The organism is Velazquezella soli (assembly GCF_977018685.1).
The window spans coordinates 115344-169677 of sequence record NZ_CDRNXF010000001.1 but is presented as its reverse complement, the minus strand read 5'-3'; the positions used below and the strand labels follow the sequence as shown (position 1 = coordinate 169677).

Genomic DNA, 54334 nt, shown 5'->3' with positions numbered 1-54334 from the left:
ACCACCTCTATGTCGAGCGTATCGCGCCGGAAAAAAACATGGCGCGGTTTTACGCGCTCGCCGTTCAGCCGACATTGTTCGGCGAGGTGTCGCTTGTACGCGCCTGGGGGCGGATTGGAACGCGCGGACAGCAGATGGTGCATCTGTTCGACAACGAGAGCCAGGCCATCAATCTGTTCTTTGACGTGCTGCGCGAAAAGCGCAAACGCGGCTATCGCCCGAAACCACCTGTGGACATCAAGCGGATCTGACCTTCGTCTCCATCGTCACCGATGACAATCCAGTCAGAAGCTGACACGGATTTTATCTTTGACTACAAGATGCGAGGAATTGCATGACCACCACCAATGAAATCGCCGACAAGATTGCCGCCGACAACGGCCTGACGAAGGTTCAGGCCAAGGGTATCGTTGAAGCCGTCTTCCAGGCAATCTCCGATGCCGCAGGCTCCGACGCTGAAACCTCGATCCCCGGCTTCGGCAAATTTAAGGTGAAAGCTTCGCCTGAGCGCGAGGGTCGCAATCCTGCGACCGGTGAGAAGATGACGGTTGCGGCTTCGAAGAAGCTGACCTTCGCGCCTGCCAAGGCGCTCAAGGATGCACTGAACAAGTGATCCCTGACTTGGAGAGCCCCGCCTTGTCGGGCGGGGCATCCAGTCTCAGTCCCGGTTCGACCCGGACCAGATGAGGGAGAGTCCTTCCTCGCCTTCGACCTCGATCAGCGTTGCGTAGATCGGGGCCGGAAAGCTTGGATCGTCGAGCTTTACCGAGAGGTAATCGCGGCCTTCGTTCGAGGTCTTCTTCCAGGCGGCGCCGAATTCCGTGGCTCCTGCGAGGATGCGGTAGTCAGGGCCCTTTTCGGAAGTGCGCTCAACAGTGCGGATGGTTGCCTTGACGTTGAGGTTGAGGGTCTTGATGGTCCCGGAGAAGCCGTTGCCCGAAGCGGTGAAAGAGCCGATGGTTGCCATTGTCCTATTCCTTTTCGGTTGTTCGGGCCGCGTCCATCGCGGCCTCGATGGCAGTCGATAGGACCGGAGACGATCAGCCTGCACCTGAAAGGCCGAAACGGAGTGGAGGACGGCCAAAGGAGAGGCTTTCTTGCCTCGCGAGGAATGGGTGCTTCAGCGCACAGGGGAAGAAAACGAGCCGGCCGTTGCGGATGCCGATCGAGCCGAGCATCGCGAGGCGGTCTTTGGTCAGACATGCCCCATCGAGACCGCAGTGGACATGCCAGCTGGCAGATGAAGGGGCACGGCATGGCATCTTCGGTTGTGACAAGTGGGCTGCGTTGCATAGCGCCTGCAAGACTCAATCGAATGGATGAGACAACGCCACATGTGGGAGATTACCGGAACGGAACTTTGCATCCTCTCGCGTAGATGGTTTTGAGGCCATGCCTGGACGAAATCATTGAGGCGCGCTGCTCCGTCGCACGATGCACCCGACCGCACGCACCTCTCCAGAAGACCGCTCTGACATGAATGATCTCGGCTATCTCCCAAACCAAGTCGTCCCACAGTTTCGCTCTACGAATTGAAGCGGGGATCCGTCTTTCCTGCGACCATGATCTTTGGCTTGAACTGTGACTTCCGGGCAGGATCTCCGCACAGGTCAGTCAGAACGTTTATGACCGCGCCAGAGGAAGAGGGAAACAAAACTCCTCCGTGATTACGTTACATGAGATTGCCCAGGCACTGGGTGTGAGCCATGTCGAACTGGTCACGGCGGACAGAGAGATTTAAAGCAAATGGCTCGGCCTCGCCACTCAGATGTGATGAGTCCACTCAATCTACCAGATCGAAACGCCTCTTCACTTCCTATCCAGATGCTATTATATATTCTCCACAAGGAGAATGATTATGGCTCAGATTTCACGCGTCTACACGCCTGCAGAAGCAGCCGCCGTCAGCGAAATTGCCGTGAAGTCGGTGCATAACGCAATCGACAAACGGATTATCGCCCGACGTCTCGCTGGAAATGAAGGGCGCGCGCTTTCCGACGATGATTTGCTGCGGCTCAAGCTCTGGTACGGCGTCGGCTCAATCCTGTCGGCTGAGCTTCGCCAACGGCTGTTCGACACCATAGACCAGAATCCAGATGCCGATACTGTTCGAGCAGACGATTATCTGATCGTGGATGTTGCCCGGGCCCGGGAACAGCTTGCTGCGCGTGCGGAGGCACTACGGGAAGCGGAACGCGTTATCGGATCTGTAAGGGGTGTCCTTGGCGGCGAACCGGTCTTCAGCAAAACCCGTGTTCCGGTCAGGACGATTGCCGCCATGAAGGCCCACGGCGCGACCACCGAGGAAATTGTCGACGGGTATCCTTCGCTCACTACGCGTATGGTAGAACTCGCAGAGATCTGGACCGCTGCTCACCCGGCACGGGGCCGGCCCCGCAAACTTTCCGACCTTGGCGCGACCGTGAAATCTGTAAAGCGTCTCTCACTTCCGAAGGCCGCTAGCAAATCGTCCGGCAGCTGATCTCGTGAAGTTCCTGATTGATGAGTGCCTGCACACGTCTCTCGTGGCCGTCGCTCAGGACAACGGCCACGATGGCTTCCACGTAAATTGGCTCGGCTTGAGCGGCGAGAAAGACTGGGATCTGATGCCGCGCATCGTGGCGGAGGACTACACCTTTGTGACCAACAACGCGCGCGATTTCAGGAAACTTTACGGCAATGAAGAGATCCATGCGGGATTGATCATCATCGTGCCTCAGGTTGTTCCGGCATTGCAGCGCGACCTGTTTACGCTCGTACTGGAGGCAGTTGCAGGCGGCGAGGAAGTCCTGAACGAGGTGATCGAGATCAGCATTGAGGGCGATGAGGCAGTTCTCACACGCTATTCGCTCCCGGCAAACTGAGAACATCCTTAATTCACTCGTTCCGAGAACAGCGGCTCGATCCGGTCACTTTTTGGGCTCCGATCCTAGTCGGATCGATCCTGATACAGCGTCGTCGGGTTTGGTCGGAGTTTGCTCTGGCATTTCCAAAGATCCGTCCTCGCCAGCATCCTCGGCCTCCACGGCGAACGCTGTGCGACCGCGCTACCCGTATCCTCAGCCTGAAAAAGGCCTCATCCTTGAACTTGCCCGGCCGCCGAACGTGGATCGCGTCATCGAACAACTGCGGGAAAACCTCTTCGCTCCTCGGATTATCATACCAATTCGCAACGACACGAAGGATTTTGGCGAACATCGCTGTGCCCATGCGCAGGTTGGCGCAGGGGTCAAGCTTCAGTTCAGAAGCATCCTTCGCCTCGATAACCGAGGGGATCTTGGCCATGCGTATTCTGGAGACTGCGCGAGATGCCGGCCGGAAGTATGGCATCTCGCTGATAATGATCTATTAATCGATCGGCCAACTGCGTGAAACCTATGGGCGCAACGCGTCGAGCAAATGGTTCGAGTGCGCAAGCTGGATCAGTTTTGCCGTATCAACGATCCGGCAACCGCCGATTACATCTCTCGTCGATGCGTGGTGACGACCGTAGAGATCGATCAGGTCAGCCGCAGTTTCCAGTCACGCGGCTCGTCTCGAACGCGCTCAAAGCAGTTGGTCGCCCGGCCACTGATCCAGCCGCATGAAGTGTTGCGCATGCGGGAGGATGAGCAAATCGTTTTTACGGCCGGCAACCCGCCACTCAGATGCGAGCGCGCCATCTGGTTTCGGCGGGAAGATATGACAGCCGCGTCGGACGGAGCAGGTTTTGGCAGCGCGAAGCGCCTGCCGACAAAAAAAATGAAGAGCATCGGAGAAATCAGCATCGCGACGACCGACAGGGCGTGATTTCGGGAATTCTCGTCATGCATCGGTCGGATATGGGGCAGCCTCAGGAGGCTTAGCATAGCGCCGTGCAAGCGGAAGCCGGGACCGACTGCCCCCGACAGAGGCATTCCGCTTCAGACGGTTGCTTACTCGCCGGAGACACCCACTGTCAGTCCGTCGAAAACCTCCATCATCGCGTCGGTTATGGCTTGGCCAAGAGCGTTGCCACTCGCGCGGACGTCGTCCTCAGAACCATCGCGGGCAGCACGTGCAAGATCAAAGCCCTGAGCCGCAACAATCTGCTTAGCGACTTCGATGGCCCAGAGGCCAAAGTCGCCGCGGTTGTCGATCTGGATTGCGTCTTCCATCTGTCCTCCTGAATTTGCTTCGGAGGTTCTTTCCATAGACATTGCGCAATGACAAGCGCGAGGCGCTGATGTTGACCAGGGTCCCATCCAAGGTCTCGCCAGGACATGGAGCGGCCGGCGAGAACCATGGTGTTGAGCTGGAGGTACCGGCCCGGCGAACCGGGCCACACTGCCCCATGCGATATCGTTGAAGCTCGAATCGCAACCTGGAGAGACAATGCGCCAGCAGACCAAGCCTTCGTCGTCGAACGAAAACCAGCTAAGAACCCAGGCATTGCTAGCCGATGGATGCTGACTCTGGAGCGACTAAGGAACGCGGTTGTTGCACCTCATAGTAAGCCAAGACCGGATCTGGCCAGCGAGCAGCCTGAGTATCAGTCTGCCACCTGCGCCGCACGGGTCGAGCGCATCGATTTCGAGCGTCCGGTTGGTCTCTGGGAGTGCCGAGGCAACCTCGTCTGCATAGATGACGATGTACTGGCTGTTTCCGACTTCGTAGCGCTGGGTCTGCCTTCCTTCGGCGCCAGCTTTCGACGATAGGTCAGCCGAACAGGGCTTTCGTCAATGCCGGGAGTTCCCCTAGGCCTCCAACCGCCGTGTAGCGCGGCAACACCATCATTCGGCCAGCCGGCAGGGGGCGTTAAGCGGTTTTGCCTCGCTCCACGGCGCGCTCATCCAAATCTCGCATTCTTCCTTCGTCGTCAGAAGAACGGGCATGGCCTTCGGATGGATGGGCTTTACGATCTCGTTGGGGTCGGTCGTCAGGAAGGCTTAGAGGTCGTGTTCTCCCTCGCGCGGTTGGGCGTGAGCGTGGCGATCAGAAACGCTGACTGATCGACGGAGTTGATTCAGTAGCTCGATAGGCGGTGCGATGGGTCGCCCAGTTCTCTGCTCCGGCATCGTGACCACAGTTGCGGACGGAGACGGTTGTACCACGTCCCGCGCAGACTAGATGACGGGGGGGAATCTTTCACCTCTAGCCCTGACATAGAAAACGCGATCACCATCCTCTCCGACCATTGGATCACACTCCATTGCAGCGATCCTACGAAGTCCATCGAACGTAAGACACCGCCCTTAATCCCTAGCTGGACTTCTCCGGATAGGGTTATATGGCGAACGGCTGCCTTGTTGTTTTTATCAACTCAACGCTGGTCGTTGAGCTACCGGATGGTAACTCCTGGGATCAAACTGGAGATGAAGCATGTTCACCCACGTCATGATTGGTAGCAACGACCTCGAGCAGGCCAGACGCTTTTATGATGCCACGTTTGCTGCGTTAGGTGGAAAGCCTGGCGAGGTGGATGAAAGAGGGAGACTGATCTACCTCCACGAGGGCGATCGGCTTATGATCACGAAGCCAATCGATGGCGGGCCAGCCACCGCTGCAAACGGCGGGACTATCGGTATCTCGGCTGTAAGCCACGATCAGGTACTGGCCTGGCATGTGGCTGGAACCGAACATGGGGGTACCGCGATCGAGAGTCCTCCTTCCGAGCGACCTAACGGATCGTTCGTTGCTTACCTTCGTGACCCGGACGGAAACAAGCTGACTGTGCGGTCTCAGCCGACGAAATGAACCAACTGCCGCTACCCCTCCGCCCCGCTCGTCTTTTCCGCAGCCGCATAATAGCGGGCTTCGAATGCGGCCTTGTTCATCGCGGCCGGCACGACCTTCTTGTCACCACCGGGCACACGGTTGATGCGCGGTTGGCCGACCATTTCCGTATTGCTCGCGAGCACGGACTTCTCACGATCCGCGACGGCCTCGTCCCCGGACACCACGCGCTCTCTCGCCTCGTTGCAGCACGAGACGCGGGCGTTCAAGCGATTTGGGATCTCTCCCACTATCACCGCAATCAGGATCCGGTGCGTTGTGCTCGCATCGCGTCCGAAGCGGCACTTGCGGTGAATGGAAATGAAAAGCTTTGGCTCTGTCCTGTCAACGAGCCGTCGCTCTATCCAATAATCGCCGGGATGCCGCGTCACGAAGCTGTCGAGATGGCAGTGCTGATGGCAAAGGTCGCTCGGGATCATCATCCCGATGTCGGAATTCTAACGAACGACCCTATCACGGGAGTGGGGGAGCGCCAGTTCGAGGCGACAGACGCAATCGTTTCCGCGGTGGATGTGGACGTCGTCGGGGTTAACTATTACCCGCATACGGCCCGAACGTCGCTCGTAAAGGTCTTGCTTGCGACATGGAAACGTTACCGCAAGCCGATCATGGTGTCGGAGACAAGCTGGCACGACGGACATCCCGTCCACCACCGCCGATATCCCGGCCTCAACAAGGGCGGCTGGCTTCGGCACGTGCTGGAGCAGGTTAATATCGCGGTGTTCCATGGTGCTGTCATAGCCGGGGTGTGCTGGTATCCCATCGTCGACTGCCCTCCTTGGCATCGACCATTCTCTGGTGACCGCTGGAGCCACGGCCTGATACGTTCTGACCTGTCTGTCGACCCGAATCTCTCGGCTGAACTTTCCGCCCTGCGCTTTCGGGCGGCGGCATAGTCCCGACTGAAACCTGACCAGGCCGATGGGCGTTAACATGGCTATGAGCGCTTAAGCTACACGAGACGACGTCGAACCGACGACTGAAGCCGACACCAGGCTCGGTGCTGATGTCAGCGTTCCGTTCGATAGAATGACCGTGGAGCAGTTCCGGAAACGATTCCCCTCGCACGGTGGAGTGCCGCACGCCAAGCATGGTTCGTCCCTGGCCCCGCCGCCTCCCGTCGGTTTACGCGGTGGCTTGATTGCCGTGACTACCATGGTAGCAGTCGCGTCTTGTGGATGAGCGTTCGATGTATTGGTTAACGTTAGGTTGACTACGTATCGCATATCTTGCAACCAATCTCGGATTGGGGCGTACAGTCACTTATGACCAACGATTACCCGAGATTATGGCTTGCAGCGGCTATCGAAGCAAAAAGCCATAGGCAGATGTATGCAATCGCTTTGGAGATCGGGGAGGCCGGAACTTTGGCTTCTCCGGAGATTCGGAAGGCAGCTCGAAATCTCGCTCGTTCGCTTCACGGCGTAATCGAACTACCGATTGCGGACGCAAGCGTGCTAGCAAAAGCTGACCGAAGGTTCGTTGTGTTGTGCGAGCTCTTGAAGAAAGCTGCTTCTGGAACACCGCCAAGTCTCGCTGCGTAAGCGAGTTCTCGTGAAAGTGCGTATCTGCTGCCGCCGATAATTCCAACAACAAAGTATGGAGTGTGCCGCGCACTTAGCCGAAGGCTTTGGCCTCGCGCTCGATTTCGCCGGTAGCGCAGCCGTCCAACCGAGGAAATCGGATGCGGATAGCTGGTTCCATGCTTTGGATACTCCGACAAATCGCAACCTAGCGCATGTTGTTAGAGCCGGATACTGAAGGCAGCCCACGAGCTGCGAAAATTTGGCCAAGCGAACCAGCGCAGACACCCTTGATCGCCTGATTGGCAACTACGCGCCCGCCAAAGCATTCAGTGTAATCAGAGGCCCATGGTTATCTAGGTGAGGGAGGTCGCTCGCGCGATGGCGTACCCGCGCCGCGTAGTGTTCAAATTAGAACCCCTATGGTCAGTTGGGGTGACGAGGGCGGTTCAGCTCCGCTTCTATTGTGAATTCCGTTTTCGGTAGGTTTGACTCTTCTCATTGAAGCGAGGAGAACATAGAGCGAACAAAGTCAATTCACGTCAGGTTTGAAGATGATACCCACGACCCAAGCTAACGCGCCTGATAAGAATGAGACCGATCCGGTAGATGTTATCCTTGCTGCGCACCACGGCGATGCCGTAGCAGCCTTACGTGAAGTTATTGCTGATGCGTCCTTTCTGCACGAGCAACTAAGGGCGGCATCGTCGTTTCTCAGCTATGGAGCGGCGAGGGGATGGCGGCCGAAATTTACCCGAGAGTGAGCGTTCGTCGCAGGTGATGGTCCTAATGGAAGATATTAACGACGTTCTTACGCGTGAACCAGAAGGACCAGCCAGTGCCGTCGAGCCGGCTCGCCGCCCATGGCCTGGATGTCAGCTGCTCGGAGCGCTTCATCGAGCCTGGAGCATGCCCTACAATGACACTGATTAATTCACTCACCGTCATCTTCTACCGATAACCGGCCGCCGATGGTTATGAGGAGTGAAAGTACGGAATTCTGTGGCGTAGCGATCGTTTTCATGACCATCCTTCAAATCTTAAATTTCTGGAGATGGCATGCCAAAGTTCATTTTGCATATTCAGGACGGTGTCGAGGCAGAGGTCGAGATTGACGTCGCGAATGCCCACACGGCAGTGAACGATGGTTATAACGCGTTGGCCATTTTTGTGGCTCGTAAGTTTCCACCTGCAGAGAGCATCACCATAACAGTGTCTGACTCCTCGCGGGGACTTATAGCGGTACTAGGGTTCACCTTCTCAGTTCAGTACGCGCCTGGCTTCCTGTCGTGAGGAGCAAACAGGCGACACTCCGATTGAGAATGTCGCCTGCTCTGCGGTCGCTTTAGGCGGCGGACCTTACGACCGCTGAGACTTAAGCATCTCTAGCCAGAGACGTTCCCCTTCTAAGCCCATGGTACGATCCCGTACAATCGTGGGTTACTGTCATTTTCGACGAGTGTTGCTATCGTCAGCGAAACATTGAAGGTTCATATGACGACTGAGAGACGCCGTGAGATATTCGAAGCGGTCCGAAACAGAGCCCACGCACTTGGATTGCAATTCGAGGACGATCCCACGTACCTAAACGCTGTCGAAGAGTGGATTGTGGGATCGATCACGGCAGAGAGTCTTCGAAATCACTACCAGGAGCTTTTGATGGGCCGCGAGAAAGAGAGGCGATTAGCGTACTTCGTCAAGCACTGCCTCCAGGAAGTCTGATGATGACCAAATTCGGTCTCCGCATGGGGGCGGTGTCGAAGAGAAAAATTCCGTTGTTTCCTTTGAACTTAACCCCCCGCTGCCATCCGTTCAGCGGTGGTTGAGCGGCGGCTCAACGGTCCAATCGTAAACGGTTTGGTACACAACAGCAGCTAGCTCGCCTTAAACCCTACCGCTCCCTGAATCTCGCCCTATCTCCGTTTTCCAATAATGGAGGATGTGAATTGAAAAAGCTCGCAATTATAGTCATCTCGATAATGACGGCGTTCACGGGGTATGTCCCGGCTCAGGCAATGCCAAGGGCGCCGATTGCCGCCTCTACGCCGGCGACCGACGTTCAGCAGGTTCAATACAGAGACGACAACCGCCGCTATGTTCCCCGGGGCGAGCGCCGCTACAGCAATCGCTACGATCGTTATGATCGCAGAGACAGGTACGATCGCCGCGACCGTTACAGCAACCGCCGCTACGATCGTCGTTATGATAACCGCCGCCGCAACAATGCGGGTGCTATCATCGGCGGCCTCGCTGCAGGCGCCATCATCGGCGGCGCGATCGCTTCGCAGAACCGCAACGGCAGCAGCAGCTGCGCAGCGCGTTACCGCTCGTACCGCGCCTCTGACAACACGTATCAGCCCAGCTCGGGACCACGTCGCGTCTGCCGCTAAGTTTTGAATGACACGTTGTTAGTAGATCCCGTCAGCGATGACGGGATTTTTTTGGTATCTGGCGAAGGGCAGATAGGCGCCGCGCCAAATGCAATTTCCGCTCAGGACGGTCAGCAACGGCCGCGGAGCCCTCGGCAGCCAGGAGCCGCCGAAGGCAATCCAGATGACTACTGACGTGGAATGATCACGTTGTGACCGCGGTCGGGCCTATCACCACCCCAGTTTCCAGAGTTGTCGCGATCCGGCCGCGTCGGTCTTTCCGGTCTGTCTGGACGGTCGGGCCTGGTTGGCCGATCCGGACGGTCTGGTCTGACCGGTCGATCGGGACGACCTGGTCTGTCTGGACGATCTGGTCCGCCATCCCAGCCACCTGGACGATCAGGTCGCCCATCCCAACCGCCCGGACGATCTGGCCTACCGGACCAATGGCCGGGGCGGCCTGGCCGGCCATCCCAGTGGTCCGGGCGGCCATAATGGCCGTGGTATCGGACGCGATCTCGACGCCAATAGTAGTCCGATCGGTCACCGCGATCGTAGACAGTTTCGTACGTCGAGTAGCCGCCAGTCTCGCTGACGCAGCCCGCAAGCGTCAGGCACGCCAAACCGATGGCAACCGCTCCTCCAAAACTTCTCATTTTCATTGTCAAGCTCCCTCCATGTGTCGGGACAGCGTCTGTCGACCGAACAAGCTCCTAACAGAAAAGGCCGGGGCAAAAGCCACCGACCTCATCGCTGCTCTACCGCGCCAGTACATCCGTGGTCGTGGTGAGCATTCGAGGCGAAAGGTAGGATCATTTTTGCCCAAAGCAAGAGTCGCAGCCGACGGTCGACTCCGCTGCACGATGAGGGTCTTTCCAAGGGATGCGAGTAAAGTTGTGGATGGGGTCGCGCCCTCTGCGCCGGGTCGCTTAGGTCAGCAGTGCGAAATCTGGCCGTTGCGCTGTTCATCCCCATCGATACACGATGCGACGCCGCGGTTGCCTTCCCTAAAGGACCCCCTCCCGCGGCTGAGGCTCGACGCGGCGGACCACGTCGAATCTGCTTCGAGCGTCGCCTGCTGCCCTGTCTATGGGGAAGGCGATTATAGGCGCGACAGGCGGAAGCGTCCAATGGTCCTTGATTTCTCAATCCGTTGCTGGTCACATAAGCGTGCCCCTCGGGGTACGGGTGTGACAGTACTTGGGTGCTGTCTGATGGGACCTTTGCTCGAAATATCGGCCCGTCGCTGGAGCTACCACCGCAATCCAGCGGCAAGCTCACGACACACTAACGGCCGCGCTGATCGCGTCGTCGGCTTTTTGCGTAGTCAGCGTCGGAGTCCTTCTCGGGTAGCGAGCAGCCAAGCATGGCCCGTTTGAAATATGGCTGGGCCTTTTAATGTATTGGTAACGCTGTTTGGCGTAGCGTCGGAACCAGTGACATACCTATGGCTTTGTAACCATAGGAGGCTCCAATGACTCGTATTTCCACGATTGCCACAGCCGCGTTCGCGTTCATCGCTATGGGTGTCGTAGCAATAGACTTCCTCGCCTACTGGTGAGCGAAAAAGCCAGTTGGCTTCGCGTGCTCTTCGGTCTATCTACGCTCGCCATCGAATATCATTCGGGCTGGTAGCTGGAGGTCTAGCGTCGCGGACTGCACTCTCGGGTGTGCGCTAGACCTCCAGCTAGGGCCAGATCTAGGTTATGGCAAACATCGCCAGCGATCATTACATTCTAACGATCGTGGTGTTCCCCAAAATTTACTTGCCACGGTAAAGGCTCGGTGTTGGGTATTCCCTTCCCGTCGACGCTTGCCGGCCTCACTTTTTATGGGTGACTTTCAGCAATTGCGGCAGCGGCACGCAAATGCTCACTAAGCCGAACTGCCTTCTGAGGACGGGGGTAGTCTGGGAGAGCCGACCGCGCCGCCGCGATAGTTGGCTCCCCATCAGACTCATCGGGCATCCGGCGGCATCGATGACGCGAGCAATGGCCGGCACCGTACGGATCATCGTCAGAATCAAGCTATTATTCTTCAACGTCTCGACTTGCCTAATCTTAGCTGGTCAAACACGGCAACGATTTGAGGGGCTCGCCGATGGCATATGAATGGGACTGTTCGAAAGTTCGGAAAGCCTACAGAGTTAAGATGGCGGTCGCATGTGTGGTCGCTCTGGTGCTGGCTGCAGCGCCGCTTATTCTTATTGTCATTGGGCTCGAATAACTGGCTGTTACTCATGTCGGTAGCTGCTAGCGAATCAGCCTCTTGCGCAGTAGTTTAAAAATGTCGCGATGGTCCTTGCTTCGATCGCGGCAGAGGCTCGGCGTTGGGGCTCCAATTCCCATGCGACCGCCGAGCCTCACTACGTAGAGCCAGCGGATCCAACTGTCTCACGGCCATCTCACTTCAGGCGTCATCAAGGAGACGAGAATGTCTTCGATGCCGCCCTCGCCGAGCTTCTCCTTCAGCACCAGTCCGGCAATCTGGCTCGAACCTGAACGCGCAACGGCGTTCGTCGCAGTCGCTCGGGTGACCGAAGACCGATGGGTGGCGTGCAAGGTCCTCGACTCGATCGACTTCGGCCTCGAGGAAGGCGGTGAACTCGTCTTCGAACCACGATCTGCCATGAGATACGGGCCTCGCACGATGCCGTCGCGATCGACGACGTCGCCAGCAGTCCGTATTGCGACCACCACACGCCGCTCCAATACGGCTTCCAAAGCTATATCTCCGTTCCGATCATTCATAAGGACGGCACGCTCTTCGGCACCCTGTGCGCGATCGACCCCAAGCCAGCTCTGGTCGACGACAAGAAGACCATGACGATGTTTCGACTGTTCGCGGAGCTGATCGCCAGTCACCTGGATGCCAGACAGCTGCTGATCGAGACCGAAGAAAACCTGCGTCAGGAACAGGAAGTCGCCAGCATCAGGGAGCAGTTCATCGCCGTGCTCGCTCACGACCTGCGCAACCCCCTGGCTTCGATGACGGCCGGCACTCGCATGCTCGCAAAGGCGCCGCTCGACGACAGGGCCCGGTCCGTGGTCGCCCTGATGCTGAAGAGCGTCGACAGGATGTCGAACGTCGTGGACAACGTCATGGATTTCGCGCGCGGACGTCTCGGCGGAGGCATAACTCTTCGGCTGACAGATGCCCCTCTCCAGCCGACACTGGAGCAGGTGGTCGAAGAGATGCGGAGCGTCTGGACCGATCGTCGGATAGAGGCCGAGTTCGACATCGCTCATACCGTACGGGTCGACCATCCAAGGCGCGCATAGCTGTTCTCCAATCTCCTGGGCAACGCGCTCACTCACGGGTCGCTGGACTGTCCGGTCACCGTGAGGGCATCGACAACGGAAGAAGCCTTCGAATTATCGGTCGCGAACGCCGGGGAGCCTATTACGCAGGAGGCGATGGAAAGGCTGTTCCAGCCGTTCACGAGGGCAAGGGAACACACGTCGAGAGATGAGCTGGGGCTGGGCCTGTACATCGCGTCCCAGATTGCGCTGGCACATGGCCGGACGCTGACGGTAAGGTCCTCTCCCGAGGAGACGCGGTTCGCGCTGCTGGTGCCATCGGGCAACTGAGCAGGGTCTTGATTAGCGTGGATTTTTTGGGAGGAAACATTTTCCTCCTCGCAACTTGGGAACGAATGGAAACATCCGAATTCGAAAAGCTCTCCCAACCGATCGCACTCGTCGTCGACGACGAACCGCTCATTCTCATGGATACCGCCGACATGATATCGGAGAAAGGCTACTCGATCGTCGAGGCGTCCACGGCGGACCAGGCCTACGCGTTCCTGGACAGGCACTCGTCGCTCCAGCTCCTGTTCACAGATGTGCAAATGCCCGGAGAGTTAGACGGGTTCGGCCTTGCCCGTATTGTCGCGCAGCGATGGCCGCATATCCGGGTCGTGATCGCTTCCGGTGCGGTGGTACCGGGTCCTAACGACCTGCCGGGCAATGCCAGGTTCATCAGCAAGCCGTTTACGCCAGATCTGGTCCACGATGTGTTGGGGGAGCATGGCCTGCCACGATAGGGTCTCGTTCCGAGTAGCGCGACGCGATATGATAGTTTAGGGCTTCATCATTCAAGGGTCTGTCGTGATGGAGAGAATTGCGGTGCCGATTTAAATGTCCACGCCTACCACGAACTTCGCGGCGATCCTTAGGGGAATGCCACAGCCCTATCTTGTGCTCGATACCGATCTCACGATCGTCGGAGCCAGTGACGCGTATCTGGCACTAACCGACCGCACACTCCAGGATATCGTGGGTCAGAGCATTCTTGTGGCTTTTCCAGAGAACCCGGACGGCCAAGGAATGGTCGAGCAGGGACCTCTCGAAGTTTCCCTGCGCCACGTCCTTAGAACGGGCGAGCCGCATGAGATGGCGGTCATCCAATACGACATTCCGCAGGGCGACGGCGGCTTCGCACAAAAGTTCTGGACCCCGGTTCACACCCCGGTAGTCGGCGACGACGGCAAGATCGAGTACATCATTCAGAACCCGATGGACGTCACGGAAAGCGTCCTGCAGGCTAAGGAGGCTGACGCTCGCCTGAGGGTCGCGCTTCATGCCGCCGATCTCGCGAGCTGGGAATACGAACCGGAAACCGATCTTTGGCGGCGCAGCCAGTCCGTGGATACGCTCTTCGGTTTCGAGCCAGGCGAGGGCGGCCCTGTCGCAGCCCCCTTCTTCGCGAGGATGCATCCCGACGATCTGCCGTCCGCGAAGCAGGTCGTCACCGAAGTAATGGCCTGTCCAGACACGACCACTATGAGGTTCGACTACCGTATCTTACTTCCCACCGGGGAAGTTCGATACGTCTCTTCAAAAGGAGAAGTGTTGCGGACCTCTACGGGGAAGGTCCGCATGATCGGCGTGTTGATGGACGTCACGGCCGAGCGTTTGAGGGAGGCGGAACTGAGCAAGGCGCTCGCCGCTCAGGCCGACCTCGTCGAGCAGAAGGACCTCCTACTCGCAGAGGTGAACCATCGGGTCAAGAACAGCCTCCAGCTTGTCGTCAGCACATTGCGACTTCAGGCTCGAAAGCTGCAAGACCCCGCTACCAAGGAAGCGTTTGACCAGGCGATCTCCCGCGTCAGGGCCATCATCTCTGTCCATGAGCGGCTATACAGAAGCAGCAACTCACTAAGCGTGGATATGGCTGACCATTTGACGAAACTTTGTCTCGATCTCGTCGGCGACGCTTCACGCACCGTAATCGTCGATGCCGATGCGCTAGAGTTACCGACCGAGCGGGCGATCCCGATCTCGGTGGTCGTCAACGAGCTGCTAGCCGGGGCGCTGAGAGTGCAGGACGAGGAAAAGCCGATTGTCGTTTCTCTGAAGACGGTAGCCGACGGCCAGGTCGAACTAACTGTTGCAGGGCCAGAAACGTTTTTACCGCCAGCCGACGGAGGACTGAGGGGTAGACTCATCGCCACCATGGCCGCGCAGCTTGGGGGCATGGTCGACGAAGCCAAAGCTCAGGACGGCTATCGCTTCAGACTTGCCTTCGCAAGGACCGAACGATGACGGCATTGCGGGTTATGATCGTCGAAGACGAAATGATACTGGCGCTCGATCTCGAGGACATGCTGCTCGACGCAGGCTATACCGTTGTCGGCCAGGCATCCGACATGCCCGAGGCGCTGGCCATAGCCGAGGGCGTGGAAGGCGGGATCGATGTCGCCATCATGGATATCAATCTCGCGCGGGGCTCGAACGGCGTCGAAACAGCCGCAGCCCTCAGGAAGCTGTGGAACATCCCGTCCCTGTTCGTCAGCGGTAACCTGGACGAACGAACTCGGCAGATGGCGATGGAATGGCAGCCGATCGGTTTCGTCGGAAAGCCATACTCGGAGCGTGAGGTCCTAACCGTGATCGGGACAGCAGTCACCTGAAGTGCCCCGATATCCGTCGCTTTGAAGTGTAGTTGAGAGTAAGTGAAATTGTCGACCTGAGTTTGTCAGGCCAAAGGAATGTAGTTGGAAAATACCGCAGCCGACTTCCTCGAAGAGCGCAGGCTCACGGCGTTGTACGCCTATGACGTCCTGGACACGGAACCGGAGAAGGCTTTCGATGACATCGCCAAGATCGCCGCACGTATCTGCGGAACGCCGATCGCCGTCGTCAATCTGATCGGGGATCGGCTGCAGTTTTTCAAAGCCGAAGTGGGGCTGGGTGTAAGGTCGTCGCCATTCGACAGCTCGTTCTGCGCCAAGGCGATCCTAGAGAACGATTTCCTTATGGTGACCGACGCAACCAAGGACACGCGCTTCGAGTGCAATCCGCTGGTGACGGGCGAACCGCATCTCCGGTTCTACGCGGGGGCGCTTCTGAAAACGGACGACGACTTCGCGATCGGGACTGTGTGCGTGCTTGGATACGAGCCAATGGTTCTCGACGAGTTGCAACAGGACACTCTCAAGCTTCTCGCACGACAGGTGATGGTCCAGCTGGAACTCCGTAAGGCACTGCGTGAAAAGTCCGATGAAGCAGATACACAGCGCCGACTGAGCGAAAGCAGACTTGCTCAAACACAGAAAATGGCGCGGGCGGACGAAGAGCGCAAACTGCTCAACGCCGAACTCAGCCACCGAATGAAGAATACGTTGGCGATGGTGCTGGCGATAGCTGGTCAGACGTTGAAAGACGTCAGCGAGCGCGACGCGGTCGATGCCTTCACCGGGCGTCTGCAGGCGCTCAGCAGGGCGCACGACGTACTGCTGCGCGAGAATTGGTCGTCCGCCGAGATCGCCGAAGTCATGCTGAGCGTGCTGACGCTGCACGCAGACGAGAACCGCCGGGAGCTGGAAGGACCCAAAGTCACGCTCGGCCCCAAAGCCGGATTGTCGCTGTCGCTTCTACTGCACGAACTCGCCACCAACGCCATAAAGTACGGTTCGCTCTCGAATGAAACTGGCAAGGTGTCGGTGAAATGGTCGGTCGATGATTCCGGCGGCGGTCCCATCCTCTCGATGGTTTGGACCGAAAGCGGCGGACCTGAAATATCCGTACCGATCCGGCGGGGATTTGGATCGAGGCTGATCAGGATGGGGATCGCTGGGACAGGGGACGTCGAGAAGTCTTATCTTCCTACGGGCTTCACGGCGACGTTCAAAGCGCCAATGGCTACGGTGCAGGATATCGGGTCGTAGCGCCTGCTTTCCAAGTATTCCGATGTAACCTGTAGAGGGGCAACGACACAGCTCGGCTGCGATTATGACCTGTTATCCATACGGCCTTGCCGTTGGAACAATATCGCTCGTTGTAAATTCTCAGCTGCGATAAGGAGCGTCGCATGGATATCGTCAGGGCAAAGCTGGAAAAAGACCACCGGGAACTGCGTGAGATCATCTACCAATACGAGGCCGCTCATGGGTTTGGCGGCGAGGGTGACCCTCAGTATTCATTTTTCCTTTCGTGCCACAGAACAAGGCTTCTCGAGCTGGAAAACGAATTGTCAACTCGCGACTGAGGACAGCGACGGCGGGTTCGGACACTTGAAGGCGCTGACGGTAGACGGGGCGCTGGCCGTCCGTTGGCTAATCGAATTCGATGCCGCGAATGCGCGTCTGTCGACGCTAGAGGAGGAACACCAGCTGGCTGTTGCCGCGAGAGAGCGCCAGACGATAACTGGCCTGCCGCATTCAGCGATCAGTCTTTGACTTCGTAGATCGTGATTTCGTCCGAAGCTTCCCTTACGCCCTTAAACGATGCATGTCGGAGTTTTCCATCGCCTGTCCACGCGCGGTATTCGATTTCGGCGGCGATGATCGGTTCGACGTAGACGGCCGACTTTGCCTTCACGCGGATTATCGGTCGCTTCGTAGCGATCGCGTCGAGCTCTTTCCTGAGCCGACGCGCGACCGCATCCGAAAAACCTGTCCCGACGTTTCCGACGTAGAGCAGATCGTCGCCCTTGCGTGCCGCGAGCATCAGGCTGCCGATGGCGCCCGTGGACGAAGTGGAAGGCTCGTAACCGATGACGACGAAGGTGTCGGCCTGAACGCAGTTGATCTTGCGCCAGTCGCCACCACGGCCCGGCCTGTAGGGCGCGTCGAGCCTCTTCGCAACGATTCCTTCGAGGCCGAGCTCCGCCGCACTTGAGAACAGGGAGGCTCCGTCGGTTTCGAACATCTCGGAAAGCCGGATCGCGCCCGAGGCGTTGCTCAACAGCGGATCTAGGAGCATGCGACGCTCCTCGAGAGACAGCATCGATATGTCGTGACCGTCGAGATAAAGAAGATCGAATGCATACAGCACTGTGTCCGACGACACCTTCGTGCCCCCTCGGCCCCCGAGAGACGCCACGAGCAGGTTGAAGTCGCTTCGCCCCTGTTCGTCTAGAATGACGGCTTCCCCGTCCAGTATCATCGTCCCCGGACCGAGCTCCCTGACAGCCTTTGCGAGGGTTGGAAATCGGTCGGTCCAGTCGTGTCCGCCGCGCGTCAGAATGCGGACCTTGCCGCCGAGTTCAACATGCACGGCGACACGGTAGCCGTCCCACTTCACCTCGTAGCCCCACGCCGGGCCCTCCGGCGGCTTGCTTGCCAGAAGCGCGAGACAAGGCTCGACGCGGGCGGGCATGGGGTCGAGAGGTAGCTGTGGCTGCGCTGGATCGCGTGGCTTTCGTCGGCCCCCGCGTAACGGCGCGTCGGGCTCGATTTTCAGGCTCTGAAGTCTTGGGCGATCCGATGGTTTCCTTGCCATGATCGCAAGGAGACCACGGAAAGGTTAAAGAACGGCCGGCTCGCACTTCACCTGTCAGGGAACTTCGCGAATCCTGCCCAGTTATCGGTGACCACTCAAACCAGGGAGGCTCAGATGGCAACGACAACACGCGGGCGCAATCAAGACGGGGCACGGGTCGCCGCAGGGCAGGACCACGAGGTCGCATACGAGGCGAAGAAGGAAGGCGTATCCAAGGCGAAGGTCAAGCAGACAGTTAAGGAAGCTGGCAACAGCCGTGCCAAGGTCGAGGACAAGCTGAAGAAATGAGTGATGGCGGGCCAAATGTCGTTGACCAGAAGAAGCATCAGGCCCCCGGTGTCTCGCCGATCCATGATGTCCAGAGAGCCGAAGTCTCGTTAATGGTGACCAGGCATAGCGGCCTAAGGGCGGAGGTAGAGATCACAGACCGGGGACTGCTATCGGTCGCGGCGCTGGTTTCTTCGATCCTGCTTTCGACAGCTGTCCTGGTCCATGTCGCTGTGCTCGCTGGCCGTCGGAGGCATTAGTGCCAGCCGTCTATGGTTATCACGACGGGCAACCGTTAGAGGGCGTAGAAGTCGTCCCCGATGATGTTCATGCCGATATTCCCGGTTCTCGTCCTTACCCGCTTATCCCGTGACGAGGATCTCGTTCGCTATCTCTCCGTCGCGAGGCGAGGGCACTGCGATATCGAATAGCTCGTAGAGCGTCGCAAGGATCATCCTGACCTGTTCGGAATCGGTTCTGTAGTAGATGGTGTGCCCATCGCGTCGGGTCTGAACCAGCTCCGCGTTCTTCAGTATAGTCAACTGCTGTGACAGCGCCGACTGTCCCATGCCCAACATGACCGCCAGCTTGCCGACCGACGTCTCGTTTTTGCTGACGATATCGAGGATGAGCATACGCTTCCTGTTGCCCATGGCGGTCAGGAGGCACGCGGCCATGGCGATCTCCGCCTCCGAAAGCTTCGTCGTATGCAATCTGGTCTCTCCTGGCGCACGACGATCTTTTCCAGTTGGGATGTAGGTCTGCCGTTGATGTTGCTGAATAGGTCGTCGTCTTCGACGTCCGCCATATCGAACGTCAGGAGTTGCGATACGACGTTGTGAAACTTGCGACGCCATCCCCCGCTCTCGTTGTGGCGGGAGAACAGAACCGAGCGGATTTCGTTCCGCAACGAAACTCGGCAACGAAAAAAAATCCAGGCAGACTGGCATTGAAGTTCCGCGAAGCTGCAGCTCATGCTTCGAGAACCATTTAGCTAGAAACCGCTGCCTGCGGATCGAAGATGTGGGTGATAGCGATCCCGGCGGCGCCAGACTGAATGTAGTATTAGATGACCCAGGCCGTCACCGGTAAGACCGTCGTCCTTATCGTCGACGACGAACCTCTGATACTGATGGGCACCTCCGACTATTTCGGAGAATGCGGGTTCTAGCCGACAGAGGCCCTAACCGGGGACGAGGCGTTGTGAATTCTGTCGTCCCGAAGCGATATCGACATCATATTCGCTGACGTCAACAGGCCGGCAGGCTCGACGGGCTGGCGCTGTCCCGTCTGGTGTGCAGCCGATGGCCAACAATTCGCACGGTCGTGACGCCTGCGAGAGTAGGACCGGAAGCAGCGGACCTTGCCGACCATGTCGAGTTCATTCCGAAACCTTACGATCTCGAGCGGGTCGTCCAGTTGTTCGGCGCCGATCGCAGAGGTGTAGATGATCGGGGTCCCCGTGCGTACCAGGAGGCGTCCGATCGCCCGGTGAAACCTACACGTTGAAGTGCCGCGAAAACCACCCGCCGACGCGTCGGGATGGACAAATCTGCAGGAACCTTCGTGGGAGTTCGCTGGACGTTGCGAGAGTGTGGGCGAAACTGGCTCGCCGTCATTCATCCCGGCGAGCCGAGAGGCAGTCTCCCCCCGGAACCTCGGTACCTTATTATGGCTTTCCCGAAGTCCGGCATGAGTGGTCTCGCGGCTTGATGCGTCTTTACTGGTCCGTGAGGAAGCGGGGCTGCACTGTGCTGCTGCCCCTCTTCCTCGTAGAGTTCTTATCAGCCTTCGGCGTTCTGATTGACGACAGATGTCGCGATCGAAGTCAGAGTCAAGTCGGTCGCCTGCTCTTCGTCCAGCGTTGCCTGAAGAAGGCTGGCCGCATCACTTAAGCCGAGCTCCAGCGCCCAAGTCCGCAATGTCCCATAGCGCGACATTTCGTAATGCTCTACAGCCTGCGCCGCAGCCAAGAGCCCTGCGTCCAGCGCGGGGGAACCCGCATATTCCTTCATGATCTCGTCGCCTTCGTCGGTGATGCCGAGGATAGCGGCGCATGTCTTCGGCTCAGGATCCTTGCCAATGATCTTGAACACCTGTTCCAGCCGCTCGATGTGAACCTTAGTTTCGGCGAGGTGCTGGGTGAAAGCATCTTTGAGGCTTCCATTCTTGGCAGCTTCGTTCATCAACGGTAGGGTATCGACGATCTTCTTTTCGGCGAAGTACACGTCTTTGAGCGTGTCATGAAAAAGGTCTGCGAGATTTTTGGTGTCGGCCATGGTTCTGTTCCGTTCTCGATAGGGGAAAGAAAGCCGCCGGGAATTCCGGCGGCCGCTTTGGCTCACCCGTCACTTGGTGGCGGGAATGCCGAACGAGACGACTGACATTCCCCGGCGATCATAATTATGATTTCGTCTAGGTCTGTCATGGTTGCCGCCTCGTGGCCGCAGGAGAAACCCATCGGAATTCGATATGTTCCGCGTCTGCTAGCCAAGTCGTTCACGACGGGAGCGACTAGAGAGCGTTGGAGCAATCGCTAGCTCGCCGGCATGGAAAATCGTACTCAATCGCTGCTAGGAGGCATTAGACGGTGTGCCAGTCCGCACAGCAACTGGAGCCCGTGCGGCGGTCGAAAGGCTAAGTCGTCGATTGCCGGTCGTCCCGCATCAGGCTTGTGGCGATCGACGTTTATTGTAGATTGCAGGTCTTGAGTGGAAGGGCGATGTCGGGAGGACGTAGCCTGGGAGGTTCGAATGAATAGGTCCGTGCGTAGTCTTTCGGACAACGACAAGCTCGTGCTTCAATCCCTGCTTGGGCGATACGCGCTTAGATACCATCTGGCGGGACCGGAGAAAGACGAACTTATCGAAGCGACATTTCTGGCTCTGGCGACCAGACCGGAAGTATTTTTCGACAAGCCGGTAGAGCAGGCGGTCGTGGAAGCGATGGATGCAGTGTTCGCATCGAGACGTCTGTTGGCGAAATAAGTGCTGGTCCGCCATGGCAGCTTCTTCGCGCAGACAGTCATATGCGGCAGCTAACTCGACGAGTACCATAGGGGTGCATTGGCGCGGGAGCGCTTACTGCCCTCGGGCCGGCTTCGACTTCGCAGGGACTATGCCGAGCTCCCGGTTCAGCTTCTTCTGCGCGAGCTTTCGGGCACGACGAATACCTTCGGCCTTCTCTCGCGCACGTTTTTCGGACGGCTTCTCGTAGTGCTCGCGACGCCGCATCTCCCGCAGGACGCCTTCCTGCTGCAGCTTCTTCTTCAGAAGGCGCAGCGCCTGATCCACGTTGTTGTCTCTGACCTGTATCAGCATGGTTGCTCCCTAAGCGCTGCTCTTTCGACCGATCTCTATAGCCACATACCTGAAGGGGATTCAATCTTGACGTGATCCTTTTCCAGCATCGTGCGCGCCGCCGCTCCTCTGATCTCCGTGTAATGGCTGTTCGAGTGTCGGTAAGGTGGAGCTCTTGGTGATCTTCGTCTCCTCTACTGTCAGCCTTGCTGATCTCGGCCACCACACTACCTCCAGTCGGGAATAGGGAGGTAGAAATGAAGGTTCAGAAATTCAGTCTGGAGCGATCACCTGGACAGGATGCCGATATCTTTGTTGGAAACCTAATCGACGAGAAGGATGGTGGCCCCGTTAGACATGCCTTGAGGAGTTGATCGATCAGTACATCGCCACGCTCCACGCGACGGTAGACGCCGCTCAGTCTGACGACGCTCTGATGAGGCAAGAAGCGGAAAGCCGACACGCAATCCTCCATTGCAGGCCGCAGGGTGAGAGCAAGGTCAATGAGAAGCTGACCTATATCGCAGCTTACATTCTGAAAACCGGCAATGTTTTGACGTCCAAGGAAATGGATTTGCTCCTCGGAGCTCCACGCCGGATGTGAAAATCCCGCTCGTCGTGGCTGACTTTAGTCGATCGAGTCCAACACTTCGTGCTCGTGACAGCGGCCTCCAAAGCCCGAATTGAATAGAAGCAGCAGATTTTCCCTGTTCATGGGCGAGGACAAGCTTCTCGATGTGGACGGGTGTCTACTCAGTTTCGCCATGACGCACGATGTCTTCCCGTAGCTGTAGGGCGTCCTCCTTCGCAGCTCATATGTGTCGAAGATAGCAAAGCCCGCGTCGTCATCTTTCCAGCGTCTTTCGCCTTAGGCCCATTGGCATGGAGAAAATGTGTAGAAAAATCTGCGATACATCTCCAGACATGACTACCTCGCGCGTTTGACGGTCACCAGCCGAGATCGGTCTCAGTAAAGTCGTTGCCCTTGTAAGCAATCTTCGTGCGGTAGGCTCTGGCGCAGGCATAGGTGAAACAATCACCCATATTGAGTTTCGCCGGGTGATTGACGATCTTCCCGAACTGCTGTGCGGCGTCCAGCGCCTTGGTCCCCACATCTCCCGAGATCATGGCCTCCTTGGCTTCAAGGTCCGCGAAAAATTGATCGACCATCCTTCGCGCCTTAGCGAGCATGTCAGGCGTAGCGGGACGGTCGCGGCCTGTCGCCTCGGCCATACGCCGCGTCAGCGAAAGCGAGGCTTCCATGCGAACCACCGGCGACACGTAAAAGGGGCCGTCATGCTGTTCAAGCCTGTGCATCAGCTCGCCGGCGTCGTCTTCGCCGGCTAGGATTGCGACGGCCACGGAAGCGTCAACGAATAGCATCAGTCTTCGCCCCACATTTCGTCAGTTTCTCGTTTGTGATCCCCCGGCGCAAAGGGACCGGCGTCCCTCGCCATCGCGAGAGACTTAGCCAGGCGCTCACGCATGGGCAAGCTGCCCTTGCGGCTGGCGATCTCGCGCCTAAGCGCCGTCTTCACGGCATCAACCTTGGATGTCTTGGTCAAGCGGATCAGCTCTTCGGTAAGCGTATCTACTTCAGGATCTTTGATGTAGAGCGGCATGATACATATCCTTTCGTGGATATTATAATATCCCGAATAGCATATGCTCGCAATGGTCTCCAGATCTTTGCGAAGGAATGATCGCCCTTTTGCCTCAGACGAAGCGGCGGCGTTCAAGCCGTGCGGGTGGTGGTACCACGGATGGGCGTGGGTGAGGGAGCAGACGGGTCTTGCCCTGGTCATCCACGAACTTGCGACCACTCGCTGAAGTACGGGTCTTTTTCAGCTGTGAGGGGGACGCTGGACATCTCCGTCTCGATCGAAGAGACGACTTGATCCATGCATGGGCAGAGCAGGGCGGTCCGGAAGTTGTCACATCGCAGGGCGCGGGCGGCTAAGGCAGCAGGATGCTGGAGCGCACCGTGGTCTGTTCTAGTCTCTGTAAGTCAAAGAAAAGCCGTCGGGAAATTCCGGTAGCCGAGTTGGCACACATGCCAGCAGGACGCGCTCACGCCGCCGAGCCGACGGACATGCCCTCTGACGACCGGATTTCGAATTCATCTTGGTCCCGGTCAGCAATGGTCGTCGTCTCGTGATCAGGGCAGAAACCCAGCGGCTTCACATATGTTCCGCGGCGTCTAGCTTATCATCAGACAGCAGGAAAGAGGTCGACGACGTTGAAGCCATCGCTTGTGGTTCTCACCAATCGGATTTCAACGGTAGGTGAGACGCGCGACGGGCGAATGCAGTGACTCGGTAGTCACGTGAACCGTCTAGCAGCCCAGGCCGCGAAGTGGCTATCCCGCGGAACTATCAAGCAATAAATTTGTTGCTGTTTCTACGCCAATTAGCGCGTCCGAAAAACGGGAGAAATGATGTGAGTGAAGCTGAGAAACACCCGGAGCAAGATCCCGCTGAGGGCTCACGTGAGACAATCGAGCGTGATCTGAAACGACAGGACGACAAACAGCAATGCCCCAAAGAGAACGATGGTGACGAGGCGTCCAACACGTCTACTCCGAAGCGGTAGGTGCCATGAGCGTTTCCGTGTGGGATAGCGTATCGAGAACTGACTTCGTTTCACGCGGTATGTCTATCCTCAGCGATTCGACTTCAGCAGTTGGAGGATTTGGGGATGGTGCCAGAACGATCGCAGGATAGCGAACTGCTGGAGATCATTGATCATAAGCTAGTTGCGCTTATTCATGAACTAGCAGACGCCAATTGGAGCGTTGATGAGGTCGTCCTGGCCATCGGGTCTATCCTAGAGACCAAATGGCTGCCTCAGGCGAGAGCCTTAGAAGCTCCCCGAAGCAGCGGCTCGGAGAACTTTGTTTCGGACGGCAATGAAGGCTAACGTCTTCAAGGAGAGACCATGGCAGCTACATTCCAGATAATTCCCCTCAGTTCGACCGACCCTGATGGCATTGATACTCAAAATGAGCCGAAGCTGCTATTTACCGACGCATTACAGACTGCTCGGGATTTAAAATCGCAAGGCAAGGCATTTCGTGTGTTCTTCGATGGAGATACTCTAGAAGATCAACGCCGGGCCTTTCGCGAACTCGGTGCATTGGAGTGACGCATGTATCGATGTCGTCGCCATTGTGTGTTTCGGGTTCAGTCCTATCACCTACCCCACTACGGTTCTGCTGCCCGGTTGCGCTTCAGGTCTAGGAAGCTTGGAAGTTCGGGCATGTCGATCCGCGAGGCAAAGTCACCGTAGGCTTAGAAGCTGTACCACTGCCTCTATGCCAGCTCTGCATCGCGCACAGATCGTCACCTGTGAAGAGGCGCGAGCGCCTCCGATGAAACTGGCAATATCCGCGCAAAAAGTACATCGCTCTCGCTGACGAACACCTTACCGCCGATATCTTCCCCGCGAGATATCGCGGCAGCAGCCAGACCAGTGAGAAAGTTGGCGTTAAGCGTCAGACGACGCAACGACATCTCTGGCGGGTTGGCAATCGCTCTGATCGCTTCGCATGTCACGATCACCGACCAGACCTGCGAGCCGTCGGTCACCGCGATCTGTCCGTTTTCGTGGTAGAGAAACGGTGCTGGTTCGCACAGGGTGATTTCGGGATGGTCGACCATATCAGATTGCCTTCCTGCTTTTAAGGTCGTGCGCGACAGATTTGCGCAACGCGTCCATGATATTGACCACGTTCGATGCGGGAGCAGGCGCTTCCTTTGTCTTCGAGGCCTTCCGTGTGGGCTTCAGGGTTCTCTTCTTCTCCTCGATCAGCTTCAGCAGGCTCTCCTGGATAGGATCGCTCACCATCTCAGGCGACCATCTCGCAGACTTCTGTTTGATCAGTTTTTGCACGAGAGGGATCAGGCCGGGTTCTGCTTCGTCGTCTATGTCTTCGAAATACGCCTCTTCCGTCCGGACCTCGTCCCCAAAGCGAAGAGACCAGAGGACAATCCCGTTGTCGCGCGGCTCCAGCACCACAGCCCGTTCGCGACGACCGATCACCAGCTTGGATACACCGACGACATTGTCGGCCTTCATCGCATCACGGATGACGGCGAAAGCCTCGTGGCCGACGGCATCGTCAGGCATCAAGTAGTGCGGTTTTTCGAGGTAGACCCACTCTATGCTTTGCGACGGCACGAACTTCTGGATGTCGATCGTCTTCACCGTGTCGAGTTGCACTGCGTCGAGGTCGTCGTCGGTCAGGATAATGTAGTCGTTCTCACCACGGGCATACCCCTTCGCCTCGTTGCGGTCTTTCACGGGTTTCCCGGTGACAGAGTCGATGTACTGCGAGACGACACGGTTGCCTGTTTCGCGGTTCAGCGTATGAAACCGCACCTTCTCGCTCTCGCTTGTCGCCGGGGTCATGGAGACCGGGCAGGTGACGAGAGAAAGCTTGAGGTAGCCTTTCCAGTAAGGACGGATTGCCATCGTCTCTCTCCTAGCTTGCCTTGCGCTGCGGGGCGGTCTTCGAAGCGGCGGACTTCCCGACCGCCCCACGCGCCGCACGTTTCCGACCAGTGCCAGCATTGGCATTGGCAGCCGTGCGTTCCGGTTTGGATTCGGCAGCCTTCAGCAGCCCTGCGCTCTCTCGTAGGGCGGCGAGCAGGTCGCTCGGCTGCGAGACCTCTATCTTCTTGCGCTTGGGAAGCGCCTTGCCTTCGACCTTGGCCTTCACCAGTTCAGCGAGTGCTGCCTCATATCGGTCGTCGAAGGTTGCCGGATCGAATGTCCCCTTCTTCGTGCTGATGATGTGCTTGGCGAGATCGAGCATCTCGCCTTCGATCTCCAGCTTCGGCATTTCCTCGAACGCCTTCGCGCTGGACCGAACTTCGTAGTCGTAATTCAGCGTCGTGGCGATCAGGCCCTTGCCGTGGGGACGGATGAGAACCGTGCGCATTCTCCGGAAGAGGACAGTCCTCGCGATGGCTGCGACCTTCGACCTCCTCATGCCGTCGCGCAGTGCAGCAAACGCGTCGGAGCCCATGCGATCGGGGGTGAGGTAGTAGGGCTTGTCGAAGTAGACGTCGTCGACGTCGGAGCAGGGGATAAACGCCTCGATTTCGAGCGTCTTGTCGCTCTCCGGGATCGTGGCGGCCACCTCGTCTGGGTCGATGACGAGATACTGGCCGTTCTCGATCTCAAAGCCCTTCGTCTGGGCTTCCTTAGGCACCAACTTTTCGGTCTCGCTGTCGATGAAGACGCGATTGACGCGGTTGCCTGTCGCCGAATTGATCGTGTTGAAAGTGATGCGGTCGGAGGTGGAGGCTGCCGTATAAAGCGCTACACCCGCTGTGACCTCTCCGAACTTGAGGAAGCCTTTCCACTGCGCTCGATGACCTGCCATACGCTTTACTCCGAATCACCTGGTTGGCGACTCCAATCGGATTCGAAGTGATTCGTTCCGAGTCAAAACGAATCATTTTTCAATGGCTTGAGCGGATATCTTGCGAGTTTGATTCAGCGTGGTTTCGTCATGCAGGCTTACCGTTTGATCTCAATTGGTTTCCAGATCACCTGGACGCTTCTGGGATCGGGATCGAACAACTCGCAAGTGACTTTCATCTCGGTCCCGTCGCAGGCGCTGCACCTGAACTTCAGTTTCCAAGGGTTGGCGTTCCAACCTTTGTACTGGGCGAGGTCACGCGCCAGAAACCTGCCTTCGCGACCGCATGGGCGGCATGCCGCAACGACGACCATGTTGTGCCTGACGGCTTCGGCAAGTGTTCTGAGATTCCCGACCATGACGAATAATTGGAACGGATGCAGAACGGCGTCAACCTACAAGCCAGCATCGCAGTCCGTTATACCTGACGGCCAACCCGGCTGTGGGAATCACGGCGGCCATTGCCGATGCGTCGACACGTGATCGTGTCGTTGACCTGTCTACCACCGACGTCCTATTCGGGCGTTGGAGGGACCTATGCCCGAATTGATACCGGACGAGATTGAAACGCTGCGCATGCTCGCTGGTCAGCTTCCGCGACGACTTGGGTCGAAGCATGTCCTCTGTATAGAAGAACTTGCGTCCTTCGGTCTGTGCGCTTCTGTCGAGCCTCACCGTCTGACGGACAGAGGCATTCTCTGCCTCGAGGCAAGCACAGGAACGGTTGACCTTCGATCCCGCCGGGTCGCCTAGCGTTCAGAGGGTCAGATATGGCCGTTGCTCACGTATGGCGATTGGTCCACAATGGCGTGCTGCGGTTGCCCGCCCGAGGTCCTAGCCTGCAGCCGAGGCTCGCTGCGGACGGACCACGCTCCAAGCGGGCGGCGAGCCTCGCTTCTCGTAAATTAATACGAGCGGTTGCGCGGTCGGTCCAGGGGCTCGAAGCGACATACTGCCCTCGGTACGGCGGGTACTCTTGAAGAGCGGATCGCCGCCACCAAGGTCGGCTCGCCTTCATCTGCTCAGCCATGACAGATACGCGACTATACGCTTAGCGATGTCTGTTTCACTACGGCCGTTCGACGACCCTTCAGCCGAACAGGTCTTTCGTCTGTGCCGGAAGGCCCCCAAGGCCACCTACCTCCGTGTAACGCGGCAACACCATCATTCGGTCTGCGGGCAGGGGACGTTGAAGGGACTTTGCCTCGCTCCATGGCGCGGTCATCCAAATCTCGCATTCTTCCTTCGTCGTCAGAAGGACGGGCATAGCTTTCGGATGGATAGGTTTTACGATCTCGTTGGCATCGGTCGTAAGGAAGGCATAGAGGTCATGTTCACCCTCTCGGGGTGCCTTGATCGGGCCTCGTGCGCCAATCCACTTCGTATGAATGCCTGCGAGCATGAATAGCGGCTGATCCTCGCCGACGACGAACCATCGTAGCGGCTTTTTCCCCGTAGTCGGGTCGGCCGTCTGTTCATACTCACTGAATGCCGTCGCGGGAACAAGGCAGCGGTTCTTGACGCGGAGCCACTGCTGCCAGTGGGGAATGAATGTCTTGCGGACGTTCGTAACACCCCTGTCGGGCTTGCCGTCGAGATGCACCTCAGGCGTCGGCATGCCCCATGTTGACATGGTCAGCTCGCGCTCGCCTTCGGTGTCCATGCGGATGATCGGTCCGTCGCGATCCGGGTGGACACTAATTGACGGCGCCAGGTTTCCTTCCCGAAACCGCGAGATGCTGATGAAGTCCCTGATCGCCTGCTGGTTGGTCGTGACATTGTAGAGGTTGCACATGCCCGTCTCTCCGTGTCGTGCTTAGATATGCGGCCACGCTGGAGTATCAACAGCGCTTTCAATGGCTAGATGACGGCGGAGCGTCATTAACATGAAGGCGGCGTTCGGGCTCTTCCGAGTGAGACGAGGCCTTGATCTAGGGATCTTGCGCGACAGATAGCAGGCTGATCGATGGGGGAACGCATCCGATGAAGACGCTCGCAAAGGCGGTTACCGCCTCGGTTCTGGTCCTGATCCTTCAGGGTTCGGCCCCATATCTGTTGGGGACATCCGCCGTACAGGCCCAGTCGCCACCCGATGCCACCGTATCTGACGCGGCGATGGGCAAGATGAACACGTACGTCGAGTTTCTCAACCAAACCCTGCGCGCGTCCGAGTCGCTACAGCGATACGACAGTTGGGTCGACATGAAGAAGGGCCCGACCGGCAAGGAGCGCATCATCTATGGCATGTACTCTCTATACGACGTGAGAGAGTTGGCGGGCAAAGCCTTGGCTTCCGCTCAGGAAGAGCCAAAGCTGCCGGAGCTTGACGCTGCCATGACAGCCTATGTCGAGACATACCAGCAACTGGCTCCCGTCATTGAGCGGGCGAACAAGTATTACGAGCGCCAAGACTATAAGTCGGACAAAATGGCAGACGGTAAGGCGTTCCATAAGGACATCGCTGCCCTTTCGCCCGTCTATGAAGAACGCCGGAAGACAGTGGACGCCGCATTGAGGACCGAAAAGGTCAAGCTCGACCGCGCATCGCTGCTCGCGCTCGAAAAGGCCGAGGGCAAGAAATCGCGCTGGCATGTGCGAAACGTCATGTTCCGGGCAGAGGCCGTGATGGACGTGATGCCGACAAACGAAAATCCCGTGGTCGCCATGCCTGCATTCAGATCAGTGCTTGCCGACTACGCTCAGGCTGTCCGGGAGTTCGACGACTACGCTCTGCAGCATCCCAACTCATTCCACGTGTTTGAGTCCAGCCCGGCGTCGCTCCTGTCCAAGCTTCGCAATTTCGACGAAAAACTCGAGATGGCCAAAGGCGACGCCCGCAAAGGCGCGGGCGACGATCTCGAATGGCTTGTCTCTGACTACAACACGATGGTCTCCACCTCAGAGTCCGCTACGGTGTTTGCCAAGGACTAAGATCCAATTACCCCATGCGCTGACCTCCGTTACTCAGGCGCTCGCTCCCTACGACGAGACGGCGTTCTCCGGCCGTTTCAGGAGAGGTGCCGAGGATTGGGTAGCAGAGGCATATGGGACGGGTCGGGTCTTCTTTGGCAGCGATTGGGCCGAAGGACGTCTCGGGGTCGGTCGACGGCGACGACGTGTTTTTTGCCTGAACCGAACAGGCGCTCCCGAAGTAATTACACCGCAAGGTGCGGGTAGCTACCGCAGCATTCTGATTTAGCGGACCGTGTCAGCCCATCTTGGCGGAACGTTCTCCTATCACTGGGCCGCGGTCGGCGGCCTTGTCGCGCTGACATTGTATGCGCGCCGCCTGGCCTCCTGATCGCTTCTTCCAGCCTTAGCTTGGCTCCTCTAAACCCAAGTTGGCGCACGCGGCGAGAAAATGCGGACGCGACAGTTCCGGGTCAACGCCGTTCAGAAGGGCGTGTTGGCAGAGATCGACCGCGCGGATGTAAACCCTGTCCGACCTGGCCGCGCACGTCCTCAGATACCGCAACGCGTCAGCCGGACCAAGGACGGTGATGGTCGGTGACGGCTCGTCTCCGATGATGACGACGGGCGCCCGCCATCGCGCGTGGAAGTCGACTACGATGATATTCATGCCGACATCTCCTGCTGTCGCGCTTACTGTCTGAGCAGTTCCACGACCATGGGTTCGTCGACACCTTCGACGCCTCGGTAAGCGGGAACCTCAATGTCGAGAATCTCGTAGAGGACCGCCAGTATCGAAGCGACCGATGCAGACTCGCTCCTGTAATAGATCGTCTGGGCGTCGCGTCGCGTCTGCACCAGGTGGGCGTTTTTCAGGATGGTCAGATGCTGTGACAAGGCCGATTGTCCCATGCCCACCATGAAGGCCAGCTTACCCACCGAGGTTTCGTTTCGGCTGACGATATCGAGGATAAGAATGCGCTTCCCGTTCCCGATCAAAGTCAGGAATCTGGAGGCTTGGGCAATTTCCGTCGCCGAGGGAACTGTCATACGCATCGTGGCATCTCCGGGCGCTCGACGTCCTCCCCGGGATGGGGAAGGCAGGTCTGCGCATGATGGACAAGGAAGGTTCAGGTACGGAACCGGTCGAGCTCGACGTTCACCTACCGGAAAGGCAGAATGTCATCCGAGACCTGAAGCCGTCAGATATCGAAGTCAGTACGGCGGAACATCGCTTCGAACGCCGCGACGATTTGGTTGAGGTCATAAGGCTTCGAATAGAAGCGAGCCGACGGGGGCAGGTCGATGTCGCACGGCATGATACGACCCGATGCGACCACGATCCCAGCCTCCGGGAACCGGGCGGCCACCTCGTGGGCGAGGTCGACGCCCGTAAGACGGCCTGGCATCTGAATGTCGGTAAACAGGAAGTGGATGGCACCGTCGTCCATCTTTTCCATGGCCTCGTCCGCCGATCCGGCTTCGATCACCTCGAAACCCGAATCCTCAAGAGCGTCGGTCACGGTCATCCGGATCAGGACTTCGTCCTCGACCACGAGTACTCTGCGCATGCCCCACTCCTTGGCTGTGGCGGGACAACAGAACCATGTGGTTATCGTTCCTGAAGAAAAGTTGTTTCGCGATAATACTTTCAACCGGGCATTGAATGGCGCTTCGCGGCGGGACCGAAGAACGGGTCGACGGCTAGACGTCGAGGCGATCGCTCGTCCGAACTCCGACATGCTTCCAGACCCGCGGCGCTCAGGTCAACCAGAAATCAGACGGGGCGGGCACCGTCGCTGTGTCTCCGACCGACCGCAATCATCTCCCTGACATGGGGGTCGTCGTCGAAGTCACGAAAGCCACGGAGAAGGACGGCTTCGGTGCAATAGGAGTGCCTGAAGGCGACGCTCCTGGATTTGCTATCTCGACGCTACCCGATGGGTACAGATCAAAAGGTCGAGGCTTTCGTCGGTAACGTGGTGCCTCTCGGGCTTTGATTAACCGTGCTGATTTCCGAGATCGTAACATGGGCATGTTAGGAACCGTTCATCAACGGACGGGCGAAATTATGAATCTGCACAGTGCACGGCGCGGTATCGGAGAATTCCTGTCCGTGCAAAGCGAAAACCCTGAGCTTCTCAAAGCTCAATATCGGGCTTTCACGCGACAGATGCCGATGATGTACTTCATCCTGCTTTCCAGCACGTGGGCGCTCGCCACGACCCACATGAGGGTTGCGCCGGGCTGGTTGACACTGGGCGTTCCGGCATTGCTCACGGTCGGCTGCGTGATCAGAGTGATCTTCTGGCTGAGAACCAGAAACGCGGATCTCTCTCCGGAACTCGCGCATGCCGCTCTCCTGCGTACCAATCGGCTTGCGGGAGGCCTTGCTATCGCCTTTACCGCCTGGTCCTTTGCATTGTTTCCGTACGGCGACGCCTACACCCGCTCGCACGTCGCCTTCTACATGGCGATTACCGTCATCTCTTGCATATTCTGCATGATGTACGTGCGTTCGGCGGCTTTCATCGTGACACTCGTGGTCAATGGTGCCTTCGTCGTGTTCTTCGTATCCACGGCGCAGCCGACCTTTGTCGCTATCTCGATCAACGTGTTGCTGGTCTGCGCCAGCATGATGTCAGTCCTTCTGACCAACTACCGGAATTTCGAAAGCATGGTGGTTTCGAAACAGCAGAGCGAGGCCCTGAGCCGAGAGAATTTCAAGCTCGCCAATCTCGATAGCCTCACCGGACTCGGCAATCGCCGAGCCTTCTTCGCGGAACTGGAAGCCGAGCTGGCGAAGGCTCGAGCGCGGGGAGAGCGGCTAGCTCTTGGAGTCATGGATCTAGACGGTTTCAAGCCCGTCAACGACCTCTACGGTCATTCGGTCGGTGATCGTCTCCTGGTCGAGGTCGCAACCCGCCTGTCGACCACTTTGAAGGCGAGCACGGCTTTCAGGTTAGGCGGTGACGAGTTCGCGATAATCGCTCCTCTTCCTCCGGAGAATATAGTGCTGGTGACGAACGCCAATGCAATTTCGGCGAAGCTGAAGGAGCCCTATCGTTTGCCGGAAGGTACAGTGCACATCTCGGCGTCAATGGGGATTGCGGTATTTCCCGATCTGGCTCTCAGTTGCGAGCAACTGTTCGAGCGAGCTGACTACGCGCTTTATCACGCTAAAAGGAGGCTGCGCGGGGGCGCGGTTCTATTCGACTCCGATCATCAAGACCAAATCAACGCCGAGGCGAGGATAGAAAGCGCGCTGAAGCAGGCTGACCTCAATGAGGAGCTTTCGGTCGTTTTCCAGCCGATAGTCGACATCCGCGACCAGGAAACATTGGGGTTTGAGGCTTTGGCGCGGTGGGATAGCCCACAGCTTGGCAAAATTTCTCCAGGTTGTTTCATACCTATTGCTGAAAGAGCGGGGATCGTCGGATCGCTCACGAGGCCCCTTCTCAAGAAAGCGTTGGCTGCTGCTTCGAACTGGAGGCCGTCTCTGCGGTTGTCGTTCAACCTGTCAGCCCACGACCTGAATTCCGACGACGGCGTCTTGACGCTGATCGGCATCATTCAAGGTAGCGGCTTTGATCCGAAACGGCTCGATCTCGAGATCACGGAGACGGCTTTCACTCACGATTTTGCGCAGGTCACACGGTCTGTCGAAACCCTTCGAAGGCTGGGGTGTGGAATTTCGCTTGATGATTTCGGAACCGGATACTCGAGCCTGACGCGCCTTCATGCGTTACCGCTTACAAAATTCAAGATCGATCGCAGCTTCGTCAAGGACCTGGATACGCGACCGTCCAGCTACAAGATCGTCAAATCCCTGCTGGCACTCAGTGCTGACATGGGACTGGATTGCGTTATCGAAGGCGTCGAGACGAAGGCGGAGCTTGCTGCCCTCACAGCGTTGGGAGGGACAAGTGTTCAAGGATACCTGTTTTCGCCGCCGATGCCGGAGAACGAAGCCGCGAAGTTCGCGGCTCGACCCAGCCGCTTCGACCGTCGAGTCGCGGTCTGACAGGTGTCCTACGGACCACGAGATAGACATCTCCACCCCATTCTCCCACGACGAGTTCAAAATGCGCGGCGATTTCAGCGTGCGACCTATTGGTTGCTGTGGAACGCGTGGACGTCGTCTGTATCGATGTAGCGTCCAATACTTCGCAGGTAAGCGACTATGTCCGCCCGCAGGTGATCACGCTCGCCGTACCTGGCGTCTATGTCGCCTAGAAGTCCCGATACTCTTTCGAAGTCCTCGTCTTTCAGGTCGCCGTCGCCAAACAGGTAGTGTTCTTGACCTACGGCGCAAATGTTGCAGCCCGTGGCCACAACGTCGCGTACAAATTCCGGAATCTGGGATGAAAGCATGCCCACGGGCCGCTCGCTTCTCTGAGGGGTTAGATCTGGTCTCATCGCTGCGCGTTTTCATGGAATGCTGAACACCTAGTACATGTCATTGCAACCCCTCAAAAGCGGGCTATTGACCGAAGCTCGGAAGCATTGCTCGGCGACTAACGACGTCAATCTGCCACTTCGCACCACGTTCAGACGTCCACTCCTTCCCATGCTATCCGAAAAGGTCTTTCGCCGGTGCGCGAAGTCATCCGGGGCCTCCGACCGCCATGTAGCGCGGCACCACCGTCAATCTGTCGGCGGGCAGGCGACGTTGTAGAAAGGCTCATCTCGATAAACTTTTACGTGCATCAGAAACCCGAAATGAATGCTAGGATGTCAGAGTGACGTATCCGTTGAGAGACTGGGTTCCTATGATCTTGAAACTGCAGAACGTCATTCTCGAGATGATCGCCCGCGGCGAAGCTTTGCAGGCGACGATCGAGCGACTATGCCTTGAAGCTGAAGCCTTGGTTCCGGGGACGGTGTGCTCGGTGTTGTCAATTCGCGACGAACGCCTTCATCCTTTAGCTGGACCCTCGCTGCCTTCCTCATATTCGGCCGTGCTGGATGGTGTGTCTATCGGGGCATCCGTGGGTTCCTGTGGCAGTGCGGCCTTCAAAGGGGAGGCGGTAACCGTCACAGACATTGAACATGACCCTCGCTGGGTGGATTTTAGGGATGTGGTTCTGCCGCTCGGCTTCAGGGCATGTTGGTCAACGCCGATTTTCAGTGCCGACCGCGTCGTCGCGACGTTCGCTTTCTATTTCCGAGAGTGCAGGGGACCAAACGAGCTAGAGCAGCGCATCGTAGACGCCTGCATTTATCTCTGTGCGATCGCGATCGAGCGAGAGGAGCGGGTCCAGGAGCGTCAGCGCCTGACTTACACCGACGTGCTGACAGGACTGCCCAATCGGGCAAAGTTCAGTCAGGTTCTGCTGAATTACACCGAACGCCTAGAGGGCGGTTGGGGCGTAATCCTGGCAGACTTGGATAACCTAAAGGTCGTCAACGATACGTTCGGACATGGTGCCGGAGACGAACTCATCCAGATCGTTGCAACAAGGATAGCCGCTGCGGTCGGCAATGGTCGTGCGTTCAGGATCGGCGGTGACGAATTTGCAGTGGTGGTCGAAAGTAGCGTTGGATCATCAATCTCGACAGTTGCAGCAGGGATACTTGCGACGATCAAGGAACAAGCGCATTGCAACGGTCACGCCATCGTTCCAAGCGCGACGCTAGGCGGTTGTGTCGCAGGACCGGGGGAAACACCCGATCATGTTCGCCAGTGTGCGGATGTCGCGTTGTACCACGCTAAAGATTGCAATCGCGGCCAGTTCGTCGAACACAGGCCCGGGTTTGGCACCGCAATAACGCGACGCTTTCGAGCGATCAGACAGGTCAGTCTTGCCCTCGTCGAGAAGCGCATACACCCCTACTACCAACCGATTGTGCGACTTGATACCGGGCAAGTCGTCGGTTTCGAAGCGTTGTGTCGGATGTCGACAGCGTCAGGGGACATCATCGCCGCTGCCAACTTCCACGAAGCAACCAAAGACGCCCATGTCGCTGCCGAACTAACCCAGTGCATGCTTCAACAAGTAGCGCGTGATATGCGCAGCTGGCTCGACCGGGGCCTTCCTCTTCAGCACGTTGGCATCAACCTTTCCGCCGCGGACTTTCACGCGGGCCGGCTACAGGAGCGGATCTGTGCAGTCTTCGCGGATGCCGGTGTTCCGTTGGATCATGTCATTCTCGAAGTCACCGAGTCCGTCTATCTTGGCCAACGCGACCATGTGGTTGCCGACGAAATCAAGCTACTGCGTAGCTGTGGAATGCGGGTCGCGCTTGACGACTTCGGAACGGGCTTCGCATCGCTCACCCATCTCCTCACTGTCCCGGTCGACATCATCAAGATCGACAAATGCTTCGTCGAAAGACTGGTTCCGGACGACGGCGCAGTCGTGATCGTGGAGGGGTTGGTCAGCATCGCAAACAATTTGGGTCTCAGAGTTGTGGCGGAAGGGATCGAAACCGAGACCCAGCTCGAGCAACTCGTGTCGTTCGGATGCAAGCTCGGGCAGGGATATCTGTTCTCCAAAGCTGTCGATAGAGATGCTGCGACTGTTCTGATGGCCAGCCATGGTCAGAATTTAGACAACGGCCATCACCCGCTCAGAGCGTAACATCGGGGTAGCGCTTTGCGGCGCACACCCTGCTGTAGATCAGCCCGGTAGCTCGTATATCGACACGTCGTCCGACGGGTCTCGAATACCCTTAACTAGCCGTGCCTAAGCTAGCCGCCCAGGCCCTGTATTCGATCTCTGCCGCCAGCGTCGGCTCGACGTAGACGGCCGAGCGCGACCTGATCATGACCACGGCCTTCCTGTCTCTGATGACATCGAAACGTGCCTTCCAGTTCCCTTGCCGTCCGTGCGCTCAACACGGTTCCGACGCTTCCAACGTAGACGAGATCGTCGCCCTTTCGCGCAGCCAGAAGCAGACTGCCGAGGTTTCCCGTACCGGCCGAGGACGGCTCGTAGCCGCCAACGACGAACGTGTCGCTGGCGACACGTTTTATCATCCGCCAGTCACCGCCCGTCCCGGACGGTACGTCCGGCCTCTTGGCGACTATGCCTTCCAGCCCGAGTTCTGACGCGCCGTCCGTCGCTGATCGGTCGCGGCCTTGCGCTCCGATAGAACTGCGCGCACTGTCGATGAAAGGAGCGAGGACGGAAAATGTCGCACTGGGATGCCGAGCAGTTCTACGACGAGAACGACCATAGCGAGACCGACTTCACCGCACTTACGAAGCCCATCACCTATCTCAACAGCTGGCTCCCGGTTGTTCTGCGTATGATTCTTCGTGACGACCTAACGCACTACGGTTTCAGCGTCATCGTTCACACTGGTGATGGATCGGTTCTGCTAGACGCGAGTCAGCATGCCGCCCTTCTTTGCATCCAGGAAAGGAAGAACGCGGAGACAATGGGAACGAGATAGAACGCTTATAATACCAACTGCCAATTGCGTCGCTCACATCCGTCACGCACTCCCAATGCGTGTCCCTAGCCACCGTACCTCGGGCAACGCCGCCCTCTGACACATGGCACTTTCAGTTCATTTAACGTGCAATCCACTGGCCTACAGGAGGTCGGACACTCGATTCCGCCGACGAGGCGATGCAAGCTGCCGAATTCCTGCGGAAACGTCTCGAATGATCAAAGACCGACTTGTTTAGCCCGTTGACCGGTCATCGAGAGGGTGGGCCTCGCCCTTCCAATAGTGGTCGATAATGTGCCTGCAGTTCCGAACGACGCGTTCTCCAATTTCCGGATCGCCGCCTTTCAGAGTGTCGGGATCGCCGCCGCTGAGGCGCACGAAAAGGACTTGCTGGGTGGCAAACGTGAAATAGTCCTTGCTGGTTGGCTCGAATTCCAGTCCGGCCTCCCGGAATTTGTCCGCCACTTGGGCGGCCGCGTCCTCAATCGCTTTGTAGACCTTGTCGAGCATCGCGCGCTCGGCTGCTTCTCTGATTTCCATGTACTGGCGCTGTTCGGGTGTCGGTACGGCGCAGCTCCCGGTCATCCATGTCTCCTTTCCTGTCGTCCTTGGCGATCTCGACAACCGCACTACCTCCAGTCGTGAATAGGGAGGTAGCAATGAAGATTCAAAAATTCAGCCTGTCGGACGCTGAACTGGTCAAGTCTCCGGGACAGGATGCCGATATCTTTGTCGGAAACCTAATCGACGAGAAGGATGGTGGCCCCGTTACCATCGGATACGGCCGCTACGCTCCTGACCAGTCGCTTACAGAGACCATGGCCGTCCACGACACGATGGTAGTCATAGAAGGCAGGCTCTCGGTTTCCACTGGGGACGGAACCGTGACTGCAGGAGCTGGCGACATCGTCTACATGCCCAAGGGCGAGGCCGTAACGATCACGACGGAGGGCGAGGGCGCGCTGACGGCATACGTGACCTATCCTCACTGGGCGGAGGCGCAATAAGGATGACGAGAATGGCACCATCGCCAAAAGGCTGGGCGACATTCGCCTGGCAGTCCGACTACGGTCAGTTCTACCTTGTGGACAGGGAGGACGAAGCTTTCGTGGCTCCCGTGGAGATCACGATGGAGATGGAGGCACGTAGCCTGTGCGTGACGCCCAGGGGGCTTGTAATCTACACCCAGTCCAGCCTTCAGCAACATATCAGGATCGCTATCTACGACAGCGAACCGGAGCATCCGGTCACCGAGCCCTTGAGCGGCAATCTGTGGACGCGAATAGAGCAGACGCAAGCCTCGTTCCCTTCGATGTCGTTCGGGATATTCAGCCCGTCGTTGCCCGATCCTTTGCCGTACGGCCCGATCTTCCTCGTGGGTAGCACAGACTGCGTGATCCAGATCAACTGGATGGAATCCCAAGGCGGGAGGGATGACAGCGTCCCGGTCGATCCGGACATCATCGATATCGCGATCTGGCCAGCCGTTGCTACACGAAACTATGCAGTGGAAGAACTAGGCGCTGCACTGAGGCAACCTCTGGAAGCAGCTCTTGCCGACGAGACCGTTGACGGATCGATTATCTTTCCAGCCGATCCGGTGCGGCAAGAGTAATTCAGTTGGCAAAGTGCTACGCCGACGTTAAAGCGGCGCTCCCACTGGCCCGTCAGCATTATTGCAGTGATTGGACATCATTAACCGCGAGGCCGCGCAGCTGCGACGCTGACCCGAAAAGCGTCGCGTGTAGTCAGGGCTTGGCTGACGGTCCGGGATTGGCATTCTCCATACCGACTGGAGAAGAGGGAGCCGAGCCGCTGCCTTCCACTGAATTCAAAAGAGCCCAACCCACGACCGATACCAGGAATACTGCGAGAGCCACCATGGCCCACCTGGAACGTCCCCGACCGGTTCGGCGGGAGTTGCTATGCTTTGTCTCGTACTCTGTGGGGGTGCCGTTCGATCCGTCCTGCTCATGTGCCATGTCCGTTTTCTCCCTCGATCGCCGAACATCGCCGAAGTGCGATTGTTCCGGGCAACGGGAGTACGTCTAATGTACGTTTACATCGCCGGACGCGTGGCACTACCGATGATGACACTTACGGTACACCGATAGTGCCCAAGGGAATCCACCAGTGCCAAGCCTTGATTTGTAGGCCTTACTTTTCGCAAAATTGAGGGTTCGTTCTGCTGTTACTGTTCCTAAGCTGGGAAAGTGGGAGCTGCTTCTTAAAGCCCATCCGTGATCGAGGCACGCCATGTTCCATAATATATATTACGCGCTTTCATAAGCCCGCTAATGGAGAAGCCGTATATTTGTTTAGTCTCACAGCCACGCTTCCGCCCGGGCGCAAAGCTAATAAGAGCGCCCGCACCAAACGCATCTCCACAGGCGGTCCGCCGCGACTGCCTCATCCTCAACCCTGCCGCTCTTGGACGCGCGCGTCACCCAAGTTACCCGCGGGATACCCTCATCGGCTGTTATTTGCGCATTGCTGCGCGAGGGCGTCAACAAATCTAGGAGCTATTTAATGCAGCACAGCAAGTGGTCCCAAGGCGAACGGTTTGCAGCCTATCGTCAGTTAGATGCTTGAGCGTTTTGTAAACGAGCTACCGAGCTACCGAGCTACGCCCCCAAAGGTCACCACGGTCTTTGCAACTTGATACCCCGGAAACTCTTCCTACTCCCTATCATGACAGACCAGTCGCGGTAGTGTAATCGGAAAGGAGAGAAAGCAACGGGAGGTCAGCCTCGGTTCGGCCTGACCTCTTCATCCCGGTTGTGGAGCATAGGAGAGACCCGGTTTCGCGGGTCCGTCTTGCAACCTAATTCTCCAACCTAGCCTGCCGCAAACCGCTAGATTGAAGCAAGGTTCCGCTCACGATGGCCTTGGTGCTCAACCCACTCCAGTCACCGTCCGGACAGAAATCCGACGATATCGTCGAGCACTAGCTGCATTATCTGCGCTATCTGTTTCGCAGGCCTCCATGAAGGTTGCGTTCGGAAATGGCAAGTTGCGTGCTTTGTTCCAGGGAAAGGGTCGCCGCGAACTGGACCGCCGCATCTTCTATTGCTGTGCGCACGCGGCCGGTCATCGCAGCATGCCGGTTCGAACGAGCAAGAGACATGAGCCCCCACAGGAGCCATGTCAGCTTACGAAGGTATGCATTGGCAACCACTATGAAGGCGCGAAGCATAAGAGCGCCTTCCGGCCTAAGCGAACCACAATGGCGCAAGTTACTTACTTCTTTCCGAGGCAACAAAATCGATGAACGCTCTCAATGGCGCAGGCATAAACCTGCGGGAGAAATACAGTCGTGGACCGTCAAAATTTGTCCACCAGTCCGGTAGCACGGGTTCGAGATCTCCGGAATCAAAGTGCGGTTGAAGCCAGTTCTCGAACGTGTAGATCAGGCCACATCCGTGCCGGGCAAAGTCGATCGCCGCGGCGGCAGCATCCACACCGACGACCAGCCGTCCCTGAGGGTCGACCGCAAGTGCCTCGCCTTCCCTTTCAAACTCCCACAACACGTAGGCCCCGCTGGAGAACCTCAGGCGGATGCACTCGTGATCAAGCACATCGCTCGGATGCCGAAGCCTTTTTCCACTTGCGAGGTATGACGGACTGGCCGCGAGAGCGGCTCGCTGTCTTGCTGGACCCAACGGTACGGCTATAACGTCTTGAGCGAGATGCTCGCCGTAGCGAATGCCAGCATCACATCCGGCTGCCACAGCATCCACAAGCCTATCCTCGACCACGAACTCGATGCGCACGCCAGGATGCTTCTCAAGGAAGCCTTCGACAAGTGGCGGAAGGATATCGACCATGACTGCGCCGGTTACATTCAGCTTCAGCAAGCCACGGGTTTCGGCTTGGGAGCTTGCGGCATCCTGAAGGGCCGCGCGCGCTTCCGCATAAAGAGGCAAGAGGCGTTCCGCCAATGAGCGGCCGGCATCCGTCGGCGAGACGCTGCGTGTCGTCCTTGTCAGCAAAGGAACGCCGATCTGCTGCTCCAAACGCTTCACACGTTCGCTGACCGACGACGGGGACAGCCCAAGTCGCTTCGCAGTCTTCCGAAAGCCGCCGGTCTCGCAAATGTCGAGAAACACCGCTAGGTCGTTGAAGCCAGAAATGTCTTCATTGTTCGCCATGACGATCACGGTATATAGGATTAGGGGGATTATCGGGCGCTAAATCTGCATCTATCTCCATGAGCAGTCCACCGCAATGGCCAATCTCAAAGGAAAACATGATGGAAAAGAAAACAGTGTTGATCACAGGTGCGAACAAAAGCATCGGATTCGAAACGGCGCGTCAAATGGGTCGCAATGGCTACAGCGTGTGGATTGGAAGCCGCGATGCTGCGCGCGGCGAAGAGGCTGTGCAGTTGCTATCTGCTGAAGGCGTTGAGGCGAGGCCGATTTACATCGACGTAACGGACGAGGCGTCGGTGAGGCAGGCGGCCAATCGCGTCCAGACAGAGGATGGCAAGCTCGATGTTCTCATCAACAATGCGGGTATTCCAGGTCAGATGGTGCCGCCCTCTCAGCAGTCGATCAATGACATCCGCACCATCTACGAGACCAACGTCTTCGCACCTGTTTTGGTGACCCAAACCTTTCTTCCCGCTCTCAAGGAGGTTGGGAACGCAAACATCGTCATGGTCAGCAGCGGCCTCGGTTCCCTTGGTTGGCTCTCGGACCCGGGCAATCAGTTCTACGGTGTCAACTTTCTCGGCTACAACAGCTCCAAAACGGCACTCAACGCCATAACGGTGGCTCTTGCCAAGGAACTTGCAGCCTCGGGCATCAAGGTGAACGCGGCTGATCCAGGCTACACAGCAACCGACTTCAACGGTCATTCCGGCTATCGCACGGTCCAGCAGGCTGCAAGCGGCATCGTGTGGCTTGCGACGCTGGGTGAAAAAGGTCCGACAGGCGGCTTCTACTTCGACGGGGTGGTGGTGCCCTGGTAAGCTTATGCTGATCTGATATCCGCCACCCGTCTCGCCGCCGAAGGAGAGCTGTGATCGCATGAAAGGTTCATAGATCTCGTGGTCGGTCACGCCGGATCTTGCCATGTGGTGGACCGCTGCGTGGCAATTCTGACGAGCTGAGCCGCGGCGCGGAACATTTCGATCTCACGTGACGAGAATGGCGTTGTCGGCCACGAATTTGGCTTTGGGCATCAACTAATCGAGTCCTGCCCATAAGTCAGCGAGGTGCGATCAACGAAGCGGCCGATCTGTGCTCTCGTGCGCCCATACGCATGAGAAGTTAGGCGCATTTCACCGCTGTCTTGATGACGCTGTCGCCGGGACGGTCGACATATTCGTGAACGATCGGTCCGATCTGCCCATGTCCTCGACGAGAATTGGTTCTCCGCCCGGCCAGCAGCAACGATTGGGTGAGGAAGGACAGCAGTGTCAGCCGCTTGTCGCTGTCGGTCGGCAATCGCCGTCGGAATTGACGGGGCCGTCGCAACTTAGCAGAGCGATGACGAACAAGTCTTCACCGTCAACCCCGCACTTTCCCACGCTCGGCAAGAAAATCCAGGAGCGCGCGCACCCTCGAAGGGAGCAGTCCCCCCTGGCCGGTGTGGATCGCATGGAAGGCCTCGCGATCGCCGGGGTTGAACTGCTCCAGAACGGGTACGAGACGCCCGGCATCGATGTCGTCTTGGACCGTGAACCGGGCAAGGCGCACGAGCCCGACACCGCAAAGTGCCAGACGGCGCAGCGCTTCGCCGTCGCCCGCCTGAACCCGCCCTACGGCCGGAATGACGACGGTTCCGGCTCCCGTCTTCATCGGCCATCCATCGACGTTACGGATATAGGAGAAGCCAAGGCAGTTGTGGCGATCGAGGTCTTCAACGGTCTGCGGCTCACCGAAGCGCGCTATGTATGCAGGGCTGCCTGCGACAATCATGGCTGTATCCCCAAGCTTGCGCGCCACCAGGCTTGAACTCTTCAGTGCTCCTGCGCGAACTGCCACATCCGTCCGCTCCGCCAGCAGGTCTACAACCACGTCGGTCTGCACGAGATCAAGGGTGACGCCGGGATAGCGCTCCAGGAACTCCGGCAGGATCGGAGCGAGAATGTGCGTGGCGTAGGATGCGCTGGTGTTGAGACGGATGCGTCCCACCGGCTGCTCGCCTGCACCAGCGCTACGCTCGGCATCGCCGATGTCGGCAAGAATACGGGTCGCCCTTTCGTAGAACGAGCACCCCTCGGCTGTGAGCTGGAAAGCCCGGGTTGATCGGTTGACCAATCGGGCCCCAAGCCGTGCCTCTAGCCGGGCGACAAGCTTGCTGACTGCGGACGGCGTCATGTGGCAAGCGCGCGCTGCGGCCGAAAATCCGCCGCGTTCCACCACGCAGACGAACACCTCCAATTCACCGGATCGGTTGATATCAGAGCGCGCCATTGGTCTTTCAATTCACAGATGATGTTCTTAAAGGCAGACTATATCGGAAATTAGCAAGCGTCTACCTTGTGGCCTGGTCACCAGGGGTTGCTGGACAGATCGTGGCTGAAGCCTTCGACCTGTCCCTAATAAGCGACCGCTGAACCCTCATTCGTTGCAAAGGACAAACAATGGATTATCGCTATCTCGGCCGCTCCGGCCTCAAGGTCTCGGTGCTCAGCTTCGGCGCCGGCACATTCGGTGGTTCAGGGCCGCTGTTCGGCGCATGGGGCAACACAGATGTCGAGGAAGCGCGACGGATGATCGACATCTGCCTGGATGCGGGTGTCAACCTGTTCGACACCGCGGATGTCTATTCGAACGGCGCATCCGAACACGTGCTCGGTGCCGCCATCAAGGGACGTCGCGACAAGGTTCTGATCTCGACCAAGGTCAGCCTGCCGATGGGCGATGGTCCCAACGATGCAGGGTCTTCGCGTTTCAGGCTGATCCGATCGATCGAGGATGCGCTGAAGCGGCTCGGGACCGATTACATCGACATTCTGCAACTTCACGCCTTCGACGCCGCAACGCCGGTCGAAGAGGTCCTGTCCACGCTCGACACGCTCGTTCGCGCCGGAAAGGTTCGCTATATCGGCGTCTCCAATTTTTCCGGCTGGCAGATCATGAAGGCGCTCGCCGCGGCCGATCGCTACGGCTGGCCGCGCTACATTGCCAACCAGGTCTACTATTCGCTGGTTGGCCGCGACTATGAATGGGACCTGATGCCGCTTGGAGCAGACCAGGGGCTTGGCGCTCTGGTGTGGAGCCCACTCGGCTGGGGACGGCTGACCGGAAAGGTCAGGCGCGGCGATCCCATTCCGGACGGAAGCCGCCTCCACGATACGGCGAGCTTCGGCCCACCCGTTGACGATGAACTTCTGTTCCGTGTCGTAGATGCGCTGGAAGCGGTTGCCGCAGACGTCGGCAAGACAGTACCGCAGGTGGCACTCAATTGGCTGGTCGAGAGGCCAACCGTCTCCTCCGTCATCATCGGCGCGCGCAACGAGGCTCAGCTTCGCCAAAATCTCGGCGCTGTCGGCTGGACGCTGTCTGCCGAACATGTCGCCAAGCTCAACGATGCTAGCGAGGTGACGGCACCCTATCCGCATTTCCCATATTACCGGCAGGAAGGGTTCGCACGGATCAATCCGCCGATTGCGAGATAACGGTTCAGGCTTGCTCGGTGGGTCGGGCGTTTCTAGTCAGCGATGATGCTGACCTCCTGCTGCCCACGATCGTAGACGCACGGCTCAGGCGCCTCGTCGTGCGTCAAAATTCTCCTGCGCAAGCTCGATCTGATGTTTGCTGTCTCGGCTCCATTCAACAAGTGCCGCGACCTGAGAAGCGAAGGATTGGCCAAGTGGCGTGCGCTCATAGCTTACGCTTGGTGGAACGCTCGCTTCGACATGGCGCACAACATGTCCGTCCCTTTCAAGGCGGCGCAGTGTCAAGGTCATCATCCGCTGTGAGATTCCCGACAAGGCCCGTTCCAATTGACGGTAACGACGTGGACCGGGAGTAAGCTCCGCCAACGCCATGACCGTCCACTGCTCCCCCAATCGATCGAGGATGAGCCGCAGGCCGCAGTCTTCGTCGCCGGGCGCTCCACAAGGGATCAGCACTGCGGCGGGACGAACATCGATGTGCGTATCGGACAAGATTGTGCCTCCTTATGCGTGCGCGACCTTGGATTTCTCGGAAGTTAAAACCCTGTTTCTCGTCTCCGCCGGATATGCGGAGGACGATGTCGTGATCCGTCGACATGGCGCGGTGCTGGAGGCAGCCGGTCGGCAGGGGGTCAAGCACGTCGTTTATACGAGCCTTTCCAAAGCGAGTGATCATCTCGGCTTCGCGCTCGCCCATCGATGGACCGAACGGGCTGTCATGAACAGCGGCATGGCATGGACCATCCTGCGAAACGGCCTCTATGCCGAACTGATCGGCGCCCTTTCCGCACCTCGCGAAGGCCGGATCACCACCCCCTTCGGCACAGGTCCCATTTCATCCGTGGCACGGGCTGATCTTGCCGACGCCGCCGTCGCAGTGCTGGCGAAGCCCGAAGCCCATGCTGGCGTCACATACGAGCTGTCGGGGCCCAGGCGAGGTTGTCGAACACAGGCTGCGTTAGTCGCATCAGTGCCAACAGGCTCAAAACTACTCTCAATGCTTGGAACCTAGCCTACGCGGCTCTTCATCATATCGAACGGTAACACGTTGATGGATTGAAGTTGGTCTGCAGCTGCCGGTCGGCCAAGATAGTACCCTTGTAGCTGATGAATGCCGTACTGCTGCATCAGACGCTGATGCTCGATAGTTTCTACCCCTTCGACAAGAATGCGGGTTCCACGATTACGAAGCAGGCCGATGATGTCCAACATCATTCGTCGTCCTTTCTCCGTGTTGCAGTCATGGAGGAAGGACCGATCAATTTTGACGGTATCGAATTCTATGAGACGCAGCCACGACAATCCCGCGAAACCCGTACCGAAGTCGTCCAGCCAGACCTGGACGCCCAACTTTCGCAAATCGTTGATGCAGCGCACTACGTCTTGGTCTATTTCCAGCTCCATCCCTTCTGTAATTTCGAGAGCGAGCCTCGCTCCTGCTAAACCGAAATCAGAGAGAGTTGAAGCGACGAAACTTGAGAAATCCGGCATTTTGAGCTCAATCGGCGAAACATTGACACTGGCTACCTCAACCTTATTTCCTGCCAGAATGTCGCTGCAGACGGTGCGTATCGCCCAACGCCCCAGCTCGATTATTGACCCTGATCGTTCCGCGACTGGGATGAAATCAACCGGCGCGATCGATGTGCCATCCGGCCGACGCAAGCGCATCAGAGCCTCTGCAGCCGCCACTCTGCCCGTCTGAACATTTCGGATCGGCTGATAGACGAGGGATACAAGCCGCTGGGCGACCGCGACCTTCAGGATCGCTGCTATGTCCTCCTCGTCATCCTGTGTCCTCGCGTCACCAGGATCGAACACCACCACCGTGTTCCGACCGCCTTTCTTCGCGGCGTAGAGGGCAAGATCCGCTTCGTGGACAACTCGGTCGAGGTGCTTGGTCTGGTTCCTAGCGAACGACAATCCGATGCTGACCGTAACGATCGAGGTTCCATCTCGTCGGTTCTCATGAGGTAAAGCCAGCGCACGTATGGCAGACTTGATCGCCTCTGCAAAAGCGATGGCGTCCTCAACGCTTTGCTGCCGCGCGATGATGATGAATTCCTCGCCGCCGTAACGTGCAATCCTAGCTCCGTGGGAATTGACAACCTCTTGAAGAAGATGGGACACAGCGACAAGGCACCGGTCACCCTCTTGATGACCATAGCGGTCGTTGTATCGTTTGAAGTAATCGACATCGAGCAGCAGCACGTAGAACATCGACCTATGGTCGAGCCAACGTCGCCAGTAATCACGCAGTCGCTCATCGACAGCCCGGCGGTTTTCCAGCCCAGTGAGCGGGTCAGTGTTGGACAAAAGGAGGAGAGCTTTACCCCTCTCCTCTGCCGCGTTGTGCTGGACACGGGCCTCGAGAGCGTTGAGGAACACGTTGTAACGCTCTCGGTTGAGTTTCAGGTTCACGTACGAAGTAAATATGAAGCACGAGATGCAGAAGGCTCCGAGGATCAGCTTATAAAGCGGCAACATGGGTGAATATAGATAGAGCGTGCCCAGAAAGATGAGCATATTCGCTGCAGAGGCTGTGAGTGCAACGGGAAAGCGAAAGCTGAAAAACAGGTTCACGCTCATCATGAAGATGGCGCCGAAAACCATGTAGTAGGAGAGCGCCTCCACAGCACTGGACATCTGTGCAGTGAGAATCCAAACAAGATAGGCTACGGATACGGCTGTAGCCGCGACAGTGTCGATCAGGCCGGATCTTGCTCCGACGTAGATCAAGACCTCTAAGATCGCTAAGGCACAAACCCCAACGACGAGACGGCCCGCGACGGTGTAGTAAGCGACGTCGGGAATAAAGAGGTAGTCGGTAAGAGAATACGCCAGATACGCGACGACGGCTATCCATAGGCCTTTGCGCGTGACGCGTCTCCTGCCCCGCTCGCTCTCACGCACGTACAAATCACGCAAGTCTTCCGGCGAGGGCGTCGTACCTGCTGCGACGTAACCTGCCTCGGCAAACATGTGCAGCATGGCCTAAGAACCAATTCGGTTGTAGCTACGCGTCGTAGATCGCCGCTGTACGTTAAGTAGCGCCATGTGACATCCGCGACAAACGATAACGAGCTTATCGCGCGCGCACTCGATACGAACCGCCCAGCTTATTTAATAATTTCTAAAGTTGGTGACGCTTGATTGGCCCAATGCGGGACAGACTAATAATCCTTGACGAATGACAAATCGGTGAAGAATTTAACCTTGTATTAACATTTCATTAATCATGAGGTTATTTTTTTGGCTCAGCCCCTTTTCTCCCCTGACGGCAAAAGCTTGATCATGCCCCGATCCGTCAGCGACAGTCTTATCTCTCAAAAACCGACCAACCCGGCAGAACTTCTAGCTGGAGCAAAAGCTCAGTTTGCCATTGTCATAAACCTGGCCATGCAGCGGTTGGATGCTGGGAAGGATCTAGCCGAGATGACCAGATGGTTGATCGGTCAACTGCATGATATCAGGCAAAAAGCAGGGCCCGAAGTCTGGCAGATGCTCGTCCCCATCATACAGGCGCATCCTTCAGCGCGGGTATTACAGCAGTGCCCCTTTACCCGATGGTCGTTCGAGAAGCCGCGTGGGTATTCGGGAGATGCCGGATTGATAGACTTCATCTATCGACATGAAGCGGTAGCTGAAGAAGTCGCCAAGGCGACTCCTGTCGGACTTCAGATCTTTGAGTACACAATTAACGCACCAGGGCCGGTTGCGGTTAGGGAAAGGCGAGACATTCTAACCCGCTATGTTGATGAGACCGCGGCAAGGACCGCCTCAGATACTGAAATCCTGGCGATTGCCGCCGGACACCTCCGGGAAGCGGAGGCATCGACGGCCCTTACAAAAGGCGAAATCAAGCGCTGGGTCGCCATTGATCAGGATCCCGAAAGCATCGGATCAATCATGAGACAATTCGAAGGGACGTCCGTCGATCCAATCGATGGATCGGTGCGTGGGCTCCTCACGGGAAAGCATCAACTCGGGACATTTGATTTGATTTATGCCGCGGGTCTCTACGATTACCTTAGCGATAAGGTCGCAATCAAACTTACGCAGATTTGCGTCGCGATGCTGAAGCCGGGCGGAGTATTCTTGTTCGCTAATTTTTCCGATGAGATGTCTGACGACGGCTATATGGAATCTTATATGAACTGGGAGCTCTTGCAGCGTTCAGAGTCAGACATGTGGCGTATCGTCGGTGCCAGTGTTGATGCAGAGACAGTGGATGCCCGCGTCTGGTTCGGGACCAACCGCAATATCATTTACAGCACAATTAGAAGTCTGAAGTAGGCTGCGGCGATAGGGCCTCTTGGAAATTTTATTGCCCCAAGTCCATGACATCGTATCCGGGGCGACGTGACGTCGCCTTGGACATGACTTAGTCTCGATGATTGCGTTCGAACGGTCTTAGAAGTATCCAAGCTGGTTTAAGGACGGGTCTGCGGATCCCCTAGCCCGTCCTTACTTTGACTAGGTGGCTCACACACCTCTTATGCTTACCTTAAGCAGCTCGGCCATAGCGAGCCTGTTGTTCCCGCGGTTGCTCAGTTAATGCGAACTGCGCCAAGAGCCTCTTGAGCTCGTCGGCTTCCGCCGCAAGGCCGTGGCTTGCCGCTGTTTGTTCCTCGACCATGGCAGCGTTTTGCTGCGTACCCTGATCGATCGTGTTGATCGCGGTGTTGATCTCCTGGAGCCCGGTCGATTGCTCGCGTGAAGCGACAACGATCGCGTCGATATGTCCGTTGATCTCCTGAACCTCAGCAACAATCGTCGCCAGTGCCAGACCTGCATTGCCGACGAGTGCCACTCCCGTCTCAACCTGCGACGCAGATGTATTGATCAACGCTTTAATTTCCTTTGCAGCGTTGGCCGAGCGCTGCGCGAGATCCCGCACCTCCTGCGCAACAACAGCAAAGCCCTTGCCCGCTTCGCCTGCTCGAGCCGCTTCAACGCCGGCATTCAGCGCCAAGAGGTTCGTCTGGAAGGCGATCTGGTCGATGACGCCGATGATCTTCGAGATTTCTGCCGAAGACTGCTCGATGCCGTGCATGGCATTGACAGCATCGCCAACCACGATACCGGACTGCTCGGCGTTGCCGCGTGTACGGTTTACCAGTCGACCAACTTCCTCAGCGCGTCGAGCAGAGTCCTTGACCGTGGTTGTTACCTGTTCGAGCGCCGCGGCCGTTTCTTCGACGGACGCTGCCTGCTGCTCCGTCCGCTGCGCGAGATCATCAGCGGACTGACGTATCTCGCTCGCACCTGCATCGATAGCTCTCGCATTTTGTCCGACTGTCGTCAGTACCTCGTTGAGTTTGCCTATCGAGTTGTTGAAATCCTCGCGCAGACGATCAAGGTGCGACACAAATGGCGTTGCGATGCGATAATTCAGGTCGCCGTCGGAGAGATGCGCTAATCCCTTTGCAAGGGCATCGACTACCAACTGAATGTCTGCGGCATCCTTTGCAGACTTTTGTTCCCGGTCGACGCGTTCACGTTCAGAAGACGCGCGTGTCTGTTTGGCGTCACCCTCGAGACGTTGGCGCTCTATCGCATTCGTCCGGAACACAGTGAGAGCGGAAGCCATTGAGCCAATCTGGTCTGTACGGTTCTGCCCGGGGATGGCCACCTGCAGTTGACCTGCAGCCAGCTCTTCCATCACAGACGTCATCTGTGTCACCGGCTTAATGACGAGCTTACTCAGAAGAATGGCGACAAGACCGATCATTCCTGCGACGGCCAGCACTGTTGCGATGATAGCCGCGATCCTGAACTGGAAAACAGATGCATAGGCGGCATCCGCATCTACGACAAAACCGAGATACCACTCAACGGACGGCAGACCACTGACGGGGACGAAGCTCGTCAGTTTGCGACTCCCGGAGATTTCGGTCTCCGCGATGTCAGCTGCAATCGCAGGTGCGCCAGATGGAAACAGATCGATCACGGTCTTGTTGACAAAGGATTTGTCTGGATGAATGAGGATCTTACCGCTGGTGTTTACCAGGAATGCGTACCCGCCAGTGCCGACATCAACCGACTGGATCATGGACACAAGCGAGTCAAGAGAAAAATCGCTACCAGTCACACCGCTCACCTTTCCATCGACATTTACCGGTACGGCAGCAGTAATGATAAGTCCGCCTGTCGAAGCATCCGTGTACGGCTCCGTCAGGACCGCCTTGCCAGCCTTGACGGCATCAAGATACCAGGGTCGCTTTCTCGGATCGTAATCGGCGGGCAGTTCCTGCTGTGGCCAAGTGATGAACGCCCCGTCGGCACCATCGCCGAAGTATGTGGACATGAACTGACCTGTTAAAACGTCGTTCTGCAGGAACGCGAGTTTGGCCGCAGCATCCTTGGCTTTTTCCATTCCCTTGGCAGATACATCGGTCAGCATGATGCGACCGTTCAGCCAGTTTGCAATGCTTTGGGATGCCTGCTTTCCGGAGGCGCTGATCTTTTCGGCAACAGCCTTGGTTGCCACGCTGCGTTGCAGGCTGTCGATATAGGTCGAGAAACCGACGAAGGCGGTAGCCACGACGAGAGACGCTGCTATGAGAATACGCGTCATCAGGTTTGATTTCCTAGACAAACCAAAAATCCTTCGGATGCTGCCGGTGCGACACCTAGCTTAGATTGGACGGGGACATGCCTTGAGGCGAGGCAACGCGCATCATGCGTGCCGGAAGATGTGAGCTTCGAACAACTCACTAAATTAAGAAGATTAAATTTAAACGACTACGTTTCCTGGAACCGTCAGTCGATCCTGCGAAGAAGCGCTCTGAACGTAGAGCGTCTTCGCCTTGAGTGGGTTCGAACCTTCGACCTGCATCCTGCCACGAGAAAATCTACCTCCTTTTACCCAACAAAAACATCAAGCACGGAGCGCCTATGAGAGCTGTGACGAGCCCAGCCGGGATTTGGTAAGGTGCTACAGCCGTGCGACCAATCAGATCTGCTAAAACCATCAGTCCCCCGCCAATAAAGGCGGCGCCCATCATCTGCGGCAGAGCGCGCTTCAACCCGGCCTCCCGCGCCAGGTGCGGTCCCATAAGGCCGACGAAGGACAGCGGACCAACTGTGAGGTTCGCAGCCGCAGTCATCAGGCCGGCTAGACCGAACAGCGCCAGTCTCGAACGCGCTAGTTGGATGCCGACTGCCGATGACGGAGCCGGCCCAAGGGGCAGGATATCGAGCCAACGACGTGCTGACAGAGCAATACCAATCAGCACTGCTCCGATTGCTATTTCCGTGGCTGCTGTTCCGGCGTCAACCAGATAGGTGGAGCCGCTTATCCAGCGCAGCAACAGCACCGCTCTCGGATCGCCAGTGGAGCTCAGCACGCCGACCAAAGCATCCACCATTGCACTGAGCGCTATGCCTGCCAGCAGGACCCGCTCCGGCGCGAAGTTCGACCGCCTCGAACTCAGCAGGATGACAGCGAGTACCGTGATCGCGCCGACGGCTGCAAAAGCGAACTGCCCGACAAAGCCAGGCGCAACGGCGAATAACGCGATGGCGACGCCGAAGGTGGCACCGGCGCTAATCCCCAGAACCTCTGGGCTTGCCATTTCGTTGCCGGTCAACCTCTGCAGGATCGTCCCCGCAACACCCAGCATCGCGCCGGATGCGAGCGCTGCAAACACCTTGGGTGCGCGGATAGCGAGGATGCCGTTGAAAAACTCGCCGGAAAGCACAGACCAGACGCCGCCAGGTCCGCGCCCAACATAAAGGCCAAGCGCAACAATAACCAGGACGCTCGCAAGGGTGACCGTTGCTGGTTTGCCTACGCCCCATCGGCGCTGCCGCTCGCGCATCGTCACCGCCTGCTGGACCCGGTGACGCACCTTCAGCCAAGGTAGCAGCGCCAGGAGCAGCGGCGATCCGAAGATTGCGGTGACCGCGCCTGTCGGAAGAAAGTCTCCGAGGCCGCCAGCAACGAGTTGCAGCACGGAGTCGGCGAGGAAGAGAAGTGACGCCCCGATGAGCGGAGACCACAGTATCAACTGCACCGGTCGGCGCGCGCCCGAAAGCCGCGCCAGCGTAGGCGCGACCAGCCCGATAAAGCCGATGACGCCCACGGCGCTGGTGACAAAGGCCGCAAGCGACACCGCGCAGGCAACGGCGACGGTACGAAGGCGCACGAGTTTGACCCCAAGCGAGGACGAACTGCTTTCCCCCAGATCGAGCAGCGACAACGGCCGGATTACAAGGATGCAGACGATTGCGACGGGGACAATTTTCCAGATGAGCGAGACCGGAATGACCCAGCTCTGCTGCGCCAGCGATCCTGCGCCCCAAATGAACAGGCTCGCGAGGTAGCGCTGGTTCAAATAAATGAGGATGGCCGACAGGCCGCCGCACCATTGGCTGAGCACGAGGCCCGAAAGCACCAGGGAATACGGCGAAAAACCTCGTCGAGCGCCCAACCCAATGACGATGACGGCAGCCGCCGCACTTCCCAGCAAGGCAACGAGATCGCGGCCGGCGCCCAAGAGTACCGGCATGAAAAGCGAGGCCACGACCAGCGCAAGATTGGCGCCCGCCGAGACGCCAAGCGTCGTCGGGTCGGCCAGCGGGTTTCGCAGCACCTGCTGGAACAGCGCGCCCGACAAAGCCAGCGCCGCGCCCGCCAGCAGTGCCGTGGCCAGCCGCGGCAAGGTAGAATAATAGAGCACCATCCGCTCGATGTCGTAGCCCGGCGCTACCGTTCCCGAGAGCGCCGGCTGAACGAGAAACCAGGATGCAACGCATCCTCCGCAAATCAGCAGGAAAACGACAAGGCCAGGCCCGAGATTATCGCGACGGAGGGCGGTCATGCGTCATGGTCCAGAACATCGGTCACCAGACCGGCAAACCGCATCGCCTCGTTGACCATGCCGAACATCAGCGCCGGCGGAACGACCGACACGTGTCCGGGCCGGGAAAACGGCAGCGTCTGCCACAGCGGGCTTTCCGCAAGTTTTGGCAACACATCGGGCGGCACAGGCTCAAAGATGATCAGGCGGGCGTTCC

Annotated in this window: 58 protein-coding genes and 6 pseudogenes (2 of these 64 only partly in view); 34 read left to right on the top strand and 30 right to left on the bottom strand. The window is 57.8% G+C overall.

The window, feature by feature from the left end; translation table 11 throughout:
• Together AC0JZ8_RS00835 and AC0JZ8_RS00830 are read left to right on the top strand one after the other, a co-directional pair.
• A protein-coding gene (locus AC0JZ8_RS00835; RefSeq protein ID WP_471891363.1) for a WGR domain-containing protein crosses the window boundary here: on the top strand, positions 1-251 show its 3' portion. 16 nt of this gene lie to the left of the window's left edge; only the last 251 of its 267 coding nucleotides appear in the window; its start codon lies off the left edge, out of view; it ends in the stop codon at positions 249-251.
• Between the two features lie 83 nt (positions 252-334).
• A complete protein-coding gene (locus AC0JZ8_RS00830; protein WP_430252184.1) occupies positions 335-613 on the top strand; it encodes an HU family DNA-binding protein in 279 nt (92 codons plus the stop codon).
• Between the two features lie 45 nt (positions 614-658).
• On the opposite strand, the gene AC0JZ8_RS00825 is transcribed toward AC0JZ8_RS00830, so the two are convergent.
• On the bottom strand, positions 659-967 hold the full coding sequence (locus tag AC0JZ8_RS00825) for a DUF736 domain-containing protein (RefSeq protein WP_471891362.1): 309 nt from the start codon (positions 965-967) through the stop codon (positions 659-661).
• A 506-nt stretch (positions 968-1473) separates the two neighbouring features.
• On the opposite strand from AC0JZ8_RS00825, the pseudogene AC0JZ8_RS00820 reads away from it, so the two are divergent.
• From AC0JZ8_RS00820 to AC0JZ8_RS00810, 3 genes and pseudogenes are all read left to right on the top strand, one after another.
• Positions 1474-1642: pseudogene (locus AC0JZ8_RS00820) on the top strand (IncP-type conjugal transfer protein TrbI); the annotation flags it as partial.
• A gap of 216 nt (positions 1643-1858) precedes the next feature.
• A complete protein-coding gene (locus tag AC0JZ8_RS00815; protein ID WP_192088145.1) occupies positions 1859-2482 on the top strand; it encodes a DUF433 domain-containing protein in 624 nt (207 codons plus the stop codon).
• A gap of 4 nt (positions 2483-2486) precedes the next feature.
• Positions 2487-2864 (top strand): DUF5615 family PIN-like protein, encoded by a 378-nt coding sequence (locus tag AC0JZ8_RS00810; RefSeq protein WP_430252187.1) that lies wholly within the window; start codon positions 2487-2489, stop codon positions 2862-2864.
• Positions 2865-2877: 13 nt separating this feature from the next.
• Here the strand turns inward: AC0JZ8_RS00810 and AC0JZ8_RS00805 are convergent, their stop codons facing one another.
• On the bottom strand, positions 2878-3285 hold the full coding sequence (locus AC0JZ8_RS00805; RefSeq protein ID WP_471891361.1) for a lysozyme family protein: 408 nt from the start codon (positions 3283-3285) through the stop codon (positions 2878-2880).
• Here AC0JZ8_RS00805 and AC0JZ8_RS00800 point away from each other — a divergent pair.
• Positions 3284-3789: pseudogene (locus AC0JZ8_RS00800) on the top strand (type IV secretory system conjugative DNA transfer family protein); the annotation flags it as partial. The gene AC0JZ8_RS00805 and the pseudogene AC0JZ8_RS00800 sit on opposite strands and share 2 nt — an antisense overlap.
• Before the next feature lie 125 nt (positions 3790-3914).
• On the opposite strand, the gene AC0JZ8_RS00795 reads toward AC0JZ8_RS00800, so the two are convergent.
• Positions 3915-4136, bottom strand: a complete 222-nt coding sequence (locus AC0JZ8_RS00795; RefSeq protein ID WP_471891360.1) for a hypothetical protein — start codon at positions 4134-4136, stop codon at positions 3915-3917.
• Between the two features lie 541 nt (positions 4137-4677).
• Positions 4678-4907 (bottom strand): annotated as a pseudogene (locus tag AC0JZ8_RS00790) (hypothetical protein); the annotation flags it as partial.
• Between the two features lie 433 nt (positions 4908-5340).
• Here AC0JZ8_RS00790 and AC0JZ8_RS00785 point away from each other — a divergent pair.
• Positions 5341-5715, top strand: coding sequence for a VOC family protein (locus AC0JZ8_RS00785; RefSeq protein WP_430252192.1), 375 nt, complete (start codon positions 5341-5343; stop codon positions 5713-5715).
• 11 nt (positions 5716-5726) lie between these two features.
• Here AC0JZ8_RS00785 and AC0JZ8_RS00780 read toward each other — a convergent pair whose 3' ends face one another.
• A complete protein-coding gene (locus AC0JZ8_RS00780) occupies positions 5727-5858 on the bottom strand; it encodes a hypothetical protein (RefSeq protein WP_471891359.1) in 132 nt (43 codons plus the stop codon).
• Here AC0JZ8_RS00780 and AC0JZ8_RS00775 point away from each other — a divergent pair.
• The 3 genes from AC0JZ8_RS00775 (at position 5847) to AC0JZ8_RS00765 (ending at position 9667) form a co-directional block, all read left to right on the top strand.
• Positions 5847-6650 (top strand): glycosyl hydrolase 53 family protein, encoded by an 804-nt coding sequence (locus tag AC0JZ8_RS00775; protein WP_471891358.1) that lies wholly within the window; start codon positions 5847-5849, stop codon positions 6648-6650. The genes AC0JZ8_RS00780 and AC0JZ8_RS00775 overlap by 12 nt on opposite strands.
• A 1686-nt stretch (positions 6651-8336) precedes the next feature.
• The gene (locus AC0JZ8_RS00770; RefSeq protein ID WP_471891357.1) at positions 8337-8570 is read left to right on the top strand and encodes a hypothetical protein; all 234 of its coding nucleotides are present in this window, start codon (positions 8337-8339) and stop codon (positions 8568-8570) included.
• A gap of 653 nt (positions 8571-9223) precedes the next feature.
• On the top strand, positions 9224-9667 hold the full coding sequence (locus AC0JZ8_RS00765) for a BA14K family protein (protein WP_471891356.1): 444 nt from the start codon (positions 9224-9226) through the stop codon (positions 9665-9667).
• 184 nt (positions 9668-9851) lie between these two features.
• Here the strand turns inward: AC0JZ8_RS00765 and AC0JZ8_RS00760 are convergent, their stop codons facing one another.
• From AC0JZ8_RS00760 to AC0JZ8_RS00750, 3 genes are all read right to left on the bottom strand, one after another.
• The gene (locus AC0JZ8_RS00760; protein ID WP_471891355.1) at positions 9852-10253 is read right to left on the bottom strand and encodes a hypothetical protein; all 402 of its coding nucleotides are present in this window, start codon (positions 10251-10253) and stop codon (positions 9852-9854) included.
• A gap of 1215 nt (positions 10254-11468) precedes the next feature.
• Positions 11469-11672 carry a hypothetical protein gene (locus AC0JZ8_RS00755; RefSeq protein ID WP_471891354.1) on the bottom strand — a complete coding sequence of 68 codons (204 nt, stop codon included), beginning with the start codon at positions 11670-11672 and terminating at the stop codon, positions 11469-11471.
• 367 nt (positions 11673-12039) lie between these two features.
• Complete coding sequence (locus AC0JZ8_RS00750; protein ID WP_471891353.1) at positions 12040-12369, bottom strand: hypothetical protein; 330 nt, start codon at positions 12367-12369, stop codon at positions 12040-12042.
• Between AC0JZ8_RS00750 and AC0JZ8_RS00745 the strand changes: the two are divergent.
• The 8 genes and pseudogenes from AC0JZ8_RS00745 to AC0JZ8_RS00710 all read left to right on the top strand — a co-directional run.
• Positions 12307-12450: pseudogene (locus tag AC0JZ8_RS00745) on the top strand (GAF domain-containing protein); the annotation flags it as partial. The gene AC0JZ8_RS00750 and the pseudogene AC0JZ8_RS00745 overlap by 63 nt on opposite strands.
• 18 nt (positions 12451-12468) lie before the next feature.
• Positions 12469-12927, top strand: a complete 459-nt coding sequence (locus tag AC0JZ8_RS00740; protein WP_471891352.1) for a sensor histidine kinase — start codon at positions 12469-12471, stop codon at positions 12925-12927.
• Positions 12928-12987: 60 nt separating this feature from the next.
• On the top strand, positions 12988-13236 hold the full coding sequence (locus tag AC0JZ8_RS00735) for a sensor histidine kinase (protein ID WP_471891351.1): 249 nt from the start codon (positions 12988-12990) through the stop codon (positions 13234-13236).
• 65 nt (positions 13237-13301) lie between these two features.
• Positions 13302-13691, top strand: coding sequence for a response regulator (locus AC0JZ8_RS00730; protein ID WP_471891350.1), 390 nt, complete (start codon positions 13302-13304; stop codon positions 13689-13691).
• 94 nt (positions 13692-13785) lie between these two features.
• Positions 13786-15192: a sensor histidine kinase gene (locus AC0JZ8_RS00725; protein WP_471891349.1), complete on the top strand. Its 1407-nt coding sequence runs from the start codon at positions 13786-13788 to the stop codon at positions 15190-15192.
• A complete protein-coding gene (locus AC0JZ8_RS00720; protein ID WP_184656177.1) occupies positions 15189-15560 on the top strand; it encodes a response regulator in 372 nt (123 codons plus the stop codon). The genes AC0JZ8_RS00725 and AC0JZ8_RS00720 overlap by 4 nt, the downstream gene beginning before the upstream one ends.
• 84 nt (positions 15561-15644) lie before the next feature.
• Positions 15645-16817, top strand: a complete 1173-nt coding sequence (locus AC0JZ8_RS00715) for a sensor histidine kinase (RefSeq protein WP_471891348.1) — start codon at positions 15645-15647, stop codon at positions 16815-16817.
• Positions 16818-16960: 143 nt separating this feature from the next.
• Positions 16961-17137: a hypothetical protein gene (locus tag AC0JZ8_RS00710; RefSeq protein ID WP_471891347.1), complete on the top strand. Its 177-nt coding sequence runs from the start codon at positions 16961-16963 to the stop codon at positions 17135-17137.
• Between the two features lie 179 nt (positions 17138-17316).
• Here AC0JZ8_RS00710 and ligD read toward each other — a convergent pair whose 3' ends face one another.
• Positions 17317-18372: a non-homologous end-joining DNA ligase gene (gene ligD / locus AC0JZ8_RS00705; protein ID WP_471891346.1), complete on the bottom strand. Its 1056-nt coding sequence runs from the start codon at positions 18370-18372 to the stop codon at positions 17317-17319.
• Positions 18373-18486: 114 nt separating this feature from the next.
• On the opposite strand from ligD, the gene AC0JZ8_RS00700 reads away from it, so the two are divergent.
• Entirely contained in the window at positions 18487-18660 is a 174-nt protein-coding gene (locus tag AC0JZ8_RS00700) for a DUF3606 domain-containing protein (RefSeq protein WP_471891345.1), read from the top strand.
• Between the two features lie 341 nt (positions 18661-19001).
• Here the strand turns inward: AC0JZ8_RS00700 and AC0JZ8_RS00695 are convergent, their stop codons facing one another.
• Positions 19002-19352, bottom strand: a complete 351-nt coding sequence (locus tag AC0JZ8_RS00695) for an ArsR/SmtB family transcription factor (protein ID WP_162734815.1) — start codon at positions 19350-19352, stop codon at positions 19002-19004.
• 1071 nt (positions 19353-20423) lie between these two features.
• Positions 20424-20918 (bottom strand): YciE/YciF ferroxidase family protein, encoded by a 495-nt coding sequence (locus tag AC0JZ8_RS00690; protein ID WP_092664991.1) that lies wholly within the window; start codon positions 20916-20918, stop codon positions 20424-20426.
• Positions 20919-21392: 474 nt separating this feature from the next.
• Here AC0JZ8_RS00690 and AC0JZ8_RS00685 point away from each other — a divergent pair, with 474 nt between their 5' ends.
• Positions 21393-21626, top strand: coding sequence for a hypothetical protein (locus AC0JZ8_RS00685; RefSeq protein WP_471891344.1), 234 nt, complete (start codon positions 21393-21395; stop codon positions 21624-21626).
• 93 nt (positions 21627-21719) lie between these two features.
• Here AC0JZ8_RS00685 and rpsU read toward each other — a convergent pair whose 3' ends face one another.
• On the bottom strand, positions 21720-21959 hold the full coding sequence (rpsU, locus tag AC0JZ8_RS00680; protein WP_471891343.1) for a 30S ribosomal protein S21: 240 nt from the start codon (positions 21957-21959) through the stop codon (positions 21720-21722).
• 185 nt (positions 21960-22144) lie between these two features.
• Between rpsU and AC0JZ8_RS00675 the strand changes: the two are divergent.
• Positions 22145-22291, top strand: a pseudogene (locus tag AC0JZ8_RS00675) (ethanolamine utilization protein); the annotation flags it as partial.
• A 595-nt stretch (positions 22292-22886) separates the two neighbouring features.
• On the opposite strand, the gene AC0JZ8_RS00670 reads toward AC0JZ8_RS00675, so the two are convergent.
• Together AC0JZ8_RS00670 and AC0JZ8_RS00665 are read right to left on the bottom strand one after the other, a co-directional pair.
• On the bottom strand, positions 22887-23321 hold the full coding sequence (locus AC0JZ8_RS00670; protein WP_113112094.1) for a type II toxin-antitoxin system VapC family toxin: 435 nt from the start codon (positions 23319-23321) through the stop codon (positions 22887-22889).
• Entirely contained in the window at positions 23321-23560 is a 240-nt protein-coding gene (locus AC0JZ8_RS00665; protein WP_012653071.1) for a type II toxin-antitoxin system VapB family antitoxin, read from the bottom strand. The genes AC0JZ8_RS00670 and AC0JZ8_RS00665 overlap by 1 nt, the downstream gene beginning before the upstream one ends.
• A gap of 1315 nt (positions 23561-24875) precedes the next feature.
• Here AC0JZ8_RS00665 and AC0JZ8_RS00660 point away from each other — a divergent pair.
• Entirely contained in the window at positions 24876-25082 is a 207-nt protein-coding gene (locus AC0JZ8_RS00660; protein WP_092665011.1) for a hypothetical protein, read from the top strand.
• 197 nt (positions 25083-25279) lie between these two features.
• Here the strand turns inward: AC0JZ8_RS00660 and AC0JZ8_RS00655 are convergent, their stop codons facing one another.
• Genes AC0JZ8_RS00655 through ku (AC0JZ8_RS00645) form a run of 3 tightly spaced genes read right to left on the bottom strand, consistent with a single transcriptional unit; the run spans position 25280 to position 27327 of the window.
• Complete coding sequence (locus AC0JZ8_RS00655; RefSeq protein WP_471891342.1) at positions 25280-25597, bottom strand: hypothetical protein; 318 nt, start codon at positions 25595-25597, stop codon at positions 25280-25282.
• A gap of 1 nt (position 25598) precedes the next feature.
• Positions 25599-26411 (bottom strand): non-homologous end joining protein Ku, encoded by an 813-nt coding sequence (gene ku / locus AC0JZ8_RS00650; RefSeq protein WP_471891341.1) that lies wholly within the window; start codon positions 26409-26411, stop codon positions 25599-25601.
• Between the two features lie 10 nt (positions 26412-26421).
• On the bottom strand, positions 26422-27327 hold the full coding sequence (ku, locus tag AC0JZ8_RS00645; RefSeq protein WP_471891340.1) for a non-homologous end joining protein Ku: 906 nt from the start codon (positions 27325-27327) through the stop codon (positions 26422-26424).
• A gap of 47 nt (positions 27328-27374) precedes the next feature.
• On the opposite strand from ku (AC0JZ8_RS00645), the gene AC0JZ8_RS00640 reads away from it, so the two are divergent.
• Positions 27375-27734 carry a hypothetical protein gene (locus AC0JZ8_RS00640; protein WP_471891339.1) on the top strand — a complete coding sequence of 120 codons (360 nt, stop codon included), beginning with the start codon at positions 27375-27377 and terminating at the stop codon, positions 27732-27734.
• A gap of 722 nt (positions 27735-28456) precedes the next feature.
• On the opposite strand, the gene AC0JZ8_RS00635 is transcribed toward AC0JZ8_RS00640, so the two are convergent.
• The gene (locus AC0JZ8_RS00635; RefSeq protein ID WP_471891338.1) at positions 28457-29161 is read right to left on the bottom strand and encodes an SOS response-associated peptidase; all 705 of its coding nucleotides are present in this window, start codon (positions 29159-29161) and stop codon (positions 28457-28459) included.
• Positions 29162-29349: 188 nt separating this feature from the next.
• Here AC0JZ8_RS00635 and AC0JZ8_RS00630 point away from each other — a divergent pair, with 188 nt between their 5' ends.
• Positions 29350-30297, top strand: a complete 948-nt coding sequence (locus AC0JZ8_RS00630; RefSeq protein ID WP_471891337.1) for a YiiG family protein — start codon at positions 29350-29352, stop codon at positions 30295-30297.
• A gap of 385 nt (positions 30298-30682) precedes the next feature.
• On the opposite strand, the gene AC0JZ8_RS00625 is transcribed toward AC0JZ8_RS00630, so the two are convergent.
• From AC0JZ8_RS00625 to AC0JZ8_RS00615, 3 genes are all read right to left on the bottom strand, one after another.
• Positions 30683-30946: a hypothetical protein gene (locus AC0JZ8_RS00625; RefSeq protein ID WP_471891336.1), complete on the bottom strand. Its 264-nt coding sequence runs from the start codon at positions 30944-30946 to the stop codon at positions 30683-30685.
• A 23-nt stretch (positions 30947-30969) separates the two neighbouring features.
• Positions 30970-31332: an ArsR/SmtB family transcription factor gene (locus tag AC0JZ8_RS00620; RefSeq protein ID WP_471891335.1), complete on the bottom strand. Its 363-nt coding sequence runs from the start codon at positions 31330-31332 to the stop codon at positions 30970-30972.
• 146 nt (positions 31333-31478) lie between these two features.
• Positions 31479-31847 (bottom strand): response regulator, encoded by a 369-nt coding sequence (locus AC0JZ8_RS00615; RefSeq protein WP_471891334.1) that lies wholly within the window; start codon positions 31845-31847, stop codon positions 31479-31481.
• A 500-nt stretch (positions 31848-32347) separates the two neighbouring features.
• On the opposite strand from AC0JZ8_RS00615, the gene AC0JZ8_RS00610 reads away from it, so the two are divergent.
• The 4 genes from AC0JZ8_RS00610 (at position 32348) to AC0JZ8_RS00595 (ending at position 37677) form a co-directional block, all read left to right on the top strand.
• Positions 32348-34300, top strand: coding sequence for a putative bifunctional diguanylate cyclase/phosphodiesterase (locus tag AC0JZ8_RS00610; RefSeq protein WP_471891492.1), 1953 nt, complete (start codon positions 32348-32350; stop codon positions 34298-34300).
• Between the two features lie 748 nt (positions 34301-35048).
• Entirely contained in the window at positions 35049-36860 is a 1812-nt protein-coding gene (locus AC0JZ8_RS00605; RefSeq protein ID WP_471891333.1) for a putative bifunctional diguanylate cyclase/phosphodiesterase, read from the top strand.
• A 185-nt stretch (positions 36861-37045) separates the two neighbouring features.
• A complete protein-coding gene (locus AC0JZ8_RS00600; RefSeq protein WP_471891332.1) occupies positions 37046-37330 on the top strand; it encodes a hypothetical protein in 285 nt (94 codons plus the stop codon).
• Between the two features lie 83 nt (positions 37331-37413).
• Positions 37414-37677: a hypothetical protein gene (locus AC0JZ8_RS00595; RefSeq protein ID WP_471891331.1), complete on the top strand. Its 264-nt coding sequence runs from the start codon at positions 37414-37416 to the stop codon at positions 37675-37677.
• A gap of 234 nt (positions 37678-37911) precedes the next feature.
• Here AC0JZ8_RS00595 and AC0JZ8_RS00590 read toward each other — a convergent pair whose 3' ends face one another.
• Complete coding sequence (locus AC0JZ8_RS00590; RefSeq protein WP_471891330.1) at positions 37912-38262, bottom strand: hypothetical protein; 351 nt, start codon at positions 38260-38262, stop codon at positions 37912-37914.
• A gap of 74 nt (positions 38263-38336) precedes the next feature.
• On the opposite strand from AC0JZ8_RS00590, the gene AC0JZ8_RS00585 reads away from it, so the two are divergent.
• Positions 38337-38684, top strand: a complete 348-nt coding sequence (locus AC0JZ8_RS00585; RefSeq protein WP_471891329.1) for a cupin domain-containing protein — start codon at positions 38337-38339, stop codon at positions 38682-38684.
• Between the two features lie 11 nt (positions 38685-38695).
• Positions 38696-39292 carry a hypothetical protein gene (locus tag AC0JZ8_RS00580; protein WP_471891328.1) on the top strand — a complete coding sequence of 199 codons (597 nt, stop codon included), beginning with the start codon at positions 38696-38698 and terminating at the stop codon, positions 39290-39292.
• Between the two features lie 1621 nt (positions 39293-40913).
• On the opposite strand, the gene AC0JZ8_RS00575 is transcribed toward AC0JZ8_RS00580, so the two are convergent.
• A complete protein-coding gene (locus tag AC0JZ8_RS00575; protein ID WP_471891491.1) occupies positions 40914-41828 on the bottom strand; it encodes a LysR family transcriptional regulator in 915 nt (304 codons plus the stop codon).
• A 101-nt stretch (positions 41829-41929) separates the two neighbouring features.
• Between AC0JZ8_RS00575 and AC0JZ8_RS00570 the strand changes: the two genes are divergently transcribed.
• Positions 41930-42652: an SDR family oxidoreductase gene (locus tag AC0JZ8_RS00570; RefSeq protein WP_471891327.1), complete on the top strand. Its 723-nt coding sequence runs from the start codon at positions 41930-41932 to the stop codon at positions 42650-42652.
• On the opposite strand, the pseudogene AC0JZ8_RS00565 reads toward AC0JZ8_RS00570, so the two are convergent.
• Together AC0JZ8_RS00565 and AC0JZ8_RS00560 are read right to left on the bottom strand one after the other, a co-directional pair.
• Positions 42638-43130: pseudogene (locus AC0JZ8_RS00565) on the bottom strand (aminopeptidase P family protein); the annotation flags it as partial. The gene AC0JZ8_RS00570 and the pseudogene AC0JZ8_RS00565 overlap by 15 nt on opposite strands.
• Before the next feature lie 63 nt (positions 43131-43193).
• Positions 43194-44102 (bottom strand): LysR family transcriptional regulator, encoded by a 909-nt coding sequence (locus tag AC0JZ8_RS00560; RefSeq protein ID WP_471891326.1) that lies wholly within the window; start codon positions 44100-44102, stop codon positions 43194-43196.
• Between the two features lie 170 nt (positions 44103-44272).
• Here AC0JZ8_RS00560 and AC0JZ8_RS00555 point away from each other — a divergent pair, with 170 nt between their 5' ends.
• On the top strand, positions 44273-45310 hold the full coding sequence (locus tag AC0JZ8_RS00555) for an aldo/keto reductase (protein ID WP_471891325.1): 1038 nt from the start codon (positions 44273-44275) through the stop codon (positions 45308-45310).
• Positions 45311-45394: 84 nt separating this feature from the next.
• On the opposite strand, the gene AC0JZ8_RS00550 is transcribed toward AC0JZ8_RS00555, so the two are convergent.
• Positions 45395-45802 carry a winged helix-turn-helix transcriptional regulator gene (locus AC0JZ8_RS00550; protein WP_471891324.1) on the bottom strand — a complete coding sequence of 136 codons (408 nt, stop codon included), beginning with the start codon at positions 45800-45802 and terminating at the stop codon, positions 45395-45397.
• Here AC0JZ8_RS00550 and AC0JZ8_RS00545 point away from each other — a divergent pair.
• On the top strand, positions 45786-46322 hold the full coding sequence (locus AC0JZ8_RS00545) for an NAD(P)H-binding protein (RefSeq protein ID WP_471891323.1): 537 nt from the start codon (positions 45786-45788) through the stop codon (positions 46320-46322). The genes AC0JZ8_RS00550 and AC0JZ8_RS00545 overlap by 17 nt on opposite strands.
• Here the strand turns inward: AC0JZ8_RS00545 and AC0JZ8_RS00540 are convergent.
• Positions 46319-48301, bottom strand: a complete 1983-nt coding sequence (locus tag AC0JZ8_RS00540) for a putative bifunctional diguanylate cyclase/phosphodiesterase (protein ID WP_471891322.1) — start codon at positions 48299-48301, stop codon at positions 46319-46321. The two genes, AC0JZ8_RS00545 and AC0JZ8_RS00540, sit on opposite strands and share 4 nt — an antisense overlap.
• A 261-nt stretch (positions 48302-48562) precedes the next feature.
• Between AC0JZ8_RS00540 and AC0JZ8_RS00535 the strand changes: the two genes are divergently transcribed.
• Positions 48563-49606: a class I SAM-dependent methyltransferase gene (locus AC0JZ8_RS00535; protein ID WP_471891321.1), complete on the top strand. Its 1044-nt coding sequence runs from the start codon at positions 48563-48565 to the stop codon at positions 49604-49606.
• A gap of 211 nt (positions 49607-49817) precedes the next feature.
• Here AC0JZ8_RS00535 and mcpU read toward each other — a convergent pair whose 3' ends face one another.
• The 3 genes from mcpU to AC0JZ8_RS00520 form a co-directional block, all read right to left on the bottom strand.
• Positions 49818-51911, bottom strand: coding sequence for a methyl-accepting chemotaxis protein McpU (gene mcpU, locus AC0JZ8_RS00530; RefSeq protein ID WP_471891320.1), 2094 nt, complete (start codon positions 51909-51911; stop codon positions 49818-49820).
• A gap of 256 nt (positions 51912-52167) precedes the next feature.
• Entirely contained in the window at positions 52168-54138 is a 1971-nt protein-coding gene (gene fhuB / locus AC0JZ8_RS00525) for a Fe(3+)-hydroxamate ABC transporter permease FhuB (RefSeq protein ID WP_471891319.1), read from the bottom strand.
• Positions 54135-54334: the final stretch of an ABC transporter substrate-binding protein gene (locus AC0JZ8_RS00520; RefSeq protein ID WP_192087205.1), read on the bottom strand. 691 nt of this gene lie beyond the right edge of the window; only the last 200 of its 891 coding nucleotides appear in the window; its start codon lies beyond the right edge, outside the window; it ends in the stop codon at positions 54135-54137. Before AC0JZ8_RS00520 ends, fhuB begins: the two co-directional genes overlap by 4 nt.

Bases quoted from the DNA above. Each gene is read 5' to 3' on its own strand.
- AC0JZ8_RS00830 (WP_430252184.1), top strand. From the start codon at position 335: ATGACCACCACCAATGAAATCGCCGACAAGATTGCCGCCGACAACGGC.
- AC0JZ8_RS00825 (WP_471891362.1), bottom strand. From the start codon at position 967: ATGGCAACCATCGGCTCTTTCACCGCTTCGGGCAACGGCTTCTCCGGG.
- AC0JZ8_RS00815 (WP_192088145.1), top strand. From the start codon at position 1,859: ATGGCTCAGATTTCACGCGTCTACACGCCTGCAGAAGCAGCCGCCGTC.
- AC0JZ8_RS00805 (WP_471891361.1), bottom strand. From the start codon at position 3,285: ATGGCCAAGATCCCCTCGGTTATCGAGGCGAAGGATGCTTCTGAACTG.
- AC0JZ8_RS00795 (WP_471891360.1), bottom strand. From the start codon at position 4,136: ATGGAAGACGCAATCCAGATCGACAACCGCGGCGACTTTGGCCTCTGG.
- AC0JZ8_RS00785 (WP_430252192.1), top strand. From the start codon at position 5,341: ATGTTCACCCACGTCATGATTGGTAGCAACGACCTCGAGCAGGCCAGA.
- AC0JZ8_RS00780 (WP_471891359.1), bottom strand. From the start codon at position 5,858: ATGGTCGGCCAACCGCGCATCAACCGTGTGCCCGGTGGTGACAAGAAG.
- AC0JZ8_RS00770 (WP_471891357.1), top strand. From the start codon at position 8,337: ATGCCAAAGTTCATTTTGCATATTCAGGACGGTGTCGAGGCAGAGGTC.
- AC0JZ8_RS00740 (WP_471891352.1), top strand. From the start codon at position 12,469: ATGACGATGTTTCGACTGTTCGCGGAGCTGATCGCCAGTCACCTGGAT.
- AC0JZ8_RS00730 (WP_471891350.1), top strand. From the start codon at position 13,302: ATGGAAACATCCGAATTCGAAAAGCTCTCCCAACCGATCGCACTCGTC.
- AC0JZ8_RS00725 (WP_471891349.1), top strand. From the start codon at position 13,786: ATGTCCACGCCTACCACGAACTTCGCGGCGATCCTTAGGGGAATGCCA.
- AC0JZ8_RS00720 (WP_184656177.1), top strand. From the start codon at position 15,189: ATGACGGCATTGCGGGTTATGATCGTCGAAGACGAAATGATACTGGCG.
- AC0JZ8_RS00710 (WP_471891347.1), top strand. From the start codon at position 16,961: ATGGATATCGTCAGGGCAAAGCTGGAAAAAGACCACCGGGAACTGCGT.
- ligD (WP_471891346.1), bottom strand. From the start codon at position 18,372: ATGGCAAGGAAACCATCGGATCGCCCAAGACTTCAGAGCCTGAAAATC.
- AC0JZ8_RS00700 (WP_471891345.1), top strand. From the start codon at position 18,487: ATGGCAACGACAACACGCGGGCGCAATCAAGACGGGGCACGGGTCGCC.
- AC0JZ8_RS00690 (WP_092664991.1), bottom strand. From the start codon at position 20,918: ATGGCCGACACCAAAAATCTCGCAGACCTTTTTCATGACACGCTCAAA.
- AC0JZ8_RS00685 (WP_471891344.1), top strand. From the start codon at position 21,393: ATGAATAGGTCCGTGCGTAGTCTTTCGGACAACGACAAGCTCGTGCTT.
- rpsU (WP_471891343.1), bottom strand. From the start codon at position 21,959: ATGCTGATACAGGTCAGAGACAACAACGTGGATCAGGCGCTGCGCCTT.
- AC0JZ8_RS00670 (WP_113112094.1), bottom strand. From the start codon at position 23,321: ATGCTATTCGTTGACGCTTCCGTGGCCGTCGCAATCCTAGCCGGCGAA.
- AC0JZ8_RS00665 (WP_012653071.1), bottom strand. From the start codon at position 23,560: ATGCCGCTCTACATCAAAGATCCTGAAGTAGATACGCTTACCGAAGAG.
- AC0JZ8_RS00660 (WP_092665011.1), top strand. From the start codon at position 24,876: ATGGCAGCTACATTCCAGATAATTCCCCTCAGTTCGACCGACCCTGAT.
- AC0JZ8_RS00655 (WP_471891342.1), bottom strand. From the start codon at position 25,597: ATGGTCGACCATCCCGAAATCACCCTGTGCGAACCAGCACCGTTTCTC.
- ku (WP_471891341.1), bottom strand. From the start codon at position 26,411: ATGGCAATCCGTCCTTACTGGAAAGGCTACCTCAAGCTTTCTCTCGTC.
- ku (WP_471891340.1), bottom strand. From the start codon at position 27,327: ATGGCAGGTCATCGAGCGCAGTGGAAAGGCTTCCTCAAGTTCGGAGAG.
- AC0JZ8_RS00635 (WP_471891338.1), bottom strand. From the start codon at position 29,161: ATGTGCAACCTCTACAATGTCACGACCAACCAGCAGGCGATCAGGGAC.
- AC0JZ8_RS00630 (WP_471891337.1), top strand. From the start codon at position 29,350: ATGAAGACGCTCGCAAAGGCGGTTACCGCCTCGGTTCTGGTCCTGATC.
- AC0JZ8_RS00625 (WP_471891336.1), bottom strand. From the start codon at position 30,946: ATGAATATCATCGTAGTCGACTTCCACGCGCGATGGCGGGCGCCCGTC.
- AC0JZ8_RS00620 (WP_471891335.1), bottom strand. From the start codon at position 31,332: ATGCGTATGACAGTTCCCTCGGCGACGGAAATTGCCCAAGCCTCCAGA.
- AC0JZ8_RS00615 (WP_471891334.1), bottom strand. From the start codon at position 31,847: ATGCGCAGAGTACTCGTGGTCGAGGACGAAGTCCTGATCCGGATGACC.
- AC0JZ8_RS00610 (WP_471891492.1), top strand. From the start codon at position 32,348: ATGAATCTGCACAGTGCACGGCGCGGTATCGGAGAATTCCTGTCCGTG.
- AC0JZ8_RS00605 (WP_471891333.1), top strand. From the start codon at position 35,049: ATGATCTTGAAACTGCAGAACGTCATTCTCGAGATGATCGCCCGCGGC.
- AC0JZ8_RS00600 (WP_471891332.1), top strand. From the start codon at position 37,046: ATGACCACGGCCTTCCTGTCTCTGATGACATCGAAACGTGCCTTCCAG.
- AC0JZ8_RS00595 (WP_471891331.1), top strand. From the start codon at position 37,414: ATGTCGCACTGGGATGCCGAGCAGTTCTACGACGAGAACGACCATAGC.
- AC0JZ8_RS00590 (WP_471891330.1), bottom strand. From the start codon at position 38,262: ATGACCGGGAGCTGCGCCGTACCGACACCCGAACAGCGCCAGTACATG.
- AC0JZ8_RS00585 (WP_471891329.1), top strand. From the start codon at position 38,337: ATGAAGATTCAAAAATTCAGCCTGTCGGACGCTGAACTGGTCAAGTCT.
- AC0JZ8_RS00580 (WP_471891328.1), top strand. From the start codon at position 38,696: ATGGCACCATCGCCAAAAGGCTGGGCGACATTCGCCTGGCAGTCCGAC.
- AC0JZ8_RS00575 (WP_471891491.1), bottom strand. From the start codon at position 41,828: ATGGCGAACAATGAAGACATTTCTGGCTTCAACGACCTAGCGGTGTTT.
- AC0JZ8_RS00570 (WP_471891327.1), top strand. From the start codon at position 41,930: ATGGAAAAGAAAACAGTGTTGATCACAGGTGCGAACAAAAGCATCGGA.
- AC0JZ8_RS00560 (WP_471891326.1), bottom strand. From the start codon at position 44,102: ATGGCGCGCTCTGATATCAACCGATCCGGTGAATTGGAGGTGTTCGTC.
- AC0JZ8_RS00555 (WP_471891325.1), top strand. From the start codon at position 44,273: ATGGATTATCGCTATCTCGGCCGCTCCGGCCTCAAGGTCTCGGTGCTC.
- AC0JZ8_RS00545 (WP_471891323.1), top strand. From the start codon at position 45,786: ATGTGCGTATCGGACAAGATTGTGCCTCCTTATGCGTGCGCGACCTTG.
- AC0JZ8_RS00540 (WP_471891322.1), bottom strand. From the start codon at position 48,301: ATGCTGCACATGTTTGCCGAGGCAGGTTACGTCGCAGCAGGTACGACG.
- fhuB (WP_471891319.1), bottom strand. From the start codon at position 54,138: ATGACCGCCCTCCGTCGCGATAATCTCGGGCCTGGCCTTGTCGTTTTC.